The organism is Streptomyces sp. LE64 (assembly GCF_052606915.1).
Map to the genome: position 1 here is coordinate 2,039,740 of NZ_CP199708.1, position 57,671 is coordinate 2,097,410.

Sequence of the window (57,671 nt, forward strand, 5' to 3'; positions counted from 1 at the left end):
GGAGGACGCGAACGCCTTTTGGTACGCGTACACGTTGAGGACCATGTTCTGGCCGGCGATGCCGCCGCCGTTGGTCATCACGTAGATCTGGGTGAACACCTTGAAGTCCCAGATGATGGACTGGATGGTGACGACCACCAGGATGGGTCGCAGCATCGGCGCGAGGATCGACCGCCAGATCCGCCACTGGGAGGCGCCGTCCAGCGAGGCCGCCTCCAGGACCTCCGCGGGCACCGCGCGGATGCCCGCGTAGACGGTGACCATCACGAAGGGGAACGAGCACCAGACGACCTCGAACAGCACCAGGGCGAAGGCGCTGTAGCGGCCGTAGGTCCACGAGTAGTCGCCGAGCCCGAACAGCTTGTTGACGGGCCCGAAGTCGGGGTCGAACAGGAACACCCACACCGTCGAGCCGGTGACCGCGGGGGTCGCCCAGGCGCCGAGCGCGGCCATCATCAGGACCAGCCGAGGCACGGCGCGGATGCGGGTGAGCAGGACGGCCAGCGCGCAGCCGACGGCGAGCGTGGAGACCACGCAGACCGTGGCGAACACCACGGTGGCCAGCAGGACCTGCCAGAACTGCTCGTCGCGGAAGAGCGTGAGGTAGTTGTCGAAGCCCTTGAAGGTGGTCGGTTCGCCGCCGCTGACCTGGGCCTGGGTGTACTCCAGGAAGGAGATCAGGCCCAGTTGGTAGATCGGGTAGACGAGCAGCCCGGCGAGGACCACCAGGGCGGGTGCGAGGTACAGCCACGGGGTCCAACCGGAGCGGCCGGGGCCCCGGGCGCCGGACCTCTTCGGTCGGCGCCCGGGTCCGCGCACCGCCACCGGGGGCTTGTCCACGGTGATGTCGTGCGTCATGGGTCAGGACTCTCGGTTCAGCCCGCGTTGGTGAAGGCGTCGTCCATCTTCTTCGCCGCGTCCGCGGAGGCGGCTTCGACGTCCTTGCGGCCGCTGGCGACCTCCTGGAACATCGTCGGCAGCACCAGGGAGGCGTCGATCTGCCCCCAGGCGGGCGAGGCGGGCACGAACTTGGCGCCCGCGGCCAGGGTGTCGATGAACGGCTTGATGAAGGGCTCCTCCTCCGCGACCTGCTGGCGGACGTCGGTGAAGGTGGGCAGGAAGCCCATCGCCTCGAAGAGTTCGCCCTGGGGCTTCTTGCCCGCGAGCTCCTTGACCAGGTCGACCGCGAGGGTGCGGCGCTCGGTGCTCTTGAGGACGCCGATGTTGTTGCCGCCGGCGAAGGCCGGGGCGATCTCGCCCTCCTTGACGCCGGGCAGCGGGACCACCGCGAACTTGCCGTTGGCCTTGCCGGCCTCGACCGCGGCGCGGCTGAAGTCGCCTCCGATCGCCATGCCGGCCTTGCCGGAGGCGAAGGCGGTGACGGTGTCGTTGCCGCCCATGCCGGCGCACTTGGCGGCCGGGCAGTTGTCGTCGCCGAAGAGGGAGGTGTACGCCTTGATGCCCTTGCGGGACTCGGCGCTGTTGAGGGCGGAGGTGTACTTCTCGCCGGACTTGGTGGCTATCTCGCCGCCGTTGGACCACAGGAAGGGCATGGCGCCGTAGGTGTAGGCGCCGCCGACCGCGAGGCCGTACAGCTCGGGCTTGGCCTTGCGGATCTTCTTGGCGGTGGCGATCAGCTCGGCCTGCGTCTTGGGGACGTCGAGCTTCAGCTCCTTGAAGACGTCCGTGCGGTAGTACAGGGCGCGGACGCCGACGAAGTAGGGGGCTCCGTAGACCTTGCCGTCGACGGTGACCGACTCGCGGGCGGTGGGGTCGGTGTCCTTGCCGTCGGCCCAGTCGCCGAACTCCTTGGTGATGTCGGCGAGGCCGCCGTCCTTCACATAGCCCGCGGTGTCGGTGTTGCCGTACTCGATGACGTCGGGGGCGCTCTTCGGGTCGTTGAAGGCGGCCTTGATCTTCTCCGCGCGGGTCTCGACGGGGATGTACTCCACCTTGACGTCGGCACCCTCGTTGGCCTTCTTGAAGGACGCGACGGCGCTGTTGACGACGTCCTCCTTGGGCTTGTTGTTCACCTCCTGGAAGAGCCAGACGCGCAGGGTGCCGCTCTTCTCGTCCTTGTCGGAGGAGGCGTCCGAGCTCTGCGGGGCGCAGGCGGTGGCGGTCAGCGCGGCGACGGTCAGGGCGGCGAGGGCGGCGGACCGTCGACGCGGGGCGGCGGTCGCCCGGTTCATGAACTTCTGCGGGAGCTTCATCGAGCGGTCCTCCGAGTTCACGTTGCAGAAGGCGCAACGAGTGTTTCGCGGTGCACAACACCACGGAGGCTAGGGGGGTTCCCGGGGTTCATCAAGGGTTCAGCGGAGGGTCTCAACCAGTCCGTGACCAGCGAGAGCAGAGCGCGCAACGAAGTGGGCGGAATGCCATGGTTTGCACCACGACAGGTCTGGACCATTGGGGCAGCTCTCTCCCCCAACCGGACACGACGCGTGTCACCGGGGGGGACTCACGGGGCCGGTGGTGCACTCACACCGGGCGCCGCACTCCCCCCTACCCGACTTCGGCGCCGTCACACCCGACACCGCCCGCCCCGGCGCCGGACGACGGCCGGAACGCCCCACCGGCCGCAAACGCGAGGTGGCGGAGCCGAAGGGGCTCCGCCACGGAAAGGCACTGCCGTACGGCCGCCCCGCACCGTCCCGGCGGGGACGTACGGAGCGGGGAAACGGGACGACTACTTCTTGCCCTTGCCGTCCTTGCCGTTCTTGTCGTTGCCGCCGGGGCCCATGGACTCGTAGATCTCCTTGCACATGGGGCACACCGGGTACTTCTTCGGGTCGCGACCCGGCACCCACACCTTGCCGCAGAGCGCGACGACCGGGGTGCCGTCGAGCGCGCTCGCCATGATCTTGTTCTTCTGGACGTAGTGGGCGTAGCGCTCGTGATCACCGTCACCGTGCGAAGTCTGCGGCGTCGGTTCGACGAGGGTCCCGGTACCCGTCCCGCGCTCGGGCTCAAGAGTGCTCATGGTTGCCAAGGGTACTGAAACCCCACGGCGTCCGGTCCCACCGGCACCGGGCCCGGACCCCGCCCCGCGGACGGGCGGAACGCACCGGAACGCACCCCGCGGCGGTGCGCCGCCGGGCTCCGGACCGCACCGGACTCAGTTCAGGGACGGATCGTCCGGATAGGTCGCCACCATCGCCAGTTCGCCGCGCTGGCGCCGCAGCACCGCGCGCCACAACCGCTCGGGGTCCGGCGCGGACACGTCCCCCGGCTCCGACTCCACGACGTACCAGACGCCCTCGCCCAGCTCGTCCTCCAGCTGTCCCGGGCCCCACCCCGCGTACCCCGCGAAGATCCGCAGCGAACCCAGTGCGGCGGCCACCAGCTCGGGCGGGGTCTCCAGGTCCACCAGGCCGATCGCCCCGTGCACCCGGCGCCAGCCGAGCGGGGTCCGGTCGTCCGCGGAACCGCCCGGGATGACCGCCAGGGCCAGGGCCGAGTCCAGGGAGACCGGACCGCCCTGGAACACCACGTCGAGCTGGCCGGTGAGTTCGCCCCACCCCTCCAGGACCTCGCCGACGCCCACCGACGTCGGACGGTTGAGGACCACGCCGAGGGAACCCTCCTCGTCGTGGTCGATGAGCAGGACCACCGCGCGGTCGAAGTTCGGATCGGTCAGGGCGGGCGCCGCCACGAGCAGCCGCCCCGTGAGGGAGGACACCTCGGTCATGCACCACATGATTCCCCATCCTCCCCGTCCGCGGGCGCCGACCCCCACCTCCGCACCCCTCCGGCACGTCACCGCCCGTGGCCGCGCGACGGCGGTTCGTGTTGTGGCCAAGTCCTGACCGGGTCCTGGCCGCCACGGGCTTACAGAAGGGGGGGTTAGGGCCATTACGCTAGCTCTTCGGCCCCTGCCCGTCTCACTCGGAACGCGAGATACATGACCGTCACCGACGATGTCCTGCTTGTCCACGGCGGAACCCCGCTGGAGGGCGAGATCCGTGTCCGCGGCGCGAAGAACCTCGTGCCCAAGGCCATGGTCGCCGCGCTGCTCGGCAGCGGACCGAGCAGACTGCGCAACGTTCCGGACATCCGTGATGTCAGGGTCGTCCGCGGACTGCTCCAACTCCACGGCGTGACGGTGCGCCCCGGAGAGGAACCCGGCGAGCTGGTGCTCGACCCCACGCACGTCGAGAGCGCGAACGTCGCCGACATCGACGCGCACGCCGGCTCCTCCCGCATCCCCATCCTGTTCTGCGGCCCGCTGCTGCACCGGTTGGGTCACGCCTTCATCCCCGGCCTCGGCGGCTGCGACATCGGCGGCCGGCCCATCGACTTCCACTTCGACGTGCTGCGGCAGTTCGGCGCGCGCATCGAGAAGCGCGACGACGGCCAGTACCTGGAGGCCCCGCAGCGGCTGCGCGGCACCAAGATCCGGCTGCCCTACCCCTCGGTCGGCACGACCGAACAGGTGCTGCTGACGGCGGTGCTCGCCGAGGGCGTCACCGAGCTGTCCAACGCCGCGGTGGAGCCGGAGATCGAAGACCTGATCTGCGTGCTCCAGAAGATGGGCGCCATCATCGCGATGGACACCGACCGCACCATCCGCATCACCGGTGTGGACAAGCTCGGCGGTTACACCCACGCCGCGCTCCCCGACCGGCTGGAGGCCGCCTCCTGGGCGTCCGCCGCCCTGGCCACCGAGGGCAACATCTACGTCCGCGGCGCCCAGCAGCGCTCGATGATGACCTTCCTCAACACCTACCGCAAGGTCGGCGGCGCCTTCGAGATCGACGACGAGGGCATCCGCTTCTGGCACCCCGGCGGCACCCTCAACGCCATCGCGCTGGAGACCGACGTGCACCCCGGCTTCCAGACCGACTGGCAGCAGCCGCTGGTGGTCGCCCTGACCCAGGCCACCGGGCTGTCGATCATCCACGAGACCGTCTACGAGTCGCGGCTCGGCTTCACCTCCGCGCTGAACCAGATGGGCGCCCACATCCAGCTCTACGGGGAGTGCCTGGGCGGCTCGGACTGCCGCTTCGGCCAGCGCAACTTCCTGCACTCCGCGGTGGTGTCCGGGCCGACCCGGCTCCAGGGCGCCGACCTGGTCATCCCGGACCTGCGCGGCGGCTTCTCGTACCTGATCGCGGCGCTCGCCGCGCAGGGCACCTCCCGGGTGCACGGCATCGAACTGATCAACCGGGGCTACGAGAACTTCATGGACAAGCTCCAGGCCCTCGGCGCCAAGGTGGAGCTGCCCGGGAAGGCCGCCGCCCTCGGCGGCTGAGCAGCAGCCACGGGTCCGGACGGGCCCTGTGGTCGCACGGGAGGCCCTGGCGGTCTCGAACGCCCCGGGCCACCGCCCGGTCCGCGATCGAGGCCGCCAGGGCCGTTCCCGGGCCTCCACCGGGTCACCCGACCCGGTCGGGTGACCGAACCGGCCCGGGAAACGCGACGGGGCGGCACCCTGGCCCGGGTGCCGCCCCTCTCGCCTGAGTCCCGCGCCCTCGTCGGCGCGGGGAGCGAGACGCCTTACTTGCCCTTTGCGGCTTCCTTCAGCTTGGACCCGGCGGACACCTTCACGCTGTAACCGGCGGGGATGTTGATCGGCTCGCCGGTCTGGGGGTTGCGAGCGGTGCGAGCGGCACGGTGGGTGCGCTCGAAGGTCAGGAAGCCGGGGATGGTGACCTTCTCGTCGCCCTTGGCGACGATCTCGCCGACCGTCTCGGCGAACGCGGCCAGCACGGCGTCGGCGTCCTTGCGGGTCACCTCGGCGCGGTCGGCCAGCGCGGCCACCAGCTCACTGCGGTTCATGTTTGTACTCCCGTGTTCATCTTGCCGTTGAGGCGTGAGATCGAAGCCGATGCTGCCAGGGACCGTGGTCGGGCCCCTGACCCGGGTCCGTCGCCAGACCCTCGCGCCCAGACAGGCATCCTGCCCCCACCAGCAGCGGGAACGCCAATCCGGCACCCTTGGGAGTCACACGAAAAGCGCCACCGGTACGAAACGGTGACGCTCCGTTCGGTCCCGAAAGCGGAGCGCAGGGGCGGGGGCCGGTGCCCCGGGGTGGTGCCCGGCCTGTCGGCCCGGTCCCCTCTCCCCGACGGCTCCCGATCGGCCCCCTGTGAGGGCCCCAGCGTATGCGCGGGGGCGCGGCGGGAGCACGGCGACGCGCCGCCCGGAGGCAACGGCTCGGGGCGCGGGGAGCCGCGCGAGCGGCGCACCGCGCCCACGGGGCGAGCGGGGGCGGGGGCGGCCCCCGTCGGGGTCAGCGCGTCGCGGCCTTCGCCACGGTGCGCACCGCCCCGGCCACCGCGCCGGCGACCTTGTCGTTGAAGACGCTGGGGATGATGTAGTTGGGGTTCAGCTCGTCCTCGGTGACGACGTCGGCGAGGGCGCTCGCGGCGGCCAGCATCATGTCCGTGTTGACGGTGTGCGACTGCGCGTCGAGCAGGCCGCGGAAGACGCCCGGGAAGACCAGCACGTTGTTGATCTGGTTGGGGAAGTCGGAGCGGCCGGTGGCCACCACCGCGGCGGTCTGGCGGGCGACCGCCGGGTCCACCTCGGGGTCCGGGTTGGCGAGGGCGAAGACGATCGCGCCCTCGGCCATCGCGGCGACGTCGGTGCCGTCGAGGACGTTGGGGGCGGAGACGCCGATGAAGACGTCGGCGCCGCGCACGGCCTCCTTGAGGGTGCCGGTGAGGCCCTCGGGGTTGGTGTTGTCGGCGATCCAGCGCAGCGGCGAGTCGGAGTCCGCGGAGACCAGGTCCTCGCGGCCCGCGTGCACCACCCCGTGGATGTCGGCGACCACCGCGTTCTTGACCCCGGCGGCGAGCAGCAGCTTGAGGATCGCGGTGCCGGCGGCGCCGGCTCCGGACATCACCACGCGCACGTCGCCGACGGCCTTGCCGACCACGCGCAGCGCGTTGGTGAGGGAGGCGAGGACGACGATGGCGGTGCCGTGCTGGTCGTCGTGGAAGACGGGGATGTCGAGGGCCTCGCGCAGCCGGGCCTCGATCTCGAAGCAGCGGGGGGCGGAGATGTCCTCCAGGTTGATGCCCGCGAAGCCGGGGGCGATGGCCTTGACGATCTCGACGATCGCGTCGGTGTCCTGGGTGTCCAGGCAGAGCGGCCAGGCGTCGATGCCGGCGAAGCGCTTGAAGAGGGCGGCCTTGCCCTCCATCACGGGCAGCGCGGCCTTGGGGCCGATGTTGCCGAGGCCGAGGACGGCGGAGCCGTCGGTGACCACGGCGACCGAGTTGCGCTTGATGGTGAGGCGACGGGCGTCCTCGGGGTTCTCGGCGATGGCCATGCAGACCCGTGCCACGCCCGGCGTGTAGACCATGGAGAGGTCGTCGCGGTTGCGGATGGGGTGCTTGGACTGCATCTCGATCTTGCCGCCGAGGTGCATCAGGAAGGTCCGGTCCGAGACCTTGCCGAGGACGACGCCCTCGATGGTGCGCAGCTTGCCGACGATCTCCTCGGCGTGCGCGGTGGAGGTCGCGGCGATGGTGACGTCGATGCGCAGCTTCTCGTGGCCGGACGCGGTGACGTCGAGGCCGGTGACGGAGCCTCCGGAGGACTCGACGGCGGTGGTGAGCTGCGATACCGCGGTTCCGCTGGCGGGCACCTCAAGGCGAACCGTCATCGAGTAGGAGACGCTGGGCGCCGTTGCCATGGCCGACTTCCTCTTCTTCACTCTGGTCTCGCGTGCACGTCGTCGTGTACACGTGCACGCCGTCCGGCGGGGCCGGACAGCGCCTTCCGATGGTCGCACCTACCGTCGGGTAGATGTGAGCCGCCCCGTATTGCGAAGCTTTTGTTCACGAAGCCGGACCATTGTTTACGGAAGGCTCGTTCCAGCATACGGAAAGTGCGGCCGACACGAAGAGGCCCACGTCACAAGGACGCGGGCCGCTGGGTGACTTGAATGACACCGACCCGCCATGCTCGCCTCGCGGCAAGTGGTCGCTCGAAGCGACGAAGGTTGGGCCCGGGGGCTTGGATCGGGCCGGTGTCACGTCCACGGTAACAAACGATCCCCGCACGGCAATTCCCGTCGCCCGGGTCCGTCCGGCATCCGGCCGAACGGCCGGTGCCGGGTCACCCGCCGGGGGCCGTCAGTCGCGCAGCAGGTCGGGGACCCCGTCCGCATCGGGCTCGTCGCGCGGGCCGGAGACCACGGTGAGCTGCTGGGTCGCCCGGGTCAGCGCCACGTACAGCACGCGCAGCCCGGCGGGCGACTCGTCGGCGATCTCCGCCGGGGAGACCACGACGGTGGCGTCGTACTCCAGGCCCTTGGCCTCCAGGCTGCCGAGGGCGACGACCCGGTCGCCGAGCCCGGCCAGCCAGCGGGCGGCCTCGGCGCGCCGGTTCATGGCGACGACGACCCCGACGGTGCCGTCCACCAGGTCGAGCAGCCGCTCGGCCTCGGCGCGCACGGTCCGGCCCTGGCCCCGGTCGTCGACGGTGGCGAACCGGGGCTCCAGTCCGGTGGAGCGGACCGCGGACGGGGAGGTCGCGCCGGGCATCGCCAGCGCCAGCACCCTGGCGGCGAGGGCGGCGATCTCGGCCGGGTTGCGGTAGTTGACGGTGAGGGTGAAGCGGCGCCGGGGCCGGTTGCCGAGCGCCTCGTCCCGGGCCCCGGTCGCCTCGTCCACGTCCGACCAGGAGGACTGGGCGGGGTCGCCGACCACGGTCCAGGTGGCGTGCCGGCCGCGGCGGCCCACCATGCGCCACTGCATGGGGGTGAGGTCCTGGGCCTCGTCGACGATGACGTGCGCGTACTCGACGCGTTCGGCGGCGAGGCGCTCGGCGCGTTCGCGGCGGCTCTCCTCGCGGACCGGCATCAGCTCCTCCAGGCCGGTGAGCTGGTCGAGCGGGTCCACCTCGCGGCGCTGCCGGGGGCGGGCCGGGGCGCCGAGGACCGTGTGGAGCTCGTCGAGCAGGGCCACGTCGTGGACGGAGAGCGCCTCGCGCTGGAGGGAGCGGGCCACCCGGCGGACCTCGCCGGGGTTGAGGATCCGGCGGGCCCAGCGGCCGAGCCGTCGCTCGTCGCCCATCGCGGCCAGCACCTGACGCGGGGTCAGTTCGGGCCACCAGGCGTCGAGGAAGGAGGTGAAGGAGTCCTCGGAGGTGACGTCCTCGTCGAAGGAGGACCGCAGTTCGGCGGCGAGTTCGGGGTCGGTGTGACGGGAGGCGGAGCCGGACTGCGCCCAGAGCGCGTCCAGCAACAGCCTCCTGACGCGCGGGCGCAGCAGGTTGACCGGGGCGGTGCCGCCGAGGGCGGCGTCCCGGATGCGGGCCAGCCGGTCGGCGTCGAGTTCGAGGCGGCGGCCGTGGGCGACCACGCGCAGCCGGTCGGGGGCCGGGGCGCCCTCGGGGCGCAGTTCCAGGGCGCCGCGGGCGGCCTTGCGCAGGAGCTTGACCATCCGGGACGAGCCCTTGGCCCGGGCGGTGGCGGGGGTGTCGTACACGGTGGCCTCGGCCCCGTCGACCAGGGAGCCGAGCGCCCGGATGGCGACCTGTCCCTCTTCCCCGAGGGAGGGCAGCACGCCCTCGGTGTAGGAGACCAGCAGCGGGGTGGGCGAGATGATCAGGATGCCGCCGGAGTAGCGGCGGCGGTCCTGGTAGAGCAGGTACGCGGCGCGGTGCAGGGCCACGGCGGTCTTGCCGGTGCCGGGGCCGCCCTCCACCAGGGTGACCGAGGCGGCGGGGGCCCGGATGACGAGGTCCTGCTCGGCCTGGATGGAGGCGACGATGTCCCGCATGGTGTGGCCGCGGGCCCGGCCCAGCGCCGCCATCAGGGCGCCGTCGCCGATCACCGGGAGTTCCCGGCCGTCGAGGTACGCGGTGAGCGCGGGGCGCATCAGGTCGTCCTCGACGCCGAGCACCTTGCGGCCCTTGGAGCGGATCACCCGGCGGCGGACGACCCGGCCGGGCTCCACCGGCGTGGAGCGGTAGAACGGGGCGGCGGCGGGCGCCCGCCAGTCGATGACCAGCGGGGTGTAGTCGGTGTCGAGGACGCCGATGCGGCCGATGTGCAGGGTCTCCGCGATGTCGGCGACCTGCCGGGCGGGGTCCGCGGGGTCGGTGCCGATGGCGCCGTCCGCGGGGTCGACGGAGGTGTGGGCCCCGTCCGGGCCCTTCTCGCCGTCCTTGCCCTCCAGCAGGTCGATCCGGCCGAAGAGGAAGTCCTCGAACTCGCTGTTGAGGCGGTTGAGGTGGACGCCGGCACGGAAGACCTGGGCGTCGCGCTCGGCGAGCGCGCCGGGCGTGCCGACCTGGCTGAGCCGGGCCGCGTCCCGCATCAGGAACTCGGCGTCCTGGATCTTCTCCTCCAGCCGGCGGTAGACCTGGTCGAGATGATCCTGTTCGACACCGATCTCGTGTTCACGGACCGAGTCGAGAGCGGCGTGCTGAGCGGCCACCGGGCCCCCTTCTGACGTGCATGGCAGCCGTCTACCGTACGCCACGCGGGCCACCCGCGCCACGCGCCGGCCGGCCCGGTGGACCGGCCCGCCCGAACGGCCCCGGCCCGCCGGCCGGACGGCCCCGGGAAACACAAGGGCCCGGTCGCGCCCCGTGCGGTCGACGGGGGTGCCGGGCTGACGTGCGCGGGGCGGGCCTGTGGGGGGTGGCCCTGCGCGGGGGGCGGCCGGGTGAGGGAACCCGGCCGGCGGGGTGGGCGTCGCCTACGCCTTCACCTTCACCAGTTCCCTTCCGTCCAGGGTCCGGACCTCGAAGTGACTGATGTCGGAGCGGGTCAGCGCGGCGCCGCCGTGCACGTAGAGCGGCTTGCGCGCCTCCTTCCGCACGGCACCGGGGAGTCCGTAGCCCCAGGGGGGCACCGCCCAGGTCGTCACCGTCTCGCGTTCGCCGTTCTTGCCGACGGCGATCAGGCTGCACTTCTCGGGGCCTTCGACGTTCTTGAGCTCCAGCACGGTGTGGGTGCCCCACGCCTTGCGCTCGGTGCCCACGGTGGCGGTGATCCCGGTGGTGGGGTCGGTCGCCGTGAGCTTCTCCTCCATGTCGTGGAAGAAGGCGTCCTCGGCGGGGCTCGTCGGATGGGCGCGCTTGCCGGCCGCGGACGGCTGCGCCTCGCCGCCCCCGGTGACCACGACGGCGGCGAGCGGGCCCCCGACGATCAGGACGGCCGCGGCGGCGGCCAGGTAGAGCCCGCGGCGTCTACCGCCGGCGCGGCGGGCGGCGACCTCGTCCGCGAGCCGGTCGAGGGTGCGCGGGTCGGGCCTCGCGGGTGGAAGTCCCGCGGTGGCCGGGTCGCCGGGGCGTCTGCCGGGGGTGCCGGGCAGGTCGGCGAGCGCGGCCAGCACGGATTCCATGCCGGCGAGTTCGTCGAGTTGCCCGGCGCACCACTCGCAGCCGGCCAGATGGCCCTCGAAGGCGGTCGCCTCGTGTTCGTCCAGGATCCCCAAGGCGTAGGCGCCCACGGTCTCGTGGACGCTGTCCGCCTGATGTGTGTGGTGTGCTTCGTTCGACGTCATGCCGTCACCCCCCGCTCCTCCAGTGCCAGCTTCATCGAGCGCAGGGCGTAGAACACCCGTGAACGCACGGTTCCGCTGGGTATGCCGAGCGTGCGGGCCGCTTCATTGACCGTCCGTCCCCTGAAGTAGGTCTCGACGAGGACCTCCCGGTGTGCGGGGGTCAGGTCGTCGAGCGCGTCCGAAAGCGTCATCAGCCACAGCGCCTTGTCGATCTCGTCCTCCGCGGGGATGACCTCCAGGGGCGACGGCTCGACCTCCTGCGGCCGTGCCTGTCGGCTGCGGTGGCCATCTATCACGATACGTCGGGCCACGGTCACCAGCCAGGGGCGCACCGAACCGGTTGCGCTCCCGAGTTGGCCGGCGTTCTTCCAGGCGCGGATGAGCGTCTCCTGAACGACGTCCTCCGCGCGCTGCCGGTCCCCCGCGACCAGCCGCAGGACATAGGCGAGCAGAGGGCCCGCGTGCTCCTGGTACAGCGCGCGCATCAGCTCCTCGTCCGGCTCGGACGGGAGCTGTTCCCTACGATGTCGAGCCCTCGGCGGGCGTTCATCGGCCACGGCTGAATCTTTGCGCACGCCTACCTCCGGTGTCCCCGATTCGGCCGAGCCCGGTTCAACTCGACCGAGCTGGAACCTGACCGCTCGATTGCATCCCGGGATACGGGTGGGGCGCGGGAGCCGTTCAAATGGGTCGTCAAATGGGCCTGAAAGCACGGGACTTATAGCAGAACGACGCCGCCGGATCACCTACCGTGAAGAAGCGACCGGGGCAAGTCCGGTTATGCCGGTGCCAGTCGGACCGAAGGTCACCCCCGGGTACAGAGGGCGATTTCCAGCCGAAAACCCCGCACCGCCCTGAGGGGGTGCGGGGTTTCGGGACGGGGGCGGGTTCAGCGCCGGCGGCGGCCCGCCCGGGGCGCCGCGGTGGTGGGCCAGAACCGGGGCCGGCGGCGGGCGGCCAGGTCCTCCACCCAGCCGGTGGCCAGGATCGCCAGCCCGATCAGCGGCCAGACCAGGACCAGCATCCACAGTTGGAAGGTGGCCGTGAGCACCCGCATCGAGCCCTCCGTCATGAACGGGAGGTCGTAGAGCTGGGAGATCATCGGGATGGTGGCGACGATCAGGCCGTTGTGCCAGAGGTAGATCGTCACCGCCCGGTTGTTGAACAGGGTGACGAGCTTGTCCCAGCGGGCCAGCCGGCCGGGCAGCCGCTGCCAGGAGGGCGCGTAGACCAGCAGGATCGCCACCGCGCCGAACGACCAGGTCGCCTGGGCGAGCGGGATCTCGTTGAGGTCCATGCCGAACTCCGTCTGGTGGCCCGCGGCCCACCAGAGTCCGAAGGCCATGACGAACGCGGCCAGCGACACCGTGACGTAGCGCGGCAGCCGCCCCAGGACGCCCTCCTCGTGGGCGAAGCCGAGCAGCCAACAGCCCGCGTAGACGGCGAAGCCCTGGATGGCGTAGCCGGTCGACCCCGGGATCTCGACCAGGTCGGTGCCGAACACCCCGGCCGACCCCAGGCAGACGAGCATCGTGGGCCAGGGAGCCCGCCGGAAGGCCCACAGCAACAGCGGCGAGGCGACCACCAGCCACAGGTACGTCCGCAGGTACCACAGGGGCCCGGCGGCGTACATGGCCCACTCCGGGTCCAGCAGTCCGCCCTCGTGGCCGACGCTGAGCGGGTAGATCGGCGAGCCGACCGGCAGCACGTAGTTCAGGAGCTTGATCCAGCCCCAGTTGCCGCTCTGGTTGGGGTCGTCGCCCGGGTCCCAGCCGGCGAGGAACATCAGCGGCACCAGCACCGCGCCGAACAGCCACAGCGGGGGCAGCAGACGACGGACGCGGCTCTTGATGACTCCCCAGGCGGGCCGCTTCAGGGAGCGGGCCATCAGGGCGCCGGCGAGCGCGAACATCACGCCCATGGACGGGAAGACGATGGTCAGCCAGGCCCAGCCGTAGATGTGGTAGACGACCACCCGGACCAGGGCGAGGGTGCGCAGCAGGTCCAGGTAGCGGTCCCGGCCCGGGGCGCGCCCGGTCGGCGCCGGCGCCGGTTCGGGCGCCGGGACGGTCGCGGGCGGGGCGGCGGGTTCCGCGCGGTGGGTGTCCCAGCCCCGGGCCACCCAGTCGGGGGCGCCGGTGGCGGGGCCCTGCGGGGGGTGCGTCATGCCACCGGCCTCCGGTCGGCGGGCGCGGCCGGGTCGACCGGCCGGGGTGCGCCGCCGGGGGCGGAGCCGACGACACCGGTGCGGCGCAGCTTCTGCCAGCGGAGTCGGCCGCCGGTCAGGGCGGTGATCCAGGACTGGAGCAGCACCACGTACATCAGCTGCCGGTAGAGGATCTGTTGCAGCGGCAGCGAGATCAGGTGGACCATCTTCTCCCGGTCGAGCCGGAAGGCGTAGGCCGCGCAGGCGAGTTGGATGGCGAGGACGCCCAGCCAGGCGACGACGGTCTTGCCGGTGGGCCCGAACACCAGCCCGTACAGCAGGAACACGTCGATCAGCGGGGCCAGCAGCGGTCCGAGCACCATGAACAGCGAGACCAGCGGCAGCCCGACCCGGCCGAAGCGACCGGAGGGGCCGCGCTCCACCAGGGCGCGGCGGTGCTTCCAGATGGCCTGCATGGTGCCGTAGGACCAGCGGTAGCGCTGGGACCACAGTTGCTGCACCGACTCGGGGGCCTCGGTCCAGGCGCGGGCGTTCTCCGCGTAGACCACGCGCCAGCCGTCGCGGTGCATGGCCATGGTGATGTCGGTGTCCTCGGCGAGGGTGTCCTCGCTCATGCCGCCCACCCGCTGGAGGGCGGAGCGGCGGAAGGCGCCGACCGCACCGGGGATGGTGGGCATGCAGCGCAGCAGGTCGTACATGCGGCGGTCGAGGTTGAAGCCCATCACGTACTCGATGTGCTGCCAGGCCCCGATGAGGGAGTCCCGGTTGCCGACCTTGGCGTTCCCGGCGACCGCGCCGACCTTCGGGTCGCCGAAGGGCTGGACGAGTTCGCGGACGGTGGACGGTTCGAAGACGGTGTCGCCGTCCATCATCACGATGAGGTCGTGGCGGGCGTTGGCGATGCCGCGGTTGAGGGCGGCGGGCTTGCCCGCGTTGAGCTGGCGCACCACGCGCACGCCCGGCAGCCGCAGGTCCTCCACGATGCGGGCGGTGCCGTCCGTGGACCCGTCGTCGATCACCAGGACCTCGACGGGATGGTCGCTGTCCATCAGCGACCGGACGGTGTTCTCGATGCACTTGGCCTCGTTGTACGCGGGCACCAGCACCGAGACCGGCTCGGTGATCGGCGGGCCCCAGCGGAAGCCGCGGCGGCGGACCTTGCGGGCGTGCAGGAAGGACAGCACCAGCATCAGTCCGAAGCGGGTGATCACCAGGAACCCGATCACCGCGAGTCCGGCGGCGAGCACGGTGGTGAGGTGCCCGGCGGCCTGGACCAGCAGGATCCACGCCTTGCCCTTCCACAGGTCGAGACCGCTGACCGGGGTGTGCGCGCTCGGCATGTCGAGGGCCTGGGTCAGGTTGGTGAACTCGTAGCCCTTGGCCTTGAGGTCCGGCAGCATCCGGTCGAGCGCCGCGACGGTCTGCGAGCGGTCGCCGCCGGAGTCGTGCATCAGCACGATGGCGCCCTTGCCGGGCTCCGGCATCGACCGGCGGATGATCTCGTCGACGCCGGGCCGCTTCCAGTCCTGGCTGTCGGTGTTGTTGACGACGGTGAGGTACCCGTGGCCGCCGATGTACTCGGTGACCGGCCAGTTGCGGTTGTCGAAGGCGTGCGCGAAGGACGAGTACGGGGGGCGGAACAGCGAGGTGCGGACGTTCGCCGCGCCGGCCAGCGCCAGCTGGTTCTGCGACAGCTCCCAGTCGATGCGCCCGGTGGACTGGAGCGCCAGGTCCGGGTGGTTGAAGGTGTGCAGCCCGATCTCGTGGCCCTCGTCGACCATCCGCTTGACCAGCTCGGGGTGGCGGGAGGTCATGGTGCCGGTCACGAAGAACACGCCGCGCGCGTCGTGCTTCTTCAGCACGTCGAGCACCTTCGGCGTCCACTCGGGGTCGGGCCCGTCGTCGAAGGTGAGCACGACCCGGTCGTCCGGCACCCCGACCGTGTTGATCTTGCCGCCGCGCACGTCGATCACCGGATTGCCCTTGCGGATCGCTTCGGGCACCTGGTCGTTGTACGTCGAGGGGGCGATGCGGTGGTCGGCGAGGATCTCGCTGTGCACGTAGCCGCGGAGCATCAGCATCGCCATCAGCGCGGCGAGCACCAGCACGGGCATCAGGTAGCGCAGGGGAAGTCTGCGGCGCCGGGCCTTGGCCCGACGACCGCGCTTGCGGGACGTCATTACGGAGCGTCCTCCGCTGACCCTAGGGGCTGGGTGCCGTCGCCGGGCGGCTGCTCCGCCTCGCCGGACGGGGTGGCGGAGGGCTGTTCGACCGGGGCCGACGGGGAGGTCCCCGGGTCGGGCCCCTCGCTGGCGCCGGGGCCTTCGTCGACGCCGCCCGTGCCGGCGCTGCGGCTGGGCCCGGGGTCGGGGCGGGTGATCGGGCCGGTGCTGCCGGTGGGCTGCGGGGCGGGCGCCTCGGCGGTGGCCTCGGGGGCGGCGGCGCCGCCCGTGCCGGCGGCGGGCTCCCGGGTGCGGCCGGTGGCCGGGCGGGTGTCGGCGGCGGGCACGGGGTCCGTGACGGCGCTCTGCGCGGGGGCGGTGCTGGCCCCGCTGGAGGGGGAGGCCGTGGGGGAGGCGGGGTCCGCGGGACGCGGGGAGACGTCGACCTTCCCGGCGGGCTCGGCCTGGCTGTCGGTCATGGGCAGCCAGGGGGCGCTGGAGTTGCCGGAGACGACCGTCGCCACGATGACGCACGCGTAGACCGCGCAGCCCACGACGACGGCCATGCCTATCCGCCGGTACAACCGGCTGCGCCGGCCCGTCTCGTCCACGAACACGGGACCGTCGGCCGCGGGCCCCTCGGCCCCGACCTTCAGTTCGCCGAACTGCTGGCCGATACCGGCCATCTGGACGGTGACCTCATGCGGGTCGTGTGTCTGCCCAGGTTGGGCGTCTTCTCGCCAATTCTCCATGCGCGCGCGCATCCCCCCACGAACGATGTGAGCGCGCCGGCGGCGCCGAGCATGCGCCGCTTTCCCAGGCCCCCACCTGGTCCGAGCGCCCCCACTACCACCATGTGCTCAGGCGTCGAATGTAGCGCACTTCGGCCAGGCCGGCGGATACCCGCCAGTACGTGGACAGGGTGCAGCGGTGTCGGGAGTGTCCGGAAATCGATCCCCCTGGAGGTGCACGGGGGCGGCGGGTGGTCCGGGGCGCACTGCGGGGTCGCGCGGCTCGGGCCGTCGGGCGCCGTCCGGGCGTCGTTGCGCACCGGGGCCGCCCGGCGCCGGGGAACCGCCGCGGAACAGCGAAAAGCCCCTGACCCGGCGATGGACTCGCAGGTCAGGGGCTTTTCGGGGATGTGGAGATGGCGGGAATCGAACCCGCGTCCAACGGTGCGGAATCAGGGCTTCTCCGTGTGCAGTCCGCTACGTTTTTCTCGGCCCCGGAGATCACGCGGACAAGTCTCCGACGGGCTCAGTCACTGTGAGATTTCCTCCTCGACCCCGTGACCGGGCCTAGGAGTTTAGTTCCCTAGCTGATGCCAGGACCCGGGTCGGGAACATCCCCGGACTGACACTTCGCGAGTCGCTACTTAGGCAGCGAGGGCGAAGGAATCGCGCTTGGTTTCGGCGATTATTGGTTGCGACACGTGGTTTACGAGATCATTGCCGCTTCCTCGACACGCTTCCCCTGCTTCGACAGCCGCTGTCGAAACCGATCATCCCCCTGTGCATTTTTCAAGGTCCACCCCGTCGCTCTCGCGCTGGGGTGTGGTCCCCATGGTAGGGGAAGAGCACCGCGGGGTGCCACCGCGTTTCCGCGCGGGTCGCGGGCGACGGCGTCAGGCGCGCTGACGGCGGCGGGCCGCCGAGATCGCCCGGTCCGTCTCGCGGCGGTCCTGCTTCTCCCGCAGGGTCTGCCGCTTGTCGTACTCCTTCTTGCCCTTGGCCAGCGCGATCTCGACCTTGGCCCGGCCGTCCTTGAAGTACAGGGCCAGCGGCACGATGGTGTGCCCGGTCTCCTGGGACTTCGAGAACAGCTTGTCGATCTCCGCCCGGTGCATCAGCAGCTTCCGCTTCCGACGGGCCGAGTGGTTGGTCCAGGTGCCCTGGCTGTACTCCGGCACGTGCACGTTGTGCAGCCACGCCTCGTTGTCGTCGAGCTGCACGAAGCCGTCGACGAGGGAGGCCCGCCCCTGGCGCAGCGACTTGACCTCGGTGCCCGTGAGGACCAGTCCGGCCTCGTAGGTGTCCAGCAGGTGGTAGTCGTGCCGCGCCTTCTTGTTCTGCGCGATCAGCTTGCGCCCTTTTTCCTTAGCCATAGTGACGCCATCTTCGCACCACGGAGGGGGGCCGGGGCCAGTGCATTTGCGGGGTCGGCCGGCTCACCGCCGGACCCCCAGGCCGTTCAGCACGGATTCCGCCCGGCGCTCCACGGCGTCCGGCAGGTCCACGGCGCCCCCGTCGCCGCCGTCCTCGGGAGGTCCGGGGGCCGCTCCCCCGGTGGCGGGGGCGGGGGGCGGTGTGGGGGGACCGGCGGGGGCGGCCGGGCCGGTGTCGGTGGCCTCCAGGTCGGGGGTGATGCCGCGGCCGTCGACCCCGCGTCCCGAGGGGGTGCGGTAGTGGCCCACGGTCAGCTCGGCGACCGAGCCGTCCGGGAGCGGGCTCGGGAGCTGCACGGAGCCCTTGCCGAAGGTCCGGGAGCCGACCACCACCGCCCGGCCGCGGTCCTTCAGCGCCCCGGTCAGCAGTTCGGCCGCGCTCATGGTGCCGCCGTCCACCAGCGCCACCACCGGGCGCCGGACGTCGCCGCCGGGCGCCGCGTGCACCGCGTGCTCCTCGCCCCGGACGTCGTAGGTGGCGACCAGCCCGCCGTCCAGGAAGGCCGAGGCCGCCTCCGCCGCCTCGCTGACCAGCCCGCCGGAGTTGCCCCGCAGGTCCAGCAGGATGCCCGCGCCCGAGGGTGCCTCGCGCACCGCGGACCGCACCTGGGCGCCGGAGCCCTGGGTGAAGGCCGCCACCTTGATCAGGACGCGGGGGGCGGCGGGGGTGCCGAGGCGTTCGACGGTCACCGGTTCGGTGGTGAGCACCGCCCGGCGCAGGGCCGCGGTCCAGCGGCGGTCCCCGCGTTGCAGGTCGAGGCGGACCTCGGTACCGGGGGCGGCCGGCCCGCGCCCGCGCAGCAGCCCGATGACCTCGGTGACCGGGCGCCCGTCCGCGGGGACCCCGTCGACCCCGCGGATCAGGTCGCGCTCCCGCACCCCGGCCCGCTCCGCGGGGCCCCCGGCCCGTACCCGGGTGACCTCGATCAGGCCGCCGCCCACCCGGCGGGCCCACAGGCCGACGCCGGTGTACTCGCCGTCCAGGGCCCGGGCGAACTCGGCGTACTCGGCCTCCGAGTAGACCGCGCCCCAGCGGTCGCCGCTGCGGCTCACCGCCCGGCGGGCCGCCTCCACGGGGGACTTGCCGTCCACCAGGGCGGCGGCCGCGGCGTCCACCGCCTCCCGGGCCGTCCCGTCCGGTGCCGCGGGCCCGCCGGCGGCGACCGGAACCGGGTGCGGGTCCTCACCGGTGGCGCGGGACCAGGAGCCGGCGGCGGCGCCGGTGACCAGGACACTGGTGAACACCAAGGTCAGAGCCGCCCCGCGGCGGACGCGGCGGGGCGGGGTGAACAGGTCGGGACCTGACATGGCGGTGAGTCTAGGACAACGCCGGGCGCCGTACGGTGGGTTGACCGTACGGCGCCCGGGGCGAATCTCACACCGAGGGGTGCGACCGGTCCCCGGGCGCGGGCCGTGCGCCCCGGGGTGGCCGAGGGCTCAGACCTTCAGGTACTTGCGCAGCGCGACGAACGCGGCCAGGGCGGGCATCAGCAGGCTGATCACCAGGACCAGGGGCAGCGTCTTCAGCACCGCGTCCCAGCCGATGAAGTTGATCAGCGGCATCTTCTCGGCCAGCATCAGCCCGTGGTCGATCATGAAGTACCGGCCGACCAGCAGGAACCCGCAGGCCACCAGGCCGCCGAGGAGGCCGGCCACGGCGGCCTCCATGATGAAGGGCGCCTGGATGTAGAAGCCGGACGCGCCGACGAGCCGCATGATCCCGGTCTCCCGGCGCCGGCTGAACGCCGACACCCGCACCGTGTTGACGATCAGCATCAGCGCGACGGCCAGCATCAGCCCCATCACCGCGAGCGCGGTGATCCGCATCCCGTCGAGGAGTTCGAAGAGGTTGCTGAGCGTCTCCCGCTGGTCCTCCACCGAGTGGACGCCGTCCCGGCCGGCGAAGGCGGTCGACACCACCTGGTACTTCTGCGGGTCCTTCAGCTTGACCCGGTAGGACTCCGGCAGCTGGTCCGGGGTGAGGACCGGGGCCAGCGGGGAGTCCGCGTACTGCTCCTTGTAGCGCTTGTACGCCTCGTCGCTGGACTCGTAGTGCACCTGGTCGACGACGGCCAACTTCTCCAGGTCGGCCTTGATGCGTTCCTTCTGCTCCCCGGTCACCGCGCCCTTGGTGCAGGCCGTGTCGGTCTCCGCGTCGTTCTTGTTGCACAGGAAGATCGAGACGTTGACCTTGTCGTACCAGTAGCCCTTCATGGTGCTGACCTGGTCCTGCATCAACAGGGAGCCGCCGAAGAGGGCGAGCGAGAGGGCCACCGAGACGACGACCGCGAAGGTCATCGTCAGGTTGCGGCGGAGACCGACGCCGATCTCCGACAGGACGAACTGGGCGCGCATCGCGTGCTTTCTGCCTTTCGGTACGTGATGTGGTGTCGCGTACGTCGCGTACGTGGGGTCAGTGCTGGTAGCCGTAGACGCCGCGCGCCTGGTCGCGGACGAGGCGGCCCTGCTCCAGCTCGATGACGCGCTTGCGCATCTGGTCCACGATGTTCTGGTCGTGGGTGGCCATCACGACGGTCGTGCCCGTGCGGTTGATCCGGTCCAGCAGCTTCATGATGCCGACCGAGGTCTGCGGGTCGAGGTTGCCGGTGGGCTCGTCCGCGATCAACAGCTTGGGACGGTTGACGAAGGCCCGGGCGATGGCGACGCGCTGCTGCTCACCGCCGGAGAGCTCGCCGGGCATCCGGTCCTCCTTCTCGCCGAGGCCCACGAGGTCCAGCACCTGGGGCACCGACTTGCGGATCTCGCCGTGGGAGCGGCCGATGACCTCCTGGGCGAAGGCCACGTTCTCGCCGACCGTCTTGTTCGGCAGCAGCCGGAAGTCCTGGAAGACCGTCCCCAGCTGGCGACGCATGTGCGGCACCTTCCAGTTGGAGAGCCGGGCCAGGTCCTTGCCGAGGACGTGCACCTGGCCGTGGGTCGCCCGTTCCTCGCGCAGGATCAGGCGCAGGAAGGTGGACTTGCCGGAGCCGGATGACCCCACCAGGAACACGAACTCCCCGCGCTCGACCTCCAGGGACACCTCTCTGAGGGCCGGACGGTTCTGCTTGGGGTAGTTCTTGGAGACGTTGTCGAATCGGATCACGGATGCACCACGGGTCGCCGGGGGTAGGTGTCCGTGACCATACGCGAATGCGGGGGACGCGCGCAGGCCGCGGCGCCCGCTCCGGCACCCCTTGGCCGGGTTTGTCGGTGAAGGGCTGCCGACCCCGCGGGGGCCGGGCACGGGGGCGCGGGGGCCCGCCGACCGCCGGGGCGCGCGCCCGGGCCCACGGGGGACCTACGGCCCGCGCCGAATCGCGCGGGAGCTGGCACAGTGGTGGAGGGGGAACGCCTGCGCGTCCCCGAGCGTTGCGCGGAGAGGACGTCGTCGCGGCAGGCTCCGCCGCACGGGAGGAGGATGGGCATGACCTACGACCGACTGGTGTGCGCGAACTGCGCGGCCCCGGTCAGCGAGGGGCGCTGCCCGGTCTGCCGTGCCAGCAGGGAGCGCCTCCAGCAGGGCAACCACTGGTCCTCGATGAGCCCCGTGGCGCTGATCGGAGTGTTGGCCGTGCTGGTCACGGCGCTGGCGCTGTTGGCCCGCCAATCGATGTGAACCCCGCCGGCCGTTCCCGCACACGGGAACGGTGAGGGCCCGGAGCGTCGGTGACGCTCCGGGCCCTCACCGTTCGTAGTGCCTCGGCGCACGATGGGTGACCGGTCCGCCCTGACGCCGCCGGGCGTCAGGGCGATCGGCCCGTTCCGGGTGGATCAGGCCGCGGCGCGGCCACCCTCCACCAGGCGGGGCAGCAGCCGGAAGCCGATGCCGCCGGCGATCATCGTCGCGGCGCCGACCAGCAGGAACGTGGTCTCCATGGCGCCGGTCTCGGCGAGTTCGTCCTTGGCCTTGCCCTGTTCGGTGGCGCCCGTGCCGCCGGTGCCGGCCGTGCCGGAACCGGTGGTGGCCTGGTAGGCCGGCTGGGAGCCGGTGTCGGTCAGGCTGTCCTTGCCCTGTCCCTGCGGGAGCAGGGGGGCGGCGAGGTCGGGGCCGGGGCCCTCGTCGTCGCCCCCGGTGCTTCCGCCACTGGTGCTGCCGCCGATGCTGTTGCCGCCTGAGGTGCCGGTGTCGTCGTCGTCATCGTCGTCGTCACCGCCGCCGGAGGTGCCGGTGCTGCCCGTGGAGGTGCTGCCGGAGGTGCCGATGTTGCCGCCGTCGGTGCCGGTGGTGCCGGAGGTGCCCGTCGTACCAGTGGTGCCGGAGGTGCCGGAGGTGCCCGTGGTACTGGTATTGCCCGTCGTGCCGGTGGTTCCGGTAGTGCCGGTCGTACCAGTGGTGCCGGTAGCACCGGTAGCGCCGGTGCCGGAGGTTCCCGTGGTGGTGGCGCCGCCCACGGTGGTGACCCCGCCGGTAGTGACTTCACCGGTCGTCGTCTCGCCCGTGGTGGTCTCACCGGTCGTGGTCTCGCCGGTCGTGGTCTCGCCGGTGGTGGCGTCACCGCTGGAGCCGCCCGCGGTGGTCGGGCCGGGGATGGTGGGGTCGTCGGAGGGAGTGATCGCGCTGCCGGCGTCGGCAGCGGTGAGGGCCTGGGCCGCGCCCGCCACGGTGAGGGACGCTCCGGCGGCGATCAGCGCGCCGGCCGCGATCCGTGCGACTCGGACCCGGGTCTTCTTGGTCATCTGGTTGCTACCCCCAGTAGCTCATCGTCAATGGAGCAGCGCCGGGGCCGTGGACTCGAGGGGGAAGTACCGCGCGTTGCGAAAACGACCTCGCCGCGCACCATCACCCCGTTCACACACACCCCAGAGATGCGCATGCCGCGTTCACCCTTCCCAGTTTCGGTAAACGCGTCAAGGCCGTTGCGCGCGTGATGCCCGAAATAAGGGCACTTAGGGGTTCGAGGTTTATGCGACGGTGACACGGAACACGGGCGGAAGCGACAACTGCCGCCCCGGGGGCGGCAGTCGGGCCCGGACGGACGGGGCTCCGGGGGCGTTCGGGGATATCCGCGGAATTCACTCGCACGAGAAGGGCGGAATCCCCGTCGGGGTTACCTTGTCGACAAAGAAGCAAGGCGGTGCACGGGGAGCGCCCGCGCTCCCCCACCGTCGCCGCTACTTCTCCTGCTGCTTGCGCCAGCGGATTCCGGCTTCGAGGAAGCCGTCGATCTCGCCGTCCAGCACCGCCTGCGGATTGCCGACCTCGTAATCCGTCCGCAGGTCCTTGACCATCTGGTAGGGGTGCAGGACGTAGGAACGCATCTGGTTGCCCCAGGAGTTGCCGCCGTCGCCCTTCAACGCGTCCATCTTGGCCTGCTCCTCCTGGCGGCGGCGCTCCAACAGCTTCGCCTGGAGGACGTTCATCGCGGTCGCCTTGTTCTGGATCTGCGAGCGCTCGTTCTGGCAGGAGACGACGATGCCGGTCGGCAGGTGCGTGATGCGGACCGCGGAGTCGGTGGTGTTGACGCCCTGGCCGCCGGGGCCCGAGGAGCGGTACACGTCGATGCGCAGCTCCGACTCGTCGATGTCCACGTGGTCGGACTGCTCGACCACGGGCAGCACCTCGACGCCCGCGAACGAGGTCTGGCGCCGGCCCTGGTTGTCGAACGGGGAGATCCGCACCAGCCGGTGGGTGCCCTGCTCCACCGAGAGGGTGCCGTAGGCGTACGGCACCTGGACGGCGAAGGTGGTGGACTTGATGCCCGCCTCCTCCGCGTAGGAGGTCTCGTAGACCTCGGCCTTGTAGCCGTGGCGCTCGGCCCAGCGCAGGTACATGCGCTGGAGCTGCTCGGCGAAGTCGGCGGCGTCCACGCCGCCCGCCTCGGCCCGGATGTTGACCAGGGCCTCACGGGCGTCGTACTCGCCGGACAGGAGGGTGCGCACCTCCATCTCGTCCAGCGCCTTGCGGACCTCGGTCAGCTCGTTCTCGGCCTCGGCGCGGGCGTCCGCGTCGTCCTCGGCCTCGGCCAGCTCGAACAGCACGGACAGGTCGTCGATCCGGCCGCGCAGCGTCTCCGCCTTGCGCACCTCGGCCTGGAGGTGCGAGAGCTTGCTGGTGATCTTCTGCGCCGCCTCCGGGTCGTCCCAGAGGGAGGGGGCCGCGGCCTGCTCCTCCAGCACGGCGATGTCCGCCCTCAGCCTGTCGAGGTCCAGGACGGCCTCGATCGACTCCATGGTCGAGGAGAGGGACTTGAGCTCTTCGGATACGTCGACGACTGCCACGGCTCCAGCGTAACCGCTCGGGTCCGCTGCCGGGCTCGCGCCCACGGCGGGCCCGGTACTACGGGGCCGTGGAGCTGCCCGGGGCCTTCGGCGGGGCCTCGTCCCCGACCGCCCAGGCGGTCACCCCGGCCGCCGCGGCCAGCACCACCGCCGCCGCGCCCAGCACCAGCCGGCGTCGGCGGGTGACGGCCGCCCGGTTCCGGGCGGAGCCGGGGCGCGGCGCCCCCGCGGCCCGCGGCACCCGGGCGGTGCCGTGCGCCCCGCCGTCCAGTTCGTCCCGTTCGGGCACCCGCATGCTGGTGTGGGTGTCCCGGTTGGAGTCGGGCGCCGGCCCGGGCACCAGCGCCACCGCGGCGCGGCGCGCCGGCGGCGCCCCGTCCGGTTCGGAGGCGTTCGCCTCGGGGTCGGCCTCCCGGGCGCCGTCGAACCCGTCCGCGCCGTCCTGGTCCCCCGGTTCCTCGGAGTCGTCGGGTTCGTCGACGTTCAGCGGCGGCATCCCGGCGAGCAGCGGCAGCTGCTCCCGCAGCCGACCGCACAGCTCGGAGGCGCGCAGCCGGGAGGCGGGGGCCTTGGCCAGGCACTGGACGATCAGCTGCCACAGCTCGTCGGGGATGCCGGGCAGCGGGGCCACCCGTTCGGTGACGTGCCGGCGCAGCACCGCCCCGGGGTGTCCGCCGCCGAAGGGGGTGAACCCGGCGAGGAGTTCGTAGAGCACCGTGGCGAGGGCGTAGATGTCGACGGCGGCGCGCGGCGGCAGTCCCTCGACGATCTCGGGGGCCAGGTAGTCCGGGGTCCCGATGATCTTCGTGGCCTTGACCTGGCGCGGGGTGTCGATGAGCTTGGCCACCCCGAAGTCGGTGAGCAGCGCGCGGTGGCTGCCGCCGGGCCCGAGGGGGCCCTGCATGTCGAGGAGGACGTTCTCGGGCTTGACGTCCCGGTGGACGACGCCCGCGGCGTGCGCGGCGGCGAGCCCGTCCGCGACGTCGGCGACGATCGCGACGGCGGCCTCCGGGGCGAGCCTGCGGTCCCGGTCGAGCCGGGAGCGCAGGTCGGTGCCGCGCACCAGGTCCATGACCAGGGCGAGGTCGTTGCCGTCCACGACCAGGTCGCGGACGGGGACCACGTTGGGGTGGTGGAGCCCGAGCAGGGCGGTGCGTTCCTGGACGAAGCGGCCCACCAGTTCCTGGTCGGCCGCGAGGTCCTCACGCAGCAGTTTGATGGCGACGGGCCCCTCGGGACCCTCGCCCAGCCACACCGTGCCGGCACTGCCGCGGCCCAGGATCTGGTGCGCGCTGTACCGGCTGCCGATCTTCCGTGCCAAGGCTGCTCCTACGGACGCGTGTTGGCGACAAAGCTACGCGTCCGGATCGGCGACCGGCACACCGCGGGGCCGAATCGCCCCGGGAATGTCGACAAGTCACCCAGCTCGGCCGGGGTCAGGGCTTGGTGCCGCCGCCGGTGCCGCCGCCGGTCTGGCCGCCGCTGCCGCTCTCCTCCCCGCCGCTGCCCACCAGGTCGCCGACCAGGCCGGTGAACTGTCCGAACCAGTCGCCGAGCTGCTCCCAGTAGCCCTTTCCGGTGCCGATCCACTCCTGGAGGGGGCTCAGCTCCCAGATCAGCCAGCCCGCGACGAACAGGATCAGGAAGGTGAACAGGCAGCCCTTCAGACAGCCGAGGCCGGGGATGCGCATCGGGTTGGCGCTGCGCTGCCGGGGCTCGCGCGGCGGGCGCGGCTCCCGGGGGGCGCGGGGCGCCGGCTCCCGCGGCGGGGCGTAGTGCTGCGGCTGCCGCTCGGGGACCGGGGCGGGCGCGTACCGCTGCGGCGGGGGCGGCGGGGCGTATTGCTGGGGCTGCGGGGGCGGCGGAGCCTGGTGCTGCGGCGCGTACCGCTGCTGCGGTTGGTGCTGCGGTGCCTGGTGGGGCTGGTGCTGCTGCGGTTGCTGCGGGGGACGCGGAGGGGCCTGACGCTGCGGGCGCCGGCGCAGCGGGTCCTCGTTCGGGTCGAGGTACTGAACCTGGGTCTGCTCGTTGCGGTCGCGCGCGGCCCGCAGCTGGTTCTGCCAGGGGTGCGGATCGTCGGGGCCGCCCGGCGCGCCGGGGGCGTGGCCCGGCACCGGGGGCAGCACGGCGGTGGGGTCGGCGGCGGGGCCGGTGCTGGGCAGGACCGCGGTCGGGTCGGCGGCGCCGGGGGCCGCGGCGGGCGGCAGGAAGCTGGTGGCCGCGTTCGGGTCGTGGGCGCCGGCGAACGGGGCGGGCGCCCCGGTGTGCGGGAGCACCGCGGTGGGGTCGGCGGCGCCGGGCACCTCGGGGACGGCGGTGGGCGACGGGTCCGGGGCCAGCAGGGCGCCCACCCCCTCGGCGGCGGCGATCTGCGTCGAGTTGGCGTGCACCCCGACGCCCTCGGCCACCACGCGCAGCGCCCGGGCCAGGTTCTCGGCACTGGGCCGCTGGTCGGGGTCCTTGCGCAGGCAGCGCTCTATCACCGTCCACAGCGGCTCGGGCACGGTGGAGGGGCGGCGCGGCTCGGCGCTCAGGTGCTGGTGGAGCACTTCGAGGGCGCTGCCGCCGCCGAACGGCGGACGGCCGGTGAGCAGCTCGTACAGCAGGATGCCGGCGCCGTAGATGTCGACGGCGCTGGTCTGCGGACGGCCCTCCGCCGACTCGGGGGCCACGTAGGCGGGGGTGCCGACGAACTCGTGGGTGCGGGTCAGGCCCGGCGAGTCGGCGAGGCGGGCGATCCCGAAGTCGGTGAGCAGCGGGTGCATGCCGCCCCCGTCCTGCCGCAGCAGGACGTTCGCGGGCTTGAGGTCCCGGTGCACCACCCCGTCCGCGTGGCTGGCGGCCAGCGCGTCGGCGATCTGCGCGGTCAGCAGGGCGCCCGCGACCGGGGTGAACGGGCCGTTCTCCCGGAGGTAGCGGTGCAGGTCGGGGCCCTCGACCAGGTCCATCACCAGGGCGAGCAGGTCCCCCTCCACGACCAGGTCGCGGACCCGGACGATGTTGGGGTGGGTGAGCCGGAGCAGCACCGACCGCTCGCGCAGGAACCGCATGACGATGTCGGCGTCGTTGGCCAGCTCCTCCTTGAGGACCTTGATGGCCACGGTCTCGCCGGGCTGCCCCGGGACGGCCGCCTCGGCACCCGCCGTCTCGCGTTGCCGCGCGCGCCAGACGGTGCCCGTGGCACCGCGCCCGAGCGGCTCCTCCAGGAGGTACTTGCTTCCTACCGGCCGCACGTCATGCGCTCCCTGCTCTGGGTCGGTCTGGATCGGGTGGTGGACGGGTCGGGTCTGCTGGTGGTGTCCGGTCGGGCGCCCGGGTCGATCGGAACCGGTCGGACGTGACCGGACGCGACCCGCACGGCGGTGGCTCCTGCGGACTACCCCCGTCCGCCGGGGGTCATCCGGACGCTTCCGTCACACCCGGAAGCTCCGGGCCCACGAGCACCACCGACCGGTCCGCCCCGCCCCCGCGTCCGGCGCCGCTGCGGGCCGGGGCGGGGCCCGGGAGCACCGGGCGTTCCGCCCCACTGTAGTGCCGCGCCCCGCGTCCACCGGGTCCTACCGGCGCGGAGCCGGGCGCCGGGCACCGCTCCCGACGCCCGGCGCGGCCCGTACCGGCTGCTCCGGGGCCGTGGCGCCGGTCTCCCCGGCTCCGCGTCACGTGTCAGCAGTCCATCGGCTCCCCGCGCTCCCTCGCCGGCCCGCTGCCGGTTCCCGTCGGTCGGTAGGACGTGGGCGCGGGCGTTCCGGTTGCCGGGTGTGGCGCGGCCCACCGGAGGCCGTGGCGCCGGGCGGAACGCCGTTCGGCGCCGAGCGACGTCAAGGGGGCGCGAAGAGTCACCGAACGGTCTGGAACGGGTTCGGCGACCGCATTGAACAGGCACTTTTCCGAGCAGAGCCGGCCAATCAAGATCACGAACAGGTGGCGGCCGGGCGTGTTGTCGGCAGCAGGTGCGAGGATGCCCCCGTATTTGGTCTACGTGCCCGGAGTGCGGTGGGGGAATCACAGCACGGCCCCGGCCCATCCGAGCCGGGCGCATCCGCAGAAGGGACCGCTGTCGGCGATGCAGATCCGGTTGACCGTCCTCGGGTCACGCCCCGAAGCCGCGGGGCGCGCGACGGCACGGGACGTCCTGATCACCGCGCCCGGAGGCACCCCGCTGGCCGCCGTGGCCTCCGGCCTCGTCTCGGCCGTGGCGGGCGGCGACGGGCCGATGTCCGTCTACGCGGGGACGCAACGGCTCGACCCGCAGCGCGCCGTCCTGGGCGAACCGCCGCTGCTGGACGGGGCGGTGCTCTCGCTCGGCGCGCCCACCGCCCCGGGCCCCGGCCCCGACACCACCGGCGCGGTCGCCCAACTCCAGGTGGTGGGCGGCCCGGACGCCGGCGGGGTGCACCTGCTGCACGGCGGGCCGGTCCGCATCGGCCGCTCCGCCGACGCGGAGATCCCCCTCGACGACCCGGACGTCTCCCGACTGCACTGCGCGGTCACCCCCGTCGACGGCGGCCGGGTGACCGTCGCGGACCTCGGCTCCACCAACGGCACCCGGCTGTACGGCGCCGACCTCGGCCGGCGCCCGGTCCCCCTGGAACCGGGCGCACTGCTGCAACTCGGCGAATCCACGCTGCGGTTGGCCGACCCGCGCCAGGCGCCCCCGCCGGTGCCCACCGTGCCGGACGGGGAGGGGTTCGTCAGGGTGGGCGTGCCCGCGACGGCCCCCCGCGACGGAGCCGAACCGGGAGCCGGACCCTCGCGCCCTGCCGACGCGGGGCACGTCGGGGCGGCGGTACCGCACGCCCGCCGCCCCGGGGACCCCGTGGGACCCGGTGGTACGGACGGCACCGGTTACGGGCACCGGCCCGCCGACCGGGGGGCGGCTCCCTTCCGGGCCGGACCGCAGGCCGGTGACGGACCCCCGGACGGCGCCCGGTACGAGGAGGACCCGTACGACGCCGAACCGCCGCGGACCGAGGTCCGCCGCCGGGGCGGGCTGTCCGCCTGGGCGCGCCGACTGCGCGGCGGGCGCGACACCGACCCCGCCGCCCCGCACCCGGACGAGGGCCCCGTCACCTCGACCCGGCCGGCCGCGCCGAGCGCCGCCACCGGTTACGCGGAGGGCGGCTTCGCCGTCGACCCGGCGGCCACCCCCGAACTCTGGCCCGACCCGGCCACCCTGCTGCTCACCGCGCTGGGGCCCGGCCCCCGGCTGTGGGAGCGGGACCACGCCCACCCCGAGGCCCTGACCGTGCGCCTCGGCACCGCCGACCGGCCCGCCCCGGGTGGCACGGGCTACCTGGCGGGCGTCCCGGTGACGGTCGGACTGCGCGAGGTGGGCGCGCTGGGCCTCGCGGGCCCGCGCACACGCATCCTGGGCGTCGCCCGGTCCCTGATCGCACAGCTCTCCGCGCTCCACGCCCCCGAGACCCTGGAGATCGTGCTGCTCGGCACGGACCGGGACCGTCCGGCGGCCGAACGGGTCGCCGCCTGGTCCTGGATCGGCTGGCTCCCGCACACCCGGCCCGGCCGCGGCCAGGACTGCCGGCTCCTGCTCGCCTACGACGCCGACCAGGCCGGCACCCGCACCACCGAACTGGTCCGGACCCTGGAAGAACGCGCCGGCGCACACGGCTCACGCGGTGGTGGGGCCGAGGACACCCTCACCGTGCTCGTCGTGGACGGCGACCCCGGTTCCACCGCCCTGCGCACCGCGGTGGACCGGCTGTGCACGGACGGCCCGACCGCCGGCATCCACGTGCTGTGCCTGGCCGACACCCCCGCACTGCCCTCCGTGACCCGGGTGGTGGTGGACCCCGACGCGGAACCGGTCCCCGGGGCCGTGCCGGAGCCGCCGCCGGGCGGACCGCGCGTCGCCGAGGGGTACGAGGCCGCCTGCGCGTCGGTGCCCGCCTTCCGGCGGTGCGGAGCGGTCGCCCTGCTCAGCGGGGACGTCGCCACCGAGGTCCGGCTGGTGCGGATCGCCGGCGGCCGGGTCGCCGGGGACGGCACCGCAGCGGCCGTGGACGCCGTCTCCGCCGCCTGGGCCGAGCGCTTCGCCCGGGCCCTGGCCCCGTTGCGCGCGGAGGGCGACGGCCCCGGGCCGCGCGCCGCCGCCCCGCTCCCCCGGTCCGCCCGTCTGCTCGACGAGTTGGGCCTCGCCCGGGCCACCCCCGCCTCGCTCCAGGCCCGGTGGGCCGACGCCGCCGACGACCCGCAGGACGCGGGCGGCCGGGCCCGGGCGGTGCTCGGCGCCGGACCGCACGGCCCGGTGACGGTGGACCTCGTCGGGGACAGCCCCCACCTGCTGGTCGAGGGCCCGGCGGGCAGCGGACGCACGGAGCTGCTGCGCGCGATCGCCGCTTCGCTGGCCGCCGCCGAGCGCCCCGACCGGCTGTCGCTGGTCCTGGTCGAGGGGCACGACACCGCCGGCGGCCCCGGCACCCCGCCGCAGGACGGCCCGGGCGGCCTGGTGGTGTGCGGGGAACTCCCCCACGTCACCACCTACCTCCCCGCCAACGACCCGGTGCGCATGCGGGGGTTCGCGCAGGCGCTGAGCGCGGAGCTGAAGCGCCGGGCCGAACTGCTCGGCCCGCTCGACTTCGGCCAGTGGCACCGCGGCGACCGCGCCCCCGCCGCGTCCCCGGCGCCGCCCTCCCACGCCCCCGGCCGGGTGGTGGCGCAGCGCGGCGGGCCGGGCTCCGGGGCGACCCCGTCCTCCGCCGGTGCGGGAGGTGCGGCACCCGGGTTCGGTCCCGGTGCCGGCGGACCCGGTGCGGGGGACCTGGACGCTCCGCCCAGCACCACCCTGCGGCTGCGGCCCGCCCGGGCACGCCGGCCGGCCGTCGTCGGGCCCTCGCTCCCCCGGTTGGTGGTGGTGGTCGACGACTTCGACGCCCTGCTGTCACCCGCGCTGGGTTCCACCGGACGCCCCTCCGCCGGGTCCGTGGTGCGGGCCCTGGAGGCGGTGGCCCGGGAGGGCGAGCGGCTCGGGGTGCACCTGGTCACCGCCTCGGCGGGCAGCGCCCGGGTGGAAGCCAGCGAGGCGGCCCGCCAGTCCGGTGTCCGGGTCGTCCTCGACCCCGTGCGGGTCGGTCCCGAGGAACCCGGCCCCGGCCGGGGCACGGTCCGGGGCCGGGCCGGGGCGGCCGTCGGGTTCCAGGCCGGCCGGGTCACCGGACGCATACCGCGGACGGCGACGCTGCGGCCCACCGTGGTCCCGGTCGACTGGGAGCGGATGGGCGACCCGCCGGCCCGCCGCCCGGTGCGGGAGCTGGGCAACGGCCCCACCGACCTGGCCCTGTTGGCCAGCGCGGTGGAACGGGCCGCCCGGTCCGTCTCCGCCGAGGTCGTGACGTCCCTCTTGTGAGCGGGCCGGTCGGGCCGCCGTGATCGACGGCCCGACCGCCCGGCCCGGGGCGCGGGCCCTAGAACAACGAGGTCGTGTACAGGCAGAAGGTGTAGCTGTAACCCGGCTCGATCTTCTGCTTGCTCGACTTGGTGTCCCTGAGCACGGAGGTGCTGGAGGTCTTCTGGAGGAAGTGGTAGTTGCCGGCGGGCAACAGCAGGGTCGTCTTCGGGTACTTCGAGGACGGTCCCTTGCACGCCTTGATCTTCTTCTTGGAGCCCAGGAAGGGCGATTCCTTGTAGGTGGTGCAGTCCGCGCACGCCTTGAGGTCGGCCCGGCCGGAGATCGGTCCGGTGTAGAGGAGTTCGACCGGGTCGGGGCCGTCGTTGCTGACGACCATCACCATCCGGGAGCCGTCGGGCTCCTCGGCGGGCGGCAGCTTCCTGCCGGCGGCGGGCTCCTCTTCGGCGATCTCGGCGGCGATGGCGATGGAGCGGGCGTGCGCGGCCTGTCGGCTGCGCGGGTAGTCCGCCGCGTACTGCGTCATCGTCTCGCCGGCGTCGGCGAAGTCCTTGTTCCTGAACTGCGCGGTGCCGCAGGCGAAGTCGCCCTTCTGGACGGCCTCGGCGGCGTCCTTCGCCACGCCCCGGGCCGCGGAGTCCCGCAGGACGCCCAGGGACGCGCGCAGCACCCGCAGCTCGCCCACCGTGTCGCAGGGGGCGGCGCCGCCCTTGAGCGCGGCCGTCCTGGTCCCGAGCGCGGCCCGGACGGCCGGCTCGACCTTGCCCGCGTGGGCGGACTCGGGGAAGGTGTCGTACAGGGCGTTGAGGCTCTTCTCGGCGGCCGGCTGCGCCGTCCCGAGGCCCAGCGCCGCCACCCCACACTCGTACAGGGAGTGCGCCAGCGGCTCGTCGGTCTTGTCGGGCCGGGTGCCCAGGAGGTCCGCGTCGACGGTGCGGGGCAGTTCCCTCAGGTACGTGAGCGGTGCGACCGCATCGCAGTACGCCTTCCGCCCGTACGGCGCGGAGACCTGCTCGTAGTACGCGTCCAGCCGGTCGGGCACCAGCTTCCCGGCCCGCGAACCCGTGTGCTCCGTACCGAGTTCCCGGTACGTGGCGAGGGCCTTGCGGTAGATCGGCTGGGCCTTGTCGAAGGGCAGGCCCTCGGCGGAGGCCACCAGCCGGTCGGCGCCGTCCAGCCGGTCGAGCAGCGCCTGTTCCCTCGCCTCCTCGCGGGCCGACCCGTAGGCCAGGGAACCCCCGGCGGGCACCGCGAGCAGCACCAGGGCGAGCGGGAGCGCGAGGCGGCGGTGGGCGTCCTTGAGTCGGAGGTCCGCCCGCAGCCCGCGGCGGGCCCCGTCGGCGGCAGCCAGCAGCAGGAAGAACCCGTAGCCGACGAGGGGCCCGGCGGGGACCCCGTCGACGTCGGCGGGCAGCGCGACCACCAGGAAGGCGGCCGTGGCGATCCAGCAGAGCACCGCCCCGACCCAGTGGCGCAGCAGCAGGTAACCGAGGCCGAGGCAGGAGAGGTTGAGGAGGCCCACCACGGCCGCCTGCGCCCGGTTGGCCTCGCCGCGCGGGGCGGCGGGCGGGGCGGCGGGAGGTTGGGCCCCGTAGCCGTAGCCGTGCCCGGGCGGCGGTCCGTAGCCGTGCCCGGGCGGCGGGGCGCCGGGAGCGGGCGGGGCCGCGGGGGGCGGGGGTAAGGACCCGGCGGGAGCCTCGCCCGGCGGGGGGCCCGGCGGCCCACCGGGCGGCGGGCCGAAGCCCGGCGCGGGGGGCTGAGCCGGTGGCTCGGACGGGTTCGGCGGCGTCGGCCGGCCCGCTGCGGTCGGCGGCGTCGTGGGGACCGGCAGGCCGAGGCAGCCCGGCGCGGGCGGGTCGGCCGGTGGCGGACCCTGGGCGCCGGCCGGTCCGGTGGTGCGCCCCCCGCCTGGTGCGCCGTCCCCGGTTGGTGCGTCGCTTCCGGTCGGCCGGTCGGCCGGCCCGTCCCGTCCGTCGTTCGGTTCTGCCCCCACCGTGTTCCCCCTTCACGGGTCCGTGCGCGGTGGCCCCCCACCGGCGCATCCTGGCACTTACCCTCCAGGGTTCCCGCACACGCGTCCCCCGATTCGGCGCCCGGTGGCCGAGCTGTGCCCCGACCGCGACGGGATTTCAATCTGCGAACGCCAAGGCATCCCGATCCTTGCCGGCGATCGGCTTCAGCAGCATCCTCGGTTCTGCTGCCTGTTCGGCGCCCAGGTACTCGCGGATCGCGACGGTGGCCGCCCGTACGGCTTCCAGCATCGGCTGCCCCCGGCCCATGATCCGGACCGCACCGGCAGTCGACGGAGCGCAAGGGTACCGATCTGCCAGGACCCGCGGACCGGGCTGCTGGTGGGCTCGTGCCCAGGGAACGACGCCGGTCGCGCCGAGGAGGGCTGGGGCACCCGAACGTGTCCTGCGGGTGTCAGGCTCGGGCCATGCGGCGGGCCCGGCCCCGTCGTGATGAACCGAAAAGCAGCCTGACCGGCGGATGATTTCCTACGTCTTCTGGGTAACGCCGAGGAGCCACCCCGACGCTTCAACATCGGCTGATGTATCTATTCCTGGAACCGCTGCCCGGAGTCAGTTGATGTATCGCGACTGGCAATATCAAAGGACTAAAGGATGCATGCATTTCGCATCAAACTCTGTGCCCTTCTAGCCGTCGTGACGGTAGCCGCGGCGTCCAAGGCGGCAGCAGGATCTCCGGAAATGCTCTTCGCAGGCAGAGCAGGTGACGAATTCTGCAACCCGTACTCCCAAAGAGAGTTCTCCCTCGGCAAACAGCGGGAAGCGTTCGGCAACGGGTGGGCACTCCACACGTTGAAAATGGATGGAAAGGAGACACAGGGTTCGGAAGTGATGTTCCGCAAAGGAATCGCCGTCCTCAAGGATCCGGCCAAGGACCGCGAAGAAGCCCGAGCTGTCCGGGAAGCCGTATCCAAGCTGGACACGTACACGAGCGGAAATAAGCTCCTCACGTTCATCAATGAGGCCGAAGTGGCAGAGGGAACCATTGGCCAGAGAGGCACGGGGTTCAAAGTTGTGATCTGCCCCTATGCATCAGAAAACATGACGCGCTACGTCGCTAGGGGCGGCGTCGACAAGCTCGATGAGCACTCGAAAGTTCCGGCCTACAACGGTCAGGGTGCATATTCCGTCGTGAGTCTGGACGGCTCGATCTTCCGGGACGGCGATCTCTGGGTGACGAAAAGCTATGCCATCGAAACAGGAGGATCCAAGCTGGTCAAGAGCCCACCATTTGTCGGCCTGGCCCACGAGTTGATTCACGCAGCACACATCCTTTCTGGGGCAGAGGTGGTGCTACGGAAGAAGGATCTCCCGAAATCAGTGAATCAACTCTGGGATTGGAATGGAAGCAGTTTCCAGAAGGAACATACAGTCCCCATGGGCGAGAAGTCACTGGCATACGAAGAGGCCATCACCACTGGCTATGGTCCAGAGATTCTTCAGATCTCCTACCCGAAAGACAAGCAGTACGCCGACAGAAAGAAGTACACACAGAAGGGAGAGCTTCATGACGGAATTCCTGTGGGAGAACTGATCAAGAAGTCAACGCCGCACCGAGGCATCGTCAGCAGATTGGACGTACTTCCCGAGCAGAAGTCACTGCGCAAGGATTTCCTGGAGTCGTTCATCAGCGAGAGGAAGATCGCAGATGAGGCGGCCCTGGGAGCCCGTCCCGGCTACTACAACAGCGCGGAATATGAGCTGGAGGCGAAGAGTCTGTTCAATGCTTCATACAGTCCCAGCCAGTTGAAGAACTACAAGGGTGGCAGTTCCGGCCTGGAGAACGGGGCGGGTGAGCTGAGGTCATTCTCCTGCATCAAGAAGTCTGCGCCTGTACTGAGGTGGACGCAATGTCCTGGGGACGGCGGCGGAGTTATTGTCGCCATGGGGGACTCCTACATCTCCGGGGAAGCCGGCCGGTGGGTCGGGAACGAGAAGGAAGAAAAATCGAATGCTGCGGAGAAATTCTCCGACCGCACCTACCCCCTCGGTACCCCCGACTGGGACGGGGAAATGTACAGCGGGCAGGGAGGACCGGGAAAACCGGAATCCGTATACCCCGATTCCTACGGGACATCCGCTGAGCCTGGCTGCCACCGCTCGGACTGGTCGGAGGTCGACCTGATCGACCAGAGGAACCTGAACCTTGCCTGCTCCGGCGCCACGACATGGAACGTTGCTCCGGACGGCACGACGTCTTCCGAACTCCACGGCGAGAAGGCCCAGACAGAGCAGCTGGCACAGGTGCTCTCCCACGGTAAGGACGTCCGCACGGTAGTGCTCTCCGTGGGCGGGAACGACGTCGACCTGGCGGACATCGCACACGACTGCGCCGTCCGTTGGTTCGGCCAGATCGGGGTCGATACCGGAAAGTGCAAGAAAGACCCTGTGAGCAAGGACGCGCTGACGGAGGTGAGGAAGAACGTAGAGAGAGACATCCAGGCCATCAGGCAGGTCTTCACCGAAGCGAGCATCGGGAAAGAAGAGTACCGAATCATTGTGCAGAGCTATCCCCTGCCTCTGCCGCCCGAGAACGGCATCGCGCAGGCCGCACGATCCGAGGTCGACGAGACAAGGTCACGGTTCGCCAGCCGGGGATGTCCGTTCTGGAACAAGGATTTCACCCGTCTCCGGAAAGTCGGCCAAGACCTCAATGTCCACCTCGCAGCCGCAGCCGCAGCGATGAATACGGACTTCCTGGACATGGAAGGCGCACTCGAAGGGCACGAGCTCTGCCGCGAAGGAACCCAGCTCCAGGAGAAGAACGGAGAACCTCAGCCCGATTCCAGCGGTACATATCACGGAATCCGAAGCTCCAAGGAGGTGGAATGGGTCAGATGGGTAAACGGCACCAACATTGCGGAGGCCATCGCGGACGAACTGCCCATTATCAATCACTTCTACCACTCCGACAAGCAGCGCCTGCAGGAATCACTCCACCCCAATCACCTGGGGCAGCGGTCCATGAGTGCCTGCCTCCAGTCCTTCCTCGACCAGACCGCCGGCAGCGACACGCCGTTGGGCAGAATCGGCTCCTGCAGGGCAGACAGCAACGGGACCCCGGACTCAACCGTTGCTGAAGAAATCCAGACGTGGAAATGGAACGGAACCTACCGGTTGGAGAACATCAAGGCGACCCTTACGAAGCAAGGCGAAGCAGGCGATGATCAGATCTGCGGGTACATCGAATCGTGGGCCAACGAGGGCATGGAGGACAAACCCAAGAAGCAGAGGCTCTTCGACCACGCCGGATGTAAAACGTACCAGGATGTGGAAAAGGGAAAGCAACTGGACCTCGGTAACCCCCCACCTGCTTCTCACACCATCGTTCTCAACGGGAATGACGAAGGCAAGTACCTCGAAATCATGGGCCACCTTGTGGAGTACGATACGTTCAAGAACGATGACCTCGGCACGGGGTCCGCGCGTGCCAACTACAATGACTTCGCCCCCCGCTTCGCTTCGGGGAAGGGCACGTACTCGCTGAGCGTAGAGTTCAAGGAAGATCACTGCGTACAATGCACCACAGTGGAAGTCACCGGTGAAGTGAAGAAAGTCGGCTGAGGCCCGCTAACCTGTGGATCACAGCTTCTGCTGCAACTGATCGAATGCGGTTGGATGCGGCGCGGAAGTTCCTCCGGTCGATTGTCCCGCGGTGGGAACGAGAAGAGACCCACCACCTCCCGAACGGCCCCAACAGGCAATCATGCGCTTGCCCTGAGCGGATGCATGGAGGAATCCCTGCATCCGCTCGGCAGAAATTCGTGAGCGGGGCCTGCTTGCAGAATCGCTTTGCCGGCAGGAGGTGTGCCTGACCCCCGCAAGGCCGCCCCGGCGGTAGGTGAATCCACGTATCGTATGAAGGTGTTTCCATTTCCCGCGGCGTGCCTTGCGGATCTCCCCCGCAGGCTGACGGGATTTGCCATCCGGGCGTCAGAGGCGATACAAAGTCGCACGGTCGCACATGCCAGGCGACCTCAGTGCCTTGCGGCGTGACCGGTAATTGGACCCGGGTGCGCGCGTATCTCGCAGGGCCGCACTCCGAACATGAACATTCCGTACGGAATCCAGTCCGATGGATATCGAATCTGTACGTACTTCAAGGGAGAAGAATGTCGGTTCCAGTGTTCAAGTCGATTTTGCCAGAAGAAGGCGAACCGAAGACGCATTTCGTGATCAAGGGGGAGTACCTCGCCCATGTCACGAGTGTTTCCTTCGACACCGGCGGCGTAGGGCTCACTGTGACATTCACGCACCAATCGTCAACAGAGCTCTCCGGAATCGTCCCGGAAAAGGTCCAGGACGGAGTTGAATACGAAGTCAAGGGCCAGTACAAGCAGGGAGGAACGACTGGGGACGTGACGTCCAGTCTGACCTTCACGGCAGTGGTCCCGTCGTAAGACGATGGCGCCGCTCCGAGAGCCCTGTCCGGGGCGGCGCCACCGCTTCGGGGAAGTGGCCCCGAAGCTCCACGGTTCTTCGTCCGCTCGATCACGCGGGCCGGCGGGCCAGGTTGGGACGACGACGTGCCCGGCGACGACGACGCTCTCCCGGCGCGACCTTCCAGGCCCCACGGCGAGCGCAGCCATCCCCTCCAGGCAGCAGGCATACCCCCCGGTGCGTTCGCCACCCACAACGTCACGAGGGCGTCACGATCGGTGAGTTCGGGACGCCCGGGCCCTTGTGGGGAGGAACCGTCCCGCGTACACAGGGGCCCACGGACGTTCGCAGGCACGCGCGACGAGCGCGTCAAGAGGACGGGGCAGTGATGCGCAGCACGGGTAGGAAGACCAGGGGCCGCGACGACCACCGGCTCCGGTTCTCGGGCCGCACGCGGCGGCTGGTGGCCGTGGCCGCGGCGGGGGCGCTGGCGTGGGGGGTGACCGCCTGCGGGGACGGCGGGGGCGACGACGACAAGGGTGGGGGCGCGAGCACCGCACCGGGCGGATCGTCCCTGCGGTTACCGGAGTTGGACGGCCAGAAGCTGGACGTCGCCGCGGTGTGGACGGGGCCGGAGCAGGAGAACTTCAAGAAGGTGTTGGCCGAGTTCGAGGAACGGACCGGCGCCGAGGTGACGTTCGTGCCGGCGCAGGACCCGATCGTCAACTTCCTGGGCTCGAAGATCGCCGGCGGGGCCCCACCGGACGTGGCGCTGTTGCCGCAGGTCGGGGCGGTGAAGCAGGCGGTGCAGAAGAAGTGGGCCAAGCCGGTGAACGAGGCGGTGAAGGCCCAGTTGGCGAAGAACTTCGCGCAGGGGTGGCAGGACCTCGGGGTGGTGGACGGGGAGCAGTACGGGGTGTACTTCAAGGCCGCCAACAAGTCGCTGGTCTGGTACAACACCGCCGTCTTCGCCAATGCGGGCGCCGAGGAGCCGAAGACCTGGAAGGAGTTCCTGGCGACCGCACGGACGGTGTACGACTCCGGGGTGACACCGGTGTCGATCGGCGGGGCGGACGGGTGGGTGCTCACCGACTGGTTCGAGAACGTGTACCTGTCGCAGGCCGGTCCGGAGAAGTACGACCGGCTCGCCGCGCACGAGATCAAGTGGACGGATCCCTCGGTGAAGGCGGCGCTGACCACCCTGGCCGAGTTGTTCGACGAGGAGGACTACCTCGCGGGCGGGGCCGACGGGGCCTTGCAGACGGAGTTCCCGCGGTCGGTGGAGCAGACCTTCACGGGCGGGGACCAGCCGAAGGCGGGGATGGTCTTCGAGGGCGACTTCGTGGGCGTGAACGTGGCGCAGGCCAAGGCCGAGGTGGGGAAGGACGCGAAGGTGTTCCCGTTCCCCGCGGTGGGCGGGAGGCCGCCGGTGGTCAGCGGGGGCGACGCGGCGGTGCTGTTGAAGGACTCGGCGGCGGGTCAGGCGCTGCTGACGTTCCTGGCGTCGCCGGAGGCGGCGGAGGTCTGGGCGAAGGAGGGCGGGTTCCTGTCGCCGAACAAGAACCTGGACTCGGCGGCGTACCCGAACGACGTGCAGCGGGACATCGCGAAGGCGCTGGTCGGCGCGGGTGACGACTTCCGGTTCGACCTGTCGGACCAGACGCCGCAGGCGTTCGGCGGGACGCCCGGCAAGGGCATGTGGAAGGTCCTCCAGGACTTCCTGAAGGACCCGGACGACGTGGCCGGCACCCAGCAGCGGTTGGAGGCCGAAGCGGCCAAGGCGTACGGGGACTGAGCCCGGTGGCGTCGGCGACGACGGACGGCACCCGTACGCGACGGGTGCGGCGCGGGGGCCCGCGGAGTTCGGGCCGGTGGCTGGTGGCGACGGCGTTCCTGCTGCCGGCGGTGGTGCTGCTCGGGGCGCTGGTGGTGTACCCGATCTGCTATTCGCTGGTCCGCAGCTTCGTCAGCGACGACGGGGGCGGCTTCGCGGGGTTCGACAACTACCGGGAGCTGTTCACCGACGACGGCATCCGCACGGCCCTGCGGAACAACGTGTTCTGGGTGGTGGCCGCCCCGGCGGTGGCGACCGCGCTGGGACTGGTCTTCGCGGTGCTGACCGAACGGATCCGCTGGGGCACGGCGTTCAAGCTGGTCCTCTTCATGCCGATGGCGATCTCGATGCTGGCGGCCGGCATCATCTTCCGGCTGGTGTACGACCAGGACCCGGACCGGGGCGTGGCCAACGCGGTGTGGGTGGGGGTGCACGACACCTTCGCCGAGTCCTCGGCGTTCCCGAAGGCGCACCCGGGGCGGGACTCCCCGCTGCGGGAGGCGGGCGGCGGGGCGTTCGTCACCCGGGAGCCGGTGCGGGCGGGCGAGCCGGTGGTGCTGCCGCTGGTGGGGGTGGCCCCGGACGCGATGCCCGGGGACGCCCGGGCGGCGCGGGCGGCCGGTGCCGATCCGGCCAGGGTGACGGGGACGACCTGGCAGGACTTCACCCGTGGCAGGGGCGTGGGCACGCTCGGCGGGGTGGACGGCGGGGAGTTCGGGTATCCGGGGATGCGGATCGAGGCGGTGCGGGGCGACGGTTCGGTGGTGGCCCGGACCACGGCGGCGGCGGACGGCACCTTCGTGCTGCCGGCCGCGGCGGACGGGACGCACCTGCGGTTGCCGGCCGACAACTTCCGGGAGCCGTACCGCGGGGTGGACTGGTTGGGGCCGGCGCTGGTGACCCCGGCGGTGATCGTGGCGTACGTGTGGATGTGGGCGGGCTTCGCGATGGTGCTGATCGCGGCGGGGCTGGCGAGCGTGCCGCGGGAGCTGCTGGAGGCGGCCCGGGTGGACGGGGCCACCGAGTGGCAGGTGTTCCGGCGGATCACGGTGCCGTTGCTGGCGCCGGTGCTGGCGGTGGTCCTGGTCACGTTGATGATCAACGTGCTGAAGGTGTTCGACCTCGTCTACATCATCGCGCCCGGTTCCTCGCAGGACGACGCCAACGTGCTGGCGCTCCAGCTGTACCGGTCGGCGTTCAGTGACGGCCGGCCCGGGGTGGCGAGCGCGATCTCGGTGCTGCTGTTGCTGCTGGTCATCCCGGTGATGGTGTTCAACATCCGACGGCTGCGACGGGAGGGCAGGCGATGAGCGCGGAGCGCACGGAGTCCCGTACCGGCACGGTCCCCGGGGCGAAGGGACGGGCGTCGGTGGGCACCCGTCTGGCGCGGGCGGCGGGCGGCGGGCTGCTGCGGGCGGTGCTGGTGGTGGCCGCGGTGTTCTGGCTGGTGCCGACGGTCGGGCTGCTGCTGTCCTCGTTCCGGGGGCCGCGGGACCTCGCGGACAGCGGCTGGTGGACGGTGCTGACCGAGCCGGCGCAGCTGACCGTGGAGAACTACTCCCGGCTGTTGGAGAACGCCTCGATCACCGACTCCCTGCTGAACACGGTGTGGATCGCGGTGCCGTCCACGGTGCTGACGGTGGTCATCGGCGCACTGGCCGGGTACGCCTTCGCCTGGTTGGACTTCCCGGGGCGGGACTGGTGGTTCCTGGGGGTGGTGGGGCTGTTGGTGGTGCCGGTGCAGGTGGCGCTGCTGCCGATCGCCCGGCTGTACGGGGAGGTGGGGCTCTTCGGCTCGGTGGCCGGGGTGGTGCTGTTCCACGTGGGGTTCGGCCTGCCGTTCGCGGTGTTCCTGCTGCGGAACTTCTTCGCGGAGATCCCCCGGGAGCTGCTGGAGGCGGCCCGGTTGGACGGGGCGGGCGAGCTGCGGCTGTTCGCCCGGGTGGTGCTGCCGCTGGGCGGGCCCGCCATCGCCAGCCTGGGCATCTTCCAGTTCCTGTGGGTGTGGAACGACATGCTGGTGGCGCTGATCTTCACGGACGCCTCCAACCAGCCCGTCACGGTGGCGCTCCAGACCCAGGTGCGGCAGTTCGGCAACAACGTGGACGTGCTGGCGCCGGGGGCGTTCCTGTCGCTGGTGGTTCCGTTGGCGGTCTTCTTCGCCTTCCAGCGGCAGTTCGTGTCGGGGGTGATGGCGGGGGCGGTGAAGTAGGGGCCGGGCGGGCCCGGCCCCCGGTGGCGCACCCGGTGTGGGTCGAGTAGGCGACCCACACCGTGATTCACCGCAATATCTACCAATACGGGACATACGCTCCCGTCAGTGACTCCACAGACGACCACCGCCGTCCCCGGCGCACCGCTCGTCCGGGCGGACCCCCGCACCGCCCTCCGCTACGCCACCGGCTGGCTCGCCACCCGCGGCGTGATGCTGTACCTGCTCCTGCACAGCGGGCCGGAGCTGCTCGGCTCCGGCGGCGTGCCCCGGGAGGTGTACCGGCTGTACGCCCACTGGGCCGAGCAGCTGGCCGCCGGGGGCTTCCCGGTGGGCGACCCGCTGTGGCAGTACCCGCCGGGCGCCGGGCCGGTGCTGCTGGCGCCCGCGCTGGTGCCCTGGCTGAGCTACTTCGAGGCGTTCGTGGCGCTGACGCTGCTCGCGGACGCCCTGGTCACCGCGGCGCTGGTGCGCGTCGGGAGCCGGCCCGGGCGCGGCCGGGGCGGGGCCCTGGTGTGGTTGTGCGGGCTGCCGCTGCTGCTGCACCTGCCGCTGGCCCGCTACGACGTCCTGGTCACCGCCCTCGCGGTGGCCGCCCTGCTGACCCTCGCCCGGTCCCCGCGGGCGGGCGGGGCGTGGGCGGCGCTCGGGGCGGCGGTGAAGGGGTGGCCGGTCCTGGTGCTGCTGGGCGCGCCGCCGGGACGGGCCGCCCGGCGGGCGTGGACCGCCGCCGGGGTCACCGGGGCGGCGGTGCTGGGGCTGCTCGCCCTCGCCTTCGACGGATCGGCGGCGTTCCTGCGCGAACAGGGTGCGCGGGGCGTGCAGATCGAGTCCCTGGGCGGCACGGTGCTGGGGTTCGCCCGGCTCGCGGGCTGGCCGGGCACCGTGCGCTACCGCTACGGGGCGATGGAGTTCGTCGGGCCCCAGGTGGGGGCCGTCGCCACCGCCTCGCTGGCGCTCACCGCGGTCGCCGGGCTGCTGCTGGTGGGATGGCGGCTGCGGGCCCGGCGGTGGAACGCGGCCACCCCGTTCGACGCCGCGCTCTGCGCGGTGCTGCTCTTCACGGTGACCAGCCGGGTGATCAGCCCCCAGTACCTGGTGTGGCTGCTGGGGCTGGCCGCGGTCTGCCTCACCTCGCCGCGCACCACCCAGCGCCCGGTGGTCGGACTGGTCCTGGTGGCCACCGCGGTGAGCACGGTCGTCTACCCGATGGCCTACGGGGAGGTGACCGCCTCCACCTGGACCGGCTGTCTGCTGCTGGCGGTGCGCAACGGGCTGCTGCTCGCCGCGACCGCGCTGTCCTTCGTCCGGCTGTGGCGCGCCACCGTCCGCACCGACCCGGCCGCCGTCCCGGCGCCGTCCGAGCCCGGCGGGGAGGGGACGCCGTGGCACACGCCGAGCACGCTCCGGTGAGCGTGGTGGTCATCGGGTACGACGACGCCGCGCACGTGGTCGAGGCGGTGCGGTCCGCGTTGGCACAGGGCCCGGCGGTGCGGGAGGTCATCGCCGTCGACGACGGCTCCACCGACGGCTCCCCCGCGCTGCTGGACGCGCTGGCCGCCGCGGAGCCCCGGCTGCGGGTGCTGCGGCGGACCGTCAACAGCGGCGGCTGCGGCACCCCCCGCAACGACGGACTGGACGCCTGCACCACGCCCTTCGTGATGTTCCTCGACAGCGACGACCTGCTGCCCCCGCGCGCCGTCGAACGGCTGCTGGCCGCCGCCCGGTACCGGGACGTCGAGGTGGCCGCCGGCGCGTGCGTCCGCCGGGAGGTGCCGCACGGCCCCGACCGGCCCTGGCAACCCCGGCTGTACGCACCGCCCGCGGCGCCCGCCACCCTCGCGCGCCCGGCCGAGCGGCCGGAGTTGGTCCGGGACACGCTGTGCGTCAACAAGCTCTACCGGACGGACTTCCTGCGCACCCACGGCATCCGGTTCCCGGACGGGCGCTTCCCCTACGAGGACTTCGTGTTCGGCGCCCGGGTGCTCGCCGCCGGGCCGCGGATCGCCCTGATCCCGGACGTGGTGTACGTCTGGCAGGTGCGGCGGCGGGCCGAGCGGCTGTCGATCTCCCTGGACCGGGCCGGCATCGACAACTGGCGGGCCCGCACCACGGCGCACCGCACCGCCGTCGAGGTGCTGCGGGCCGCCGGCCAGGACGCCCTGGCGCACGCCGCCCGGGCCGCGTTCCTCGACCTGTCGCTCCGGATGTACGCCCGTGACCTCGGGCGCCGCTCCCCCGCGTACCGCACCGCCTGGTGGACGGAGGCCCGCGCCCACCTGGAGACCTTCGAGCGCGCCGAGCTGGAGCCGGCGACCGGGCCCGGCCGGCTGCTGGCCGCCGTGCTGCTGGCCTCGCCGGCCCCCCGCGACCTCGACCGGGTGCGGGAACTGGCCGCGCGACCGGCCCGGCTGCTGCCGCCGTACGCCCGCGACGGGGACGGCACCCCCGTGTGGTCGGCGGAGGTCCCGGTGCCGCTCGACGCGCTGCTGCGCCGCCCGGTGTCCGCGCTGCCCCTGGCGGTGACGGCCGAGCTGCGGCCCGGCGCCCGCAGGGGCGGGACGCGGCTGCGGCTGCGCCTGCACGAGCTGTACGGGCGGGTGCTGGCGGCCGGCCCGTTGGGGGCGGAGGTGGTGTTCCTCGACCGTCGCACCGGACGGCCCGGGCTGCGGCACACCGTCCCGTTCGTCTCCGAACCCGGGAGCGGCACCTGGGTCGTCGACACCGGGGTGCCGCTGGGACGGTTGGGCGCCGGCACCTGGGACCTGCGGGTGCGGCTGCGGTTCGCGGACGGCGGCGAGCGGGAGGCCACCGCGCACGCCGACACCGGGCCCGGGCTGCTGCGCCGCCGGGCGGTGCCCGACGCACGGCACGGGGTGCTGCTGGTCCAGCCGTACGCCACCCACTCGGGGGCGCTGGCGGTACGGGTGGCCCACGGGCCGCACGGGGTGCTGTCGGTGCTGAAGCGACGGGCGGTACGGCTGACGGGGGTCAGGGGCGGCGACTGAGTTCGCACCCCGCGCCCCACGCATCCCTGCCGTTTCTCCCAAGAACCGCTCTTGCACTCGTTATTGACGGGAAGTCAGAATATGGGGAATCCGGTGATCGGTTGCTCCGCAGCTCAGCGCGGTGGTCGTCCGCTCTGACAGACTGCGCCCCGTACGGGTGCTCGCCCCCCGCGCGTCCGTACGATCACCGCTCCCTCCGCACGCTTCCGTGCGCGCCCCGCAGCGCGCACACCGACCACAGGACAGGGTGAACGAGCGACCATGACCTGGCTGATCACCGGTGGTGCCGGCTACATCGGGGCCCATGTCGTCCGCGCGATGCGCGCCGCGGGCGAGCGGACCGTCGTCTACGACGACCTGTCCGTCGGCGACGCCCAGCGCGTCCCCGACGGAGTGGCGCTGGTCGTCGGGTCGACCCGGGAACCCAAGCTGATCGCCCGGGCCCTCGACAGCCACCGGATCACCGGGGTGATCCACCTCGCGGGGTGCCACCGGGTCGACGAGTCCGTCGAGCAGCCGCTGCGCTACTACCGGGAGAACGTGGAGGGGCTGCGGGTCCTGCTGGACGCCGTGGTCGAGGCGGGCGTGGCCTCGTTCGTCCTCGCCTCCTCGGCCGCGGTGTACGGGGCGCCCGCCGCCGACCTCATCGCCGAGGACACCCCCTGCCAACCGGTCAGCCCCTACGGCGAGACCAAGCTCGCCGGCGAGTGGCTGGTGCGGGCCGCCGGGCGCGCCCACGGCATCGCCACGGCGGTCCTGCGCCACTTCGACGTGGCGGGCGCGGCGGTGCCCGAACTGGCGGACACCGCGGCGGTCGGGCTCGTCCCGCAGACCCTGGACCGGCTCGGCGACGGGCTGCCGCCGCAGGTGTACGGGGGTGACCGCCCCACTCACGACGGCAGTTGCGTGCGCGACCTCGTCCACGTGGCGGACCTGGCGGATGCCCATGTCGCCGCCGCGCAACGGCTCGCCGCCGCGTCCGGTGCCGGTACCGGGCTGACCCTCAACATCGGCCGCGGGGAGGGCGTTTCGGTGCGGGAGGTGGTGGCGGCGGTGACCGCCGCGGTGGGCCGGGAGGACGAGCCCGAGGTGCTGCCCCGCCGGGCGGGCGACCCGGCCCGGCTGGTCGCCGACGTGGACCGGACGGCCCAGGTGCTCGGTTGGCGGCCCCGGCACTCGCTCGACGACATCGTCACCTCCGCCCGGGCGGGCTGGCTGCGGGCCCACCCCGGGGCGGACCGCCCCCGGGGCCGGACCGCGACCGGGTCCGCGTCCGCCGCGCGCCCGGCCGGGCCGACGGCGGTGGCCGCCGCCCGGACCTCCGAACGGCTCAGCGCAGCAACGGCGCCACCCGCTCGGCCAGCGGCCGGGTCACCCGGGCGGTGAGGCCGACCGGGTCCCAGCGGATCTGGAGCCGGCCGGCGCCCCGCGGCTCGGGCTCCACGGTGACCAGGTGCGGGGCGAGCCCGTGCCGGTAGTCGACGCGGGCCCGTAGCGGGGGGAAGCCGAGCGGGGCGAGTAGCAGCCCGGTGTTGCGCAGGCCCCGCTGGGCCAGCACCAGCACGGGGTGCCGGACGCCGGGGAAGCCGTGCAGCGGGAGCGGGGCCGCCGCGAGGTCCAGGCGCACCCGGCCCTCGAACACCCCGGGCCGCACCGGGTCGATCCGGAACGGCACTTCGAGCCGACCCCCGCCGGGCGCCACCGCCAGGGCCGCGGCCTGCGGTCCGACCGGGAGCCGCAGCCCGGGGTCGTGGGTGCGCACTACCAGGTCGACCGCGGCGCCGGGGGCGGCCTTCAGGTCGAGGATCTCGTGCCGGAACAGGGCGCTCGGGAAGGGGCCGGCGTCCACCCGCTGGTCGTCGAGGTCGAGTTCCCGCCGCCCGGTGGCGGTCGCCGGGACCCGGTCCCCCCAGTACAGCCGCCCGTCCGGGCCGGCGGTGACGGTGCGGGGGGCGACGCCCTGGCCGAGCCCGCGGGCGGCCACCCGGGCCTCGGCGAGCCGGCCGTCCCGCACCAGTTGCAGCACCACCCGCTCGGCGCGCGGCAGCCGGGCGTAGGCGGCCGGGGCGAGTGTGGCCAGGTAGGGGTTGACCAGGTCGGCGAAGCCGGCCAGCCAGGCGTCGTCGCGGTACGGGAGGTCACCGGCGTACATCCGGAAGTCGTGCTTGAGGAACTTGTAGTCCTTCTCCGGCCGCAGCGCGGCGTGGCCGGACTCGCGGAGGAAGTCGTCGATGAGCCGCCCGACGTGGATCCGGTCGCGGACGTTGCCCAGCAGATGGCGCTGGTTGGAGATGGAGGCGGTGTCGGCGGCGGCGTGCGGGGCGATGTACCAGCGGTAGACGATGTCGGTGAGGACGGTGAACTCCCGGGCCAGACAGTACGCCTGGGCTGAGAAGAGCTGGTCCTCGTAGTGGATGCCCTCGGGGAAGCGCAGCCGGTTGCGGTCCAGGAACTCGGCGCGGTACATCTTGCTGGTCGCCAGGTGCTCGAAGAGCAGGCGGGGCTCGGCCTCGATGCCGGGCACGGTGCGCCGCTCGGCCACCAGGTGCGGCATCCAGGTGGAGACCCGGCCGGTGTCGACGCGGACCCGTTCGACGGCGCCCATCACGAAGTCGACGGGGCGTTCCCGGTGCGCCGCGAGCAGGGTCTGCACGGCGTGCGGCGGGAGTTCGTCGTCGCTGTCGAGGAACATCAGGAACGGTGCGCGGGCGACGTCCAGGGCCCGGTTGCGCGGAGCGCTGCACCCGCCGCTGTTCTCGGGCAGCCGCAGCACGGTGATCCGGTCGTCCGCGGCGGCCAGTTGCCGGGCGACCCGGGGCGTGTCGTCGGTGGAGTGGTCGTCACTGATGACGATCTCGATGCCCCGGTGGCTCTGCCGGCGCAGCGAGTCGACCGCACGGGGCAGTCGGGCGGCGTCGTCGTGGACGATGACGGTGACGGTCACGTCGGGGGCCCCGGGTGCGGTGGCGGCGTGCACCACGTGCGGGGAGGTCGGTCGGTCGTGCGGGCTCATGTCGCGTCGGCCTCCTGGGGGGTGGGGACGGGCCGCCGTTCGTCGACCGGGACCACGGGCGGCAGCGCGGTCTCGGGTTCGCCGAGGAAGACCCGGCGCACCACCCGTTCGGCGGCCAGCCCGTCGTCGTAGGCGCAGAACCTGCGGCGGAACGCGGCCCGGGTCTTGGCGCTCGCCGCGTCCTGCCAGGCGCCGGAGCGGATGGCCTCGGTCAACTCTTCCTGGGTGCGCACCACGTGGCCGGGTGCCTGGCTGGTCAGGTCGAAGTAGACGCCGCGGGTCCTGGCGTAGGTCTCCCAGTCGTCGGCGTAGACCAGCACCGGCCGGTCGAGGCCCGCGTAGTCGAACATCAGGGAGGAGTAGTCGGTGATCAGTCCGTCGGCGGCGAGTTGGAGGTCCTCGACGGGGTCGTAGGCGGACACGTCGATCACCCGGCCGTCGCGGCGGAGCCCGGTCAGCGGCGAGGTGCCGCCGTAGAAGTAGTGGCCGCGCACCAGGAGCACGGCGTCCTCGCCGAGGTGCGCGGCGAGGGCGGCCAGGTCCAACCGGGGCGTCCAGCCGGCCTCGTAGTCGCGGTGGGTGGGGGCGTACAGGAACGCCGTCCGCCCCCGGGGGATGCCGAGGCGCTCCCGGACCGCGCGGATGCGGGCGGGGGTGGCCCGGTGCAGCACGTCGTTGCGGGGGTAACCGTGGTCCAGGGAGACGTAGCGCGAGGGGTAGGCGCGTTCCCAGGTCTCGGTGGAGTGCGGGTTGGCGGAGACGCTGTAGTCCCACTTGTCGACGCGGGCCAGCAGGGCGCGGAAGTTGAGGCCCTTGGCGGCGGCCGGGTACGACAGCTGGTCGAGGCCCATCCGCTTGAGGGGGGTGCCGTGGTGGGTCTGGAGGTGGACCGCGTCCGGCCGTTTGACCACCGCGCCGGCGAAGTTGACGTTGTTGACCAGGAAGCGGGCGCGGGCCAGGGCCTCCCAGTAGTCGGGGGTGCCCGGCACCACGTACCGGGTGCCGGGCGGCAGCAGCGGCACCCGGTCGCGGGCGACCACCCACACCTGCCGCACCTCGGGGGCGAGTTCGGCGAGCTTGTCGGCGATGGCGGCCGGGTTGCAGGTCACTCCCCGGTCCCAGTAGGCGGAGAACACCGCCAGGTCGTCGTGGACGGGCCGGTCCAGGGCGCGGCGGTAGCGGTGGTCGCGCAGCTTGGCGGCGGCCCTGCGGCCCCGGGTGCGCCACCGCTCCCGCACCTGGCGCTGCTGGTGGTTGACGCCCTGCACGGCGCGGTAGGGCCGGTAGGCGTCGCGTTCCAGCAGCCGGTAGCGGACCCCGTCCAGTCCGGAGGGTGCCGGATGGCCGGGCGGGCGCCAGCGGGCCGCGGCGCGGGCGGCGCGGTGGAAGAACTCGCGGGCCACCGGCTCGGGCAGCGCGCCGCGGGCGATGACGCGCAGCCACGCGCGGACCATCACGTCGTAGAGCGCCGCCCGGACCGCGGTGGAGGCGCCCTGCGCGGCCAGCACCTCCTGCACGGCCTCGTACCGTCCGACGAGGCCGTAGTGGTCCTCGGGGGTGGGGGGCGGCAGGCTGGCGGTGCGCAGCCGGCGGTCGTCGAGGACGGGGTGGTCGAGGGCGGTGATCCGGCGGGCCCGGGCGAGGACCGCGTAGGCGAGGAGTTCCGCGTCCGGTTCGGCGGCCCACTCGGGGTGGGCGCGCCAGTGGTCGGTGCGCAGCACCCGGGCGCCCAGCAGCGGGGTGACGCGCCACAGGTCGGGGCAGTCGTCGAGGGTGCGCGGCACCCGGCCGGCGCGGGCCAGCACGGACGCGTCGGGGGACGGTCGTCCGGTGGCCCACCAGGTGGAGTGGACGGCGTCCAGGACCAGCACGTCCACGTCGGGGGGTTGGGCGGCGGCGAGGTCGGTGACGGCGCGCCAGGCACCGCCGGGCACCCGGTCCTTGGCGGGGACGAAGTGGAGCCAGGGGGTGGTGGCCCGGGCGGCGCCGGCGGCCCGGGCGGCGGCCTCCCCGGTGCCGTCCGGCAGCGGCAGCGGCAGCAGCCGGGGGTCCTGTGCGGCGTACCGTTCGGCGAGGCGGTGGGCGGCGGGGTCGGTGGTCGCGACGATCACCTCCACGGGGGCGGCCGGCCCCGTGACGAGGTCCTCCAGGCACTCCTGGAGGTGGCCCTGCACGTTCCTGCCGTGGACCACCGCGCTCAGTCGGGGGCCTTCGTCCGCGCCGGTCGGCACCGGTGTGTCATCCGTCATCACGCGCCTCCTCCGTGTCCGCATCCGTTCCGTCACCCGTGCCCTGCCGGGCCCGCGCCGGGCGGGTTCCCCGCCCTCAGGGCACCACCCGGTACAGCCGCTCCCCGTTCGGTCCCTCCGCCACCTCCCGCAGCCCGTCCCCGGGCCGGCGGGGTCCGTCCAGCACCCAGCGCACCCGGTGGGCGGCGAGGATGCGGGCCCGCTCGCCCGCCGCGGTGTCCTCGGCGTAGTACCGCTCGGTGGCGGCGATCCGCTGCCGCTCGTCGGGGAGCAGGACGTCCGGGTAGCCGGGGGCGACGGTGTACGCCCCGTGCGCCGGGAGTTGGCGGGCGGGGAAGGTGCGGGCCATCACCACGTCGCCGTAGCGCACCCACGGCGTGGTCCAGCGGTAGCCGTGCCAGGGCTCCCGCGCCTTGGCGGCCACCGGGTCCGGGAGCCAGTGGTGCGGCACCGCGTAGCCGAGGGTGCCGATCTGCATCCAGGCCCCGACGGCCAGTGCCGCGGCCAGCAGCAGGGCGAGCGTCGTCCGCCACCAGCGCCGGGTGGCGGCGAAGACCTCGATGGCGACCGCGAGTTGGGCGGGGATCAGGACCGCGGGCAGGGCCCGTCCCCAGGCGTAGTGACCGCTGATGCCGCCGGCGGCCACGACCAGCAGCCCCAGCAGGAAGAAGAGCGCCAGGGGGTCGCGCCGGTCCCGCCACCAGCGGGCGGCGAGCGCGGGCAGTCCGACGGCCACCAGCCCGAACCGGATGGCGGTGTCCCGGTACAGCGGCCGGTGGATGGCGTCCATCCCGTCCGCCCCCCACAGGGCCAGCAGGTCGTAGTACGGCCAGGCCAGGACCAGCGCGCCGGCGGCGGCGGTGCCGCCGGCGAGTCGTGCCCACACCGCCCGCGGCGGCCAGGGCCGCGCGCCGAGCACCAGGGCCAGCACTCCGAGTCCGGCCACCACCCCGGTGAACTGGTGGACCAGCACGATCGTGCCCCACAGCAGCCCCAGCCCCAGGAAGACCGGCCAGGAAGCCGCCGCGGCCAGGGCCCGGCGCAGCCACGCCCACAGGTGGAAGGCGAGGCCGAGGGCGAGGGTGCTGGGGTAGGAGACGGTCAGGGCCAGCGAGCCGAGTCCGGTGAAGCCGCTCCAGGCGAAGACCCGGGTGCCCCACAGCAGGGTCAGGCAGAGCAGGGCGAGGGGAACCGCGGCCGTCCGTTCGGTGAGGGTGCGGACGAACCGCCACACCCCGCTGAGCAGCACGGCGAGTCCGACGAGCGCCGCCGCCCGCAGCACCCCGAAGGTGGGGGCGCCGCTGACGTCGGCGACCAGGGCGAAGAACACCGCCCACGGCGAGTAGTACGGGCTCGGCGTGTCCGCGTCCACCAGCGGGTTGCCGGGGTTCACCAGGTCGTGGCGGAGCCGCTCCAGGGTCGCCGCGTGCATGCCCAGGTCGCCGATCCACGGCAGCCGCAGGCTCACCAGGAGCAACAGCAGGACCGACAGGGCCGCGGCGGTCCACACCGCGCGCGGGACCAGGGACCGGGCCGGGCGGGGGGCGTCGGGGGCGGAGGGGGCGGTGCGCACCCGGGCCAGCGTCACCGTCCGGCGCGGGTGGGTTCGGCGGGGCGGCGGCTGCCCGGGAGGGCGTCGGGGCCGCGGGAGGCCCCGGGGCGGTGCGCGCCGGTGGTGCGCGGGCGCGGCCGGGGGAACACCCAGGTGCGGTAGACGAGGAAGCGGAACGCCGAGGCGAGGCCGATGGAGAGGGCCTTGGCCAGGTTGGAGGCGAGCGGCCCGGTCAGTTGGGCGCCGTGGTAGGCGAGGGAGAACAGCACGCTCTCCATCATCACGCCGGCGCCGCTGAAGACGAAGAAGAGCACGACCTGCGGGCGGGTGCGGGCCGTCCGGTCGCGGTAGGCGAAGAACCGGAAGCCCAGGTAGTTGCTGCTCATGGCGGCACAACTGGCGAGGACGGTGGCGGTCATCGGCCCGCTGCCGAGCCCGTGCAACAGCAGGTTGAAGACGACGAGGTTGACCGCGACGCCGGAGCCGCCGACGACTCCGAACTTGGCGATTTCCAGGGCGAGTCGACGCGGTCGGCCGCCGACCCGCGCCCCGGCGCGCGCCGGGGGCCGACGGTCGGGCGGGCTGGTCGAGTCGCCGGAAGCATGGACGGTCACGAGCGGCACCCCTCGGTCTGACAATCGGGTCCACCATAGACCCCATGACCATGTTTGCTGGTGATTGTCAGCACTTGCCCGAGTTGCCCCGTTCTTGGGGCGGGACGGGCGAGCGCCCCCGCACCCGGTGGCACCGGGTGCGGGGGCGCTCGTCACCGCCCGGGGGTGGGGCCCGCCGGCCCCGCCCCGCTCAGGTGTGGGTGCGCAGCAGCGTCCGCATGGTCCGCATCGCCACCGACAGGTTCGCCAGGTCGAAGTCCTCCGAGCCCTGGATCTCGTCCAACGTGGCCCGGGCGCGCCCGAGGATCGCCACGTTCTTCTCCTCCCACTCGGTGAACCGCTGCTCCGGCGAGGAGGACCCGTTGCCGGCCGTCAGCACCTCCGCGGTGAGCGCCGCGTGCGCCGCGTACAGGTCCTCGCGGATCGCCGCCCGGGCCATCGACTGCCAGCGGTCCTCCCGCGGCAGGGCGATGATGCGGTCCATCAACTGGGTGATCCGCAGCCGGTCCGCGAGGTCGTAGTACACCTCGGCGACCGCCAGCGGGTCCTTGTCCATCCGGTCCGCCACCGCCACGATGTCCAGCGTCGGGAAGGCCGAGGAGAACCCGGCCACCCGGGCCGCCAGCTCCTCCGGCACCCCGGCCCCGGTCAGCTCCTCGCGGATGCGCTCGTACCACTCCAGGTCGGCGCCGCGCAGCAGCTTCGGCAGCTGCGTCCACACCTGCGCCACCCCGTCCGCGAAGAAGTCGACGGTCGAGGCGAGCTCCAGGGGCTGGTGCCGGTTGTTCAACAGCCAGCGGGTGCCGCGCTCGACCAGCCGCCGCGAGTGCAGCCGGATCCGGGTGAGCACGTCGGCCGCGACCTGGTTGTCCAGGGCCTCGACCGCGTCCCAGACCCCGCCCAGCCCGAAGATCTCCCGCGCGGAGAGCTGCGCCCGCACGATCTCCTCCAGCGAGGCCCCGGTCTCCTCCCGCAGCCGGTGCAGGAAGGTCGAACCGCCGCTGTTCACCGTGTCGTTGACCAGCAGGGTGGTGATGATCTCCCGGCGCAGGGCGTGCCCGTCGATCTGCTCCCCGAACCGCTCGCGCAGCGCCGCCGGGAAGTAGGCGTACAGCAGCCGCTGGAGGTAGGGGTCGTCCGGCAGCTCGGTGCCGATCAGCTCGTCCGCCGCGGTGATCTTGGTGTAGGCGATCAGGACCGCCAGCTCGGGCTGGGTCAGTCCGCGGCCCTGCCCCAGCCGCTCCCGGATCTGCCGGTCGGTGGGCAGGAACTCCAGGGACCGGTCCAGGGCGCCGTCCTTGGTCAGCCGGCGCATGAACCGCTGGTGCGCCTGGAGCAGCGAGGCCGACTGGGCCTGCGCGTTGGCGAGCGCCACGTTCTGCGCGTAGTTGGTGCGCAGCACCAGGCGGCCCACCTCGTCGGTCATCTGGGCCAGCAGCGTGTTGCGCTGCTTGACGGTCAGATCGCCGTCCGCGACCACCGAGTTCAGCAGGATCTTGATGTTCACCTCGTGGTCGGAGGTGTCGACGCCGGCGCTGTTGTCGATGGCGTCGGTGTTGATCCGGCCGCCGGTCTCCGCGAACTCGATCCGGCCGAGCTGGGTGAAGCCCAGGTTGCCGCCCTCGCCGACGACCTTGACCCGCAGGTCGGCGCCGTCGATCCGGATGCCGTCGTTGGCCTTGTCCCCGACCTCGGCGTTGGTCTCGGCGGAGGACTTCACGTAGGTGCCGATGCCGCCGTTCCAGAGCAGGTCGACCGGGGCCTTCAGCACGGCCCGCATCAGGTCCGCGGGGGTCATCTTCGACACGCCCGAGGGGATGCCCAGCGCCCGCCGGATGTGGCTGTTGAGCTGGATCGCCTTGGCGCTGCGCGGGAACACCCCGCCCCCGGGGGACAGCAGGTCCGTGTCGTAGTCGGCCCACGAGGAGCGCGGCAGTTCGAACAGTCGGCGCCGCTCCGCGTAGGAGACGGCCGCGTCCGGTTCGGGGTCGATGAAGATGTGCCGGTGGTCGAAGGCCGCCACCAGCCGGACGTGCTCGGACAGCAGCATGCCGTTGCCGAACACGTCGCCCGACATGTCGCCGACGCCCACCGCGGTGAAGTCCTGGGTCTGGGTGTCGTGGCCCAGCTCCCGGAAGTGCCGCTTCACCGACTCCCAGGCGCCGCGGGCGGTGATGCCCATGCCCTTGTGGTCGTAGCCGGCGCTGCCGCCGGAGGCGAAGGCGTCACCGAGCCAGAAGCCGTAGTCGCCGGCCACGCCGTTGGCGATGTCGGAGAAGGTGGCGGTGCCCTTGTCCGCGGCGACGACCAGGTAGGTGTCGTCCTCGTCGTGCCGGACCACGCCCTGCGGCGGCACGACCTCCCCGCCGACCAGGTTGTCGGTGATGTCGAGCAGCGCCGAGATGAAGGTCGTGTACGAGGCGACGCCCTCGGCGAGCCAGGCGTCCCGGTCCACGGTCGGGTCGGGCAGCTGCTTGGCGACGAACCCGCCCTTCGCGCCCACCGGCACGATCACGGTGTTCTTCACCATCTGCGCCTTCACCAGGCCCAGGATCTCGGTGCGGAAGTCCTCCCGCCGGTCCGACCAGCGCAGACCGCCGCGCGCGACCTTGCCGAACCGCAGGTGCACGCCCTCCACCCGCGGCGAGTACACCCAGATCTCGTACGCCGGGCGGGGCGCCGGCAGGTCCGGGATGGCCTGCGGGTCGAACTTCATCGACACGTAGGGGTGGTGCCCGCCGTCGGCGGCGCGCTGGAAGAAGTTGGTGCGCAGCGTGGCCTTGATGACGGTGAGGAACGAGCGCAGGATGCGGTCCTCGTCCAGCGAGGCGACCTGGTCGAGGGCGCCGTCCAGTTCCTCCAGCAGCCCGTCGATCAGCTCGGTGCCGGCGTGCTGGCGCTCCGGCGACATCCGCGCCTCGAACAGGGACACCAGCAGCCGGGTGGTGTGGACGTTGTTACGGAGGGTGTCCTCCATGTAGTCCTGACTGAAGGTGGAGCCCGCCTGCCGCAGGTACTTGGCGTAGGCGCGCAGCACCGTGGCCTCGCGCCAGGTCAGCCCGGCGCCCAGCACCAGGGCGTTGAAGCCGTCGTTCTCGGCCAGTCCCGTCCAGGTCGAGGCGAAGGCGTCCTGGAACCGTTCCCGGCCGTCCTCGCCCAGGTAGTCGCCGTTGCCGCTGCTCACCGACTTCGGCATCCGCAGCCCGAAGTCGTAGATCCACGCGGTGCTCCGGTCGGCGCAGCGCAGCTCGTAGGGGCGCTCGTCGACGACCTCCACGCCGAGCCGGCTGAGCACCGGCAGCACCGCCGACAGGGAGACCGGCTCCCCGGTGCGGTAGATCTTGAAGCGGCGTTCGTCGGGGGCGCTGCCGACCGGCTCGTACAGGCTGAGCGAGAAGTTCTCGGCGGAGCCCCTCAGCGCGTCGACGTGGCTGAGGTCGGCCACCGCGGCGCGCGGCGAGTGGTCGGCCTTGTACCCCTCGGGGAAGGCGTTGCCGTAGCTCCGCAGCAGTTCGGCGGCGCGCTCCTCGCCGCACTCGGCGTTCAGGGCCTCGGCGAAACCGTCCGCCCAGGACCGGGCGGCCTCCACCAGCCGGGCTTCGATGCGCTCCTTGTCGGCGTCGCTGAGCACCGGCAGCTCGGTGCCCGGTGCGACCCGGACCACGAAGTGCAGTCGGGACAGGATCGACTCGGTGTTCCACGCCGTGAAGTCGACGCTGGCACCCGACAGCTCCTCCTTGAGGATGTCGATGATCCTCAGCCGCACCCCGGTGGTGTACCGGTCGCGCGGCAGGTAGACCAGCGCCGAGTAGTAGCGGCCGTACTCGTCCTTGCGCAGGTACAGCCGCAGCCGGCGGCGCTCCTGGAGGTACAGCACGCTGGTGACGATGGCCCGCAGTTCGTCGACGGGGGTCTGGAAGAGTTCGTCGCGCGGGTAGGTCTCCAGGATCTGGAGCAGGTCGCGCCCGTCGTGGCTGTTGGGCGAGAAGCCGGCGCCCTGGAGCACCTCCTCGACCTTGCGCCGCACCACGGGCACCCGGCGCACCGATTCGGTGTACGCGGCGGAGGAGAACAGGCCGAGGAAGCGGCGTTCGCCGATGACGTTGCCCTCGGTGTCGAACTTCTTGACGCCCACGTAGTCGAGGTACGAGGGCCGGTGCACGGTGGCCCGGCTGTTGGCCTTGGTGAGGACGAGCAGCTTGTGCTCGCGGGCCTTGGCACGGGCGTCGGCGGGCAGCCGGTTGAACGAGGGGCTGACCGGGTGGTCGTCCTCGCCGCCGTGCGGCGGGTCGGAGCGCAGGATGCCCAGGCCGGTGCCGGGGACGGGGGCCAGGGAGTCGTCGTCCCGCAGGTCGTACTCGCGGTAGCCGAGGAAGGTGAAGTGGTCGGCAGCCAGCCAGCGCAGCAGTTCGCGGGCCTCGTCGACCTCTTGGTCCCGCAGGTCGTCGGCGGTGGGCTCGGCGGGCAGGTCGTCGGCGATACGCAGGGCCGCGTCCCGCATCTTCTCCCAGTCCTCGACGGCCTCGCGGGCGTCGGAGAGGACCCGGAGCAGGTCGGTGGTGATCTGCTTGAGGTCGGCGCGGTCGGTCTCGCGGTCGATCTCCACGTGGATCCACGACTCGACCAGCGCGTCGTGCGGCAGGGCACCGCGGGGGCCGGTGGCCCGCTCGGCGGGCAGGATCTCCTGGAGCCTGCCGGTGACGTCGCGGCGCACCACCACCTGCGGGTGGATCACCACGTGGATGCCGCGTCCCTGTCGGGACAGTTCGTTGGTGACGGAGTCCACCAGGAACGGCATGTCGTCGGTGACGACCTCCACCACGGAGTGGCTGCTGGTCCAGCCGTTCTCCTCGACGGTGGGGGTGTGGACCCGGACGTTGGCCGTGCCCTGCGGACGGTTCTCGGCCAGCCGGTAGTGCGAGTGGGCGGCTCCGAAGACGTCGACCGGGTCGCGGTCGGCGAGGTCCTCGGGGGCGGTGTGCAGGTAGTAGCGCTGGAGGAACGCGAGCAGGGTCTCCCGGTCCGGAGCCCCCTCCCCCGTCGTACCGGTCGGTAGGTTTCCCCCGACCGGACTGTTCTCAGCTACCCGGGCGGCCCGTGCGAGCAGCTCGGCCTTGGCTTCGTCCAGCTTGGTCTGCATTGTCCTCTGACTCCTGTCGCGCGCCGTTGCGTGACGTAGAAGGGGGTGAAGCGACACCGCACCGCGGCCCGTGCCGTCGGGTGGGGAGCGGGG

38 protein-coding genes and 1 other RNA gene (1 of these 39 running past the window's edge) are annotated in these 57,671 nt (G+C 72.5%); 11 read left to right on the forward strand and 28 right to left on the reverse strand.

The features are described 5' to 3' along the window. The 4 genes from ACSMX9_RS09090 to ACSMX9_RS09105 form a co-directional block, all read right to left on the reverse strand. A protein-coding gene (locus tag ACSMX9_RS09090; protein WP_445401470.1) for a carbohydrate ABC transporter permease crosses the window boundary here: on the reverse strand, positions 1–858 show its 5' portion. Its footprint begins 105 nt before the window's first position; the window shows 858 of its 963 coding nt (coding positions 1–858); it begins with the start codon at positions 856–858; its stop codon lies off the left edge, out of view. Positions 859–875: 17 nt separating this feature from the next. Further along, positions 876–2,213, reverse strand: coding sequence for an extracellular solute-binding protein (locus ACSMX9_RS09095; protein ID WP_445401472.1), 1,338 nt, complete (start codon positions 2,211–2,213; stop codon positions 876–878). A 476-nt stretch (positions 2,214–2,689) separates the two neighbouring features. Beyond that, positions 2,690–2,983, reverse strand: coding sequence for a DUF3039 domain-containing protein (locus ACSMX9_RS09100; RefSeq protein ID WP_351249183.1), 294 nt, complete (start codon positions 2,981–2,983; stop codon positions 2,690–2,692). A 135-nt stretch (positions 2,984–3,118) separates the two neighbouring features. After that, positions 3,119–3,691, reverse strand: coding sequence for a YqgE/AlgH family protein (locus ACSMX9_RS09105; RefSeq protein WP_445401474.1), 573 nt, complete (start codon positions 3,689–3,691; stop codon positions 3,119–3,121). A gap of 213 nt (positions 3,692–3,904) precedes the next feature. Between ACSMX9_RS09105 and murA the strand changes: the two genes are divergently transcribed. Further along, a complete protein-coding gene (gene murA, locus ACSMX9_RS09110) occupies positions 3,905–5,254 on the forward strand; it encodes a UDP-N-acetylglucosamine 1-carboxyvinyltransferase (protein ID WP_351249179.1) in 1,350 nt (449 codons plus the stop codon). A 245-nt stretch (positions 5,255–5,499) separates the two neighbouring features. Here murA and ACSMX9_RS09115 read toward each other — a convergent pair whose 3' ends face one another. The 13 genes from ACSMX9_RS09115 to ftsE all read right to left on the reverse strand — a co-directional run bounded on the left by ACSMX9_RS09115 (position 5,500) and on the right by ftsE (position 21,067). After that, positions 5,500–5,781, reverse strand: a complete 282-nt coding sequence (locus ACSMX9_RS09115) for an HU family DNA-binding protein (RefSeq protein WP_016645140.1) — start codon at positions 5,779–5,781, stop codon at positions 5,500–5,502. A gap of 454 nt (positions 5,782–6,235) precedes the next feature. Next, a complete protein-coding gene (locus ACSMX9_RS09120; RefSeq protein WP_445401476.1) occupies positions 6,236–7,645 on the reverse strand; it encodes an NAD-dependent malic enzyme in 1,410 nt (469 codons plus the stop codon). Positions 7,646–8,087: 442 nt separating this feature from the next. Continuing rightward, the gene (locus ACSMX9_RS09125) at positions 8,088–10,424 is read right to left on the reverse strand and encodes a HelD family protein (protein ID WP_445402939.1); all 2,337 of its coding nucleotides are present in this window, start codon (positions 10,422–10,424) and stop codon (positions 8,088–8,090) included. A gap of 237 nt (positions 10,425–10,661) precedes the next feature. Then, on the reverse strand, positions 10,662–11,471 hold the full coding sequence (locus tag ACSMX9_RS09130; protein WP_445401478.1) for an anti-sigma factor family protein: 810 nt from the start codon (positions 11,469–11,471) through the stop codon (positions 10,662–10,664). Beyond that, entirely contained in the window at positions 11,468–12,046 is a 579-nt protein-coding gene (locus ACSMX9_RS09135) for a sigma-70 family RNA polymerase sigma factor (protein ID WP_351249171.1), read from the reverse strand. Before ACSMX9_RS09135 ends, ACSMX9_RS09130 begins: the two co-directional genes overlap by 4 nt. Positions 12,047–12,360: 314 nt before the next feature. Then, positions 12,361–13,638, reverse strand: a complete 1,278-nt coding sequence (locus tag ACSMX9_RS09140) for an acyltransferase family protein (RefSeq protein WP_445401480.1) — start codon at positions 13,636–13,638, stop codon at positions 12,361–12,363. Next, the gene (locus tag ACSMX9_RS09145) at positions 13,635–15,818 is read right to left on the reverse strand and encodes a glycosyltransferase (RefSeq protein ID WP_445401482.1); all 2,184 of its coding nucleotides are present in this window, start codon (positions 15,816–15,818) and stop codon (positions 13,635–13,637) included. Before ACSMX9_RS09145 ends, ACSMX9_RS09140 begins: the two co-directional genes overlap by 4 nt. Beyond that, positions 15,818–16,486 carry a hypothetical protein gene (locus ACSMX9_RS09150; protein ID WP_445401484.1) on the reverse strand — a complete coding sequence of 223 codons (669 nt, stop codon included), beginning with the start codon at positions 16,484–16,486 and terminating at the stop codon, positions 15,818–15,820. Before ACSMX9_RS09150 ends, ACSMX9_RS09145 begins: the two co-directional genes overlap by 1 nt. A 453-nt stretch (positions 16,487–16,939) precedes the next feature. After that, positions 16,940–17,309: a transfer-messenger RNA gene (gene ssrA / locus ACSMX9_RS09155) on the reverse strand. Positions 17,310–17,424: 115 nt separating this feature from the next. Then, complete coding sequence (smpB, locus tag ACSMX9_RS09160) at positions 17,425–17,904, reverse strand: SsrA-binding protein SmpB (RefSeq protein ID WP_445401486.1); 480 nt, start codon at positions 17,902–17,904, stop codon at positions 17,425–17,427. 63 nt (positions 17,905–17,967) lie between these two features. Continuing rightward, entirely contained in the window at positions 17,968–19,272 is a 1,305-nt protein-coding gene (locus tag ACSMX9_RS09165) for a S41 family peptidase (RefSeq protein WP_445401488.1), read from the reverse strand. Between the two features lie 129 nt (positions 19,273–19,401). Next, positions 19,402–20,319: a permease-like cell division protein FtsX gene (gene ftsX, locus ACSMX9_RS09170; protein WP_445401490.1), complete on the reverse strand. Its 918-nt coding sequence runs from the start codon at positions 20,317–20,319 to the stop codon at positions 19,402–19,404. Between the two features lie 58 nt (positions 20,320–20,377). Then, complete coding sequence (gene ftsE / locus ACSMX9_RS09175; RefSeq protein WP_445401492.1) at positions 20,378–21,067, reverse strand: cell division ATP-binding protein FtsE; 690 nt, start codon at positions 21,065–21,067, stop codon at positions 20,378–20,380. Between the two features lie 321 nt (positions 21,068–21,388). Between ftsE and ACSMX9_RS09180 the strand changes: the two genes are divergently transcribed. Further along, entirely contained in the window at positions 21,389–21,580 is a 192-nt protein-coding gene (locus ACSMX9_RS09180; protein WP_445401494.1) for a hypothetical protein, read from the forward strand. Positions 21,581–21,735: 155 nt separating this feature from the next. Here the strand turns inward: ACSMX9_RS09180 and ACSMX9_RS09185 are convergent, their stop codons facing one another. The 4 genes from ACSMX9_RS09185 to ACSMX9_RS09200 form a co-directional block, all read right to left on the reverse strand. Beyond that, complete coding sequence (locus ACSMX9_RS09185) at positions 21,736–22,641, reverse strand: hypothetical protein (RefSeq protein ID WP_445401496.1); 906 nt, start codon at positions 22,639–22,641, stop codon at positions 21,736–21,738. A 435-nt stretch (positions 22,642–23,076) separates the two neighbouring features. Continuing rightward, entirely contained in the window at positions 23,077–24,183 is a 1,107-nt protein-coding gene (gene prfB, locus ACSMX9_RS09190; protein WP_445401498.1) for a peptide chain release factor 2, read from the reverse strand. Between the two features lie 58 nt (positions 24,184–24,241). Then, positions 24,242–25,504: a serine/threonine-protein kinase gene (locus ACSMX9_RS09195; protein ID WP_366115298.1), complete on the reverse strand. Its 1,263-nt coding sequence runs from the start codon at positions 25,502–25,504 to the stop codon at positions 24,242–24,244. A 115-nt stretch (positions 25,505–25,619) separates the two neighbouring features. Continuing rightward, positions 25,620–27,416 (reverse strand): protein kinase domain-containing protein, encoded by a 1,797-nt coding sequence (locus ACSMX9_RS09200; RefSeq protein WP_445401500.1) that lies wholly within the window; start codon positions 27,414–27,416, stop codon positions 25,620–25,622. 830 nt (positions 27,417–28,246) lie between these two features. Here ACSMX9_RS09200 and ACSMX9_RS09205 point away from each other — a divergent pair. Continuing rightward, positions 28,247–31,546 (forward strand): FHA domain-containing protein, encoded by a 3,300-nt coding sequence (locus ACSMX9_RS09205; RefSeq protein ID WP_445402940.1) that lies wholly within the window; start codon positions 28,247–28,249, stop codon positions 31,544–31,546. Between the two features lie 58 nt (positions 31,547–31,604). On the opposite strand, the gene ACSMX9_RS09210 is transcribed toward ACSMX9_RS09205, so the two are convergent. Together ACSMX9_RS09210 and ACSMX9_RS09215 are read right to left on the reverse strand one after the other, a co-directional pair. Beyond that, complete coding sequence (locus ACSMX9_RS09210; protein WP_445401502.1) at positions 31,605–33,068, reverse strand: hypothetical protein; 1,464 nt, start codon at positions 33,066–33,068, stop codon at positions 31,605–31,607. Positions 33,069–33,675: 607 nt separating this feature from the next. Continuing rightward, entirely contained in the window at positions 33,676–33,807 is a 132-nt protein-coding gene (locus ACSMX9_RS09215) for a hypothetical protein (protein WP_445401504.1), read from the reverse strand. 363 nt (positions 33,808–34,170) lie between these two features. On the opposite strand from ACSMX9_RS09215, the gene ACSMX9_RS09220 reads away from it, so the two are divergent. The 8 genes from ACSMX9_RS09220 (at position 34,171) to galE (ending at position 46,396) form a co-directional block, all read left to right on the forward strand. Beyond that, a complete protein-coding gene (locus ACSMX9_RS09220) occupies positions 34,171–37,140 on the forward strand; it encodes a hypothetical protein (RefSeq protein ID WP_445401506.1) in 2,970 nt (989 codons plus the stop codon). Between the two features lie 548 nt (positions 37,141–37,688). Beyond that, a complete protein-coding gene (locus ACSMX9_RS09225) occupies positions 37,689–37,976 on the forward strand; it encodes an IPT/TIG domain-containing protein (RefSeq protein WP_445401508.1) in 288 nt (95 codons plus the stop codon). Between the two features lie 368 nt (positions 37,977–38,344). After that, complete coding sequence (locus ACSMX9_RS09230; protein ID WP_445401509.1) at positions 38,345–39,751, forward strand: ABC transporter substrate-binding protein; 1,407 nt, start codon at positions 38,345–38,347, stop codon at positions 39,749–39,751. A 44-nt stretch (positions 39,752–39,795) separates the two neighbouring features. Further along, a complete protein-coding gene (locus ACSMX9_RS09235; RefSeq protein WP_445402941.1) occupies positions 39,796–41,100 on the forward strand; it encodes a carbohydrate ABC transporter permease in 1,305 nt (434 codons plus the stop codon). After that, the gene (locus tag ACSMX9_RS09240; RefSeq protein WP_366115312.1) at positions 41,097–42,002 is read left to right on the forward strand and encodes a carbohydrate ABC transporter permease; all 906 of its coding nucleotides are present in this window, start codon (positions 41,097–41,099) and stop codon (positions 42,000–42,002) included. Before ACSMX9_RS09235 ends, ACSMX9_RS09240 begins: the two co-directional genes overlap by 4 nt. A 213-nt stretch (positions 42,003–42,215) precedes the next feature. Then, complete coding sequence (locus tag ACSMX9_RS09245) at positions 42,216–43,415, forward strand: glycosyltransferase 87 family protein (protein ID WP_445402942.1); 1,200 nt, start codon at positions 42,216–42,218, stop codon at positions 43,413–43,415. Continuing rightward, entirely contained in the window at positions 43,388–45,010 is a 1,623-nt protein-coding gene (locus tag ACSMX9_RS09250; protein ID WP_445401511.1) for a glycosyltransferase family 2 protein, read from the forward strand. The genes ACSMX9_RS09245 and ACSMX9_RS09250 overlap by 28 nt, the downstream gene beginning before the upstream one ends. 261 nt (positions 45,011–45,271) lie before the next feature. Next, complete coding sequence (gene galE / locus ACSMX9_RS09255) at positions 45,272–46,396, forward strand: UDP-glucose 4-epimerase GalE (protein ID WP_445401513.1); 1,125 nt, start codon at positions 45,272–45,274, stop codon at positions 46,394–46,396. On the opposite strand, the gene ACSMX9_RS09260 is transcribed toward galE, so the two are convergent. From ACSMX9_RS09260 to ACSMX9_RS09280, 5 genes are all read right to left on the reverse strand, one after another. After that, complete coding sequence (locus ACSMX9_RS09260) at positions 46,341–48,023, reverse strand: glycosyltransferase family 2 protein (protein WP_445401515.1); 1,683 nt, start codon at positions 48,021–48,023, stop codon at positions 46,341–46,343. The two genes, galE and ACSMX9_RS09260, sit on opposite strands and share 56 nt — an antisense overlap. Further along, on the reverse strand, positions 48,020–50,272 hold the full coding sequence (locus ACSMX9_RS09265; RefSeq protein WP_445401517.1) for a CDP-glycerol glycerophosphotransferase family protein: 2,253 nt from the start codon (positions 50,270–50,272) through the stop codon (positions 48,020–48,022). Before ACSMX9_RS09265 ends, ACSMX9_RS09260 begins: the two co-directional genes overlap by 4 nt. Positions 50,273–50,348: 76 nt before the next feature. Then, positions 50,349–51,845 carry a hypothetical protein gene (locus tag ACSMX9_RS09270; protein ID WP_445401519.1) on the reverse strand — a complete coding sequence of 499 codons (1,497 nt, stop codon included), beginning with the start codon at positions 51,843–51,845 and terminating at the stop codon, positions 50,349–50,351. Positions 51,846–51,856: 11 nt separating this feature from the next. Beyond that, complete coding sequence (locus tag ACSMX9_RS09275) at positions 51,857–52,438, reverse strand: GtrA family protein (RefSeq protein ID WP_445401521.1); 582 nt, start codon at positions 52,436–52,438, stop codon at positions 51,857–51,859. Between the two features lie 190 nt (positions 52,439–52,628). Next, positions 52,629–57,578 carry an NAD-glutamate dehydrogenase gene (locus ACSMX9_RS09280; protein ID WP_445401523.1) on the reverse strand — a complete coding sequence of 1,650 codons (4,950 nt, stop codon included), beginning with the start codon at positions 57,576–57,578 and terminating at the stop codon, positions 52,629–52,631. Between the last annotated feature and the right edge of the window lie 93 nt (positions 57,579–57,671).

Excerpts from the sequence above, each read along its gene's own strand:
- ACSMX9_RS09095 (WP_445401472.1), bottom strand. The coding sequence starts at position 2,213 with ATGAAGCTCCCGCAGAAGTTCATGAACCGGGCGACCGCCGCCCCGCGT.
- ACSMX9_RS09225 (WP_445401508.1), top strand. The coding sequence starts at position 37,689 with ATGTCGGTTCCAGTGTTCAAGTCGATTTTGCCAGAAGAAGGCGAACCG.
- ACSMX9_RS09100 (WP_351249183.1), bottom strand. The coding sequence starts at position 2,983 with ATGAGCACTCTTGAGCCCGAGCGCGGGACGGGTACCGGGACCCTCGTC.
- murA (WP_351249179.1), top strand. The coding sequence starts at position 3,905 with ATGACCGTCACCGACGATGTCCTGCTTGTCCACGGCGGAACCCCGCTG.
- ACSMX9_RS09185 (WP_445401496.1), bottom strand. The coding sequence starts at position 22,641 with ATGACCAAGAAGACCCGGGTCCGAGTCGCACGGATCGCGGCCGGCGCG.
- ACSMX9_RS09260 (WP_445401515.1), bottom strand. The coding sequence starts at position 48,023 with ATGAGCCCGCACGACCGACCGACCTCCCCGCACGTGGTGCACGCCGCC.
- ACSMX9_RS09245 (WP_445402942.1), top strand. The coding sequence starts at position 42,216 with ATGCTGTACCTGCTCCTGCACAGCGGGCCGGAGCTGCTCGGCTCCGGC.
- ftsX (WP_445401490.1), bottom strand. The coding sequence starts at position 20,319 with ATGCGCGCCCAGTTCGTCCTGTCGGAGATCGGCGTCGGTCTCCGCCGC.
- ACSMX9_RS09140 (WP_445401480.1), bottom strand. The coding sequence starts at position 13,638 with ATGACGCACCCCCCGCAGGGCCCCGCCACCGGCGCCCCCGACTGGGTG.
- ACSMX9_RS09215 (WP_445401504.1), bottom strand. The coding sequence starts at position 33,807 with ATGCTGGAAGCCGTACGGGCGGCCACCGTCGCGATCCGCGAGTACCTG.
- ACSMX9_RS09280 (WP_445401523.1), bottom strand. The coding sequence starts at position 57,578 with ATGCAGACCAAGCTGGACGAAGCCAAGGCCGAGCTGCTCGCACGGGCC.
- ACSMX9_RS09265 (WP_445401517.1), bottom strand. The coding sequence starts at position 50,272 with ATGACGGATGACACACCGGTGCCGACCGGCGCGGACGAAGGCCCCCGA.
- galE (WP_445401513.1), top strand. The coding sequence starts at position 45,272 with ATGACCTGGCTGATCACCGGTGGTGCCGGCTACATCGGGGCCCATGTC.
- ACSMX9_RS09220 (WP_445401506.1), top strand. The coding sequence starts at position 34,171 with ATGCATGCATTTCGCATCAAACTCTGTGCCCTTCTAGCCGTCGTGACG.
- ACSMX9_RS09130 (WP_445401478.1), bottom strand. The coding sequence starts at position 11,471 with ATGACGTCGAACGAAGCACACCACACACATCAGGCGGACAGCGTCCAC.
- smpB (WP_445401486.1), bottom strand. The coding sequence starts at position 17,904 with ATGGCTAAGGAAAAAGGGCGCAAGCTGATCGCGCAGAACAAGAAGGCG.
- ACSMX9_RS09230 (WP_445401509.1), top strand. The coding sequence starts at position 38,345 with ATGCGCAGCACGGGTAGGAAGACCAGGGGCCGCGACGACCACCGGCTC.
- ACSMX9_RS09205 (WP_445402940.1), top strand. The coding sequence starts at position 28,247 with ATGCAGATCCGGTTGACCGTCCTCGGGTCACGCCCCGAAGCCGCGGGG.
- ACSMX9_RS09120 (WP_445401476.1), bottom strand. The coding sequence starts at position 7,645 with ATGGCAACGGCGCCCAGCGTCTCCTACTCGATGACGGTTCGCCTTGAG.
- ACSMX9_RS09150 (WP_445401484.1), bottom strand. The coding sequence starts at position 16,486 with ATGGCCGGTATCGGCCAGCAGTTCGGCGAACTGAAGGTCGGGGCCGAG.
- ACSMX9_RS09115 (WP_016645140.1), bottom strand. The coding sequence starts at position 5,781 with ATGAACCGCAGTGAGCTGGTGGCCGCGCTGGCCGACCGCGCCGAGGTG.
- ACSMX9_RS09105 (WP_445401474.1), bottom strand. The coding sequence starts at position 3,691 with ATGACCGAGGTGTCCTCCCTCACGGGGCGGCTGCTCGTGGCGGCGCCC.
- ACSMX9_RS09165 (WP_445401488.1), bottom strand. The coding sequence starts at position 19,272 with ATGTCAGGTCCCGACCTGTTCACCCCGCCCCGCCGCGTCCGCCGCGGG.
- ACSMX9_RS09180 (WP_445401494.1), top strand. The coding sequence starts at position 21,389 with ATGACCTACGACCGACTGGTGTGCGCGAACTGCGCGGCCCCGGTCAGC.
- ACSMX9_RS09240 (WP_366115312.1), top strand. The coding sequence starts at position 41,097 with ATGAGCGCGGAGCGCACGGAGTCCCGTACCGGCACGGTCCCCGGGGCG.
- ACSMX9_RS09145 (WP_445401482.1), bottom strand. The coding sequence starts at position 15,818 with ATGACGTCCCGCAAGCGCGGTCGTCGGGCCAAGGCCCGGCGCCGCAGA.